Source organism: Cyanobacterium sp. (assembly GCF_054166785.1).
Genome location: NZ_JBSZCP010000061.1, coordinates 1 through 57671 on the forward strand (window position 1 = coordinate 1; position 57671 = coordinate 57671).

The 57671-nt window shown below is 38.0% G+C and carries 52 protein-coding genes and 1 pseudogene (1 of these 53 running past the window's edge); 33 read left to right on the forward strand and 20 right to left on the reverse strand.

Features of this window, described 5'->3' with window-relative positions:
* Positions 1-126, reverse strand: a pseudogene (locus ACXITR_RS12970) (RNA-guided endonuclease TnpB family protein); the annotation flags it as partial.
* A 288-nt stretch (positions 127-414) separates the two neighbouring features.
* Here ACXITR_RS12970 and rpsD point away from each other — a divergent pair.
* The 9 genes from rpsD (at position 415) to ACXITR_RS13015 (ending at position 6049) form a co-directional block, all read left to right on the forward strand.
* Entirely contained in the window at positions 415-1023 is a 609-nt protein-coding gene (rpsD, locus tag ACXITR_RS12975; protein ID WP_457997644.1) for a 30S ribosomal protein S4, read from the forward strand.
* Positions 1024-1149: 126 nt separating this feature from the next.
* A complete protein-coding gene (gene rpsU, locus ACXITR_RS12980) occupies positions 1150-1326 on the forward strand; it encodes a 30S ribosomal protein S21 (RefSeq protein ID WP_066347499.1) in 177 nt (58 codons plus the stop codon).
* A 362-nt stretch (positions 1327-1688) separates the two neighbouring features.
* Positions 1689-2357 carry a cytochrome b6 gene (gene petB, locus ACXITR_RS12985; protein ID WP_069789356.1) on the forward strand — a complete coding sequence of 223 codons (669 nt, stop codon included), beginning with the start codon at positions 1689-1691 and terminating at the stop codon, positions 2355-2357.
* Between the two features lie 156 nt (positions 2358-2513).
* A complete protein-coding gene (gene petD / locus ACXITR_RS12990; RefSeq protein WP_446682934.1) occupies positions 2514-3011 on the forward strand; it encodes a cytochrome b6-f complex subunit IV in 498 nt (165 codons plus the stop codon).
* Between the two features lie 169 nt (positions 3012-3180).
* Positions 3181-3600, forward strand: coding sequence for a YeeE/YedE family protein (locus tag ACXITR_RS12995; protein WP_457997645.1), 420 nt, complete (start codon positions 3181-3183; stop codon positions 3598-3600).
* Positions 3601-3681: 81 nt separating this feature from the next.
* A complete protein-coding gene (locus ACXITR_RS13000; RefSeq protein ID WP_457997646.1) occupies positions 3682-4101 on the forward strand; it encodes a DUF6691 family protein in 420 nt (139 codons plus the stop codon).
* Between the two features lie 81 nt (positions 4102-4182).
* Positions 4183-4608 (forward strand): BlaI/MecI/CopY family transcriptional regulator, encoded by a 426-nt coding sequence (locus ACXITR_RS13005; RefSeq protein ID WP_457997647.1) that lies wholly within the window; start codon positions 4183-4185, stop codon positions 4606-4608.
* The gene (locus ACXITR_RS13010; protein ID WP_457997648.1) at positions 4609-5484 is read left to right on the forward strand and encodes a M56 family metallopeptidase; all 876 of its coding nucleotides are present in this window, start codon (positions 4609-4611) and stop codon (positions 5482-5484) included.
* Between the two features lie 118 nt (positions 5485-5602).
* Positions 5603-6049, forward strand: coding sequence for a cupredoxin domain-containing protein (locus ACXITR_RS13015; protein ID WP_457997649.1), 447 nt, complete (start codon positions 5603-5605; stop codon positions 6047-6049).
* 30 nt (positions 6050-6079) lie between these two features.
* On the opposite strand, the gene ACXITR_RS13020 is transcribed toward ACXITR_RS13015, so the two are convergent.
* The gene (locus ACXITR_RS13020; protein WP_457997650.1) at positions 6080-7546 is read right to left on the reverse strand and encodes a BCD family MFS transporter; all 1467 of its coding nucleotides are present in this window, start codon (positions 7544-7546) and stop codon (positions 6080-6082) included.
* Between the two features lie 234 nt (positions 7547-7780).
* Between ACXITR_RS13020 and ACXITR_RS13025 the strand changes: the two genes are divergently transcribed.
* From ACXITR_RS13025 to ACXITR_RS13040, 4 genes are all read left to right on the forward strand, one after another.
* Positions 7781-8866 (forward strand): S-layer homology domain-containing protein, encoded by a 1086-nt coding sequence (locus tag ACXITR_RS13025; protein WP_457997651.1) that lies wholly within the window; start codon positions 7781-7783, stop codon positions 8864-8866.
* A gap of 41 nt (positions 8867-8907) precedes the next feature.
* On the forward strand, positions 8908-9402 hold the full coding sequence (locus ACXITR_RS13030) for a pentapeptide repeat-containing protein (RefSeq protein ID WP_457997652.1): 495 nt from the start codon (positions 8908-8910) through the stop codon (positions 9400-9402).
* A 238-nt stretch (positions 9403-9640) separates the two neighbouring features.
* Positions 9641-10330 (forward strand): DUF4033 domain-containing protein, encoded by a 690-nt coding sequence (locus ACXITR_RS13035; protein WP_457997653.1) that lies wholly within the window; start codon positions 9641-9643, stop codon positions 10328-10330.
* Between the two features lie 120 nt (positions 10331-10450).
* The gene (locus ACXITR_RS13040) at positions 10451-11569 is read left to right on the forward strand and encodes a glycosyltransferase family 4 protein (protein WP_457997654.1); all 1119 of its coding nucleotides are present in this window, start codon (positions 10451-10453) and stop codon (positions 11567-11569) included.
* A gap of 12 nt (positions 11570-11581) precedes the next feature.
* Here ACXITR_RS13040 and ACXITR_RS13045 read toward each other — a convergent pair whose 3' ends face one another.
* From ACXITR_RS13045 to petC, 3 genes are all read right to left on the reverse strand, one after another.
* Entirely contained in the window at positions 11582-12256 is a 675-nt protein-coding gene (locus ACXITR_RS13045; protein WP_457997655.1) for a hypothetical protein, read from the reverse strand.
* Positions 12257-12815: 559 nt separating this feature from the next.
* A complete protein-coding gene (gene petA / locus ACXITR_RS13050) occupies positions 12816-13796 on the reverse strand; it encodes a cytochrome f (RefSeq protein WP_457997656.1) in 981 nt (326 codons plus the stop codon).
* A gap of 65 nt (positions 13797-13861) precedes the next feature.
* The gene (gene petC / locus ACXITR_RS13055) at positions 13862-14401 is read right to left on the reverse strand and encodes a cytochrome b6-f complex iron-sulfur subunit (RefSeq protein ID WP_457997657.1); all 540 of its coding nucleotides are present in this window, start codon (positions 14399-14401) and stop codon (positions 13862-13864) included.
* Between the two features lie 294 nt (positions 14402-14695).
* Here petC and ACXITR_RS13060 point away from each other — a divergent pair, with 294 nt between their 5' ends.
* Complete coding sequence (locus tag ACXITR_RS13060) at positions 14696-15004, forward strand: DUF3067 family protein (RefSeq protein ID WP_457997658.1); 309 nt, start codon at positions 14696-14698, stop codon at positions 15002-15004.
* Between the two features lie 6 nt (positions 15005-15010).
* On the opposite strand, the gene ACXITR_RS13065 is transcribed toward ACXITR_RS13060, so the two are convergent.
* A complete protein-coding gene (locus ACXITR_RS13065) occupies positions 15011-15484 on the reverse strand; it encodes a CPBP family intramembrane glutamic endopeptidase (RefSeq protein ID WP_457997659.1) in 474 nt (157 codons plus the stop codon).
* Positions 15485-15915: 431 nt separating this feature from the next.
* A complete protein-coding gene (locus ACXITR_RS13070) occupies positions 15916-16314 on the reverse strand; it encodes an AbrB family transcriptional regulator (protein WP_457997660.1) in 399 nt (132 codons plus the stop codon).
* 314 nt (positions 16315-16628) lie between these two features.
* On the opposite strand from ACXITR_RS13070, the gene ACXITR_RS13075 reads away from it, so the two are divergent.
* From ACXITR_RS13075 to ACXITR_RS13085, 3 genes are all read left to right on the forward strand, one after another.
* Positions 16629-17645, forward strand: coding sequence for a succinate dehydrogenase/fumarate reductase iron-sulfur subunit (locus ACXITR_RS13075; protein ID WP_457997661.1), 1017 nt, complete (start codon positions 16629-16631; stop codon positions 17643-17645).
* Between the two features lie 9 nt (positions 17646-17654).
* On the forward strand, positions 17655-18716 hold the full coding sequence (gene queA / locus ACXITR_RS13080) for a tRNA preQ1(34) S-adenosylmethionine ribosyltransferase-isomerase QueA (protein ID WP_457997662.1): 1062 nt from the start codon (positions 17655-17657) through the stop codon (positions 18714-18716).
* Positions 18717-18939: 223 nt separating this feature from the next.
* A complete protein-coding gene (locus ACXITR_RS13085) occupies positions 18940-19449 on the forward strand; it encodes a transcriptional repressor (protein WP_069789726.1) in 510 nt (169 codons plus the stop codon).
* A gap of 211 nt (positions 19450-19660) precedes the next feature.
* Here the strand turns inward: ACXITR_RS13085 and ACXITR_RS13090 are convergent, their stop codons facing one another.
* Positions 19661-21562, reverse strand: coding sequence for a S9 family peptidase (locus ACXITR_RS13090; RefSeq protein WP_457997663.1), 1902 nt, complete (start codon positions 21560-21562; stop codon positions 19661-19663).
* Positions 21563-21773: 211 nt separating this feature from the next.
* Between ACXITR_RS13090 and ACXITR_RS13095 the strand changes: the two genes are divergently transcribed.
* From ACXITR_RS13095 to ACXITR_RS13110, 4 genes are all read left to right on the forward strand, one after another.
* Positions 21774-22685: an alpha/beta fold hydrolase gene (locus ACXITR_RS13095; RefSeq protein ID WP_457997664.1), complete on the forward strand. Its 912-nt coding sequence runs from the start codon at positions 21774-21776 to the stop codon at positions 22683-22685.
* Between the two features lie 244 nt (positions 22686-22929).
* Complete coding sequence (locus ACXITR_RS13100; protein ID WP_457997665.1) at positions 22930-23238, forward strand: hypothetical protein; 309 nt, start codon at positions 22930-22932, stop codon at positions 23236-23238.
* A gap of 44 nt (positions 23239-23282) precedes the next feature.
* On the forward strand, positions 23283-24224 hold the full coding sequence (locus ACXITR_RS13105; protein WP_457997666.1) for a glycosyltransferase: 942 nt from the start codon (positions 23283-23285) through the stop codon (positions 24222-24224).
* Positions 24225-24520: 296 nt separating this feature from the next.
* Positions 24521-25327, forward strand: a complete 807-nt coding sequence (locus ACXITR_RS13110; RefSeq protein WP_457997667.1) for a GAF domain-containing protein — start codon at positions 24521-24523, stop codon at positions 25325-25327.
* Here the strand turns inward: ACXITR_RS13110 and ACXITR_RS13115 are convergent.
* From ACXITR_RS13115 to dacB, 4 genes are all read right to left on the reverse strand, one after another.
* Positions 25324-26160, reverse strand: coding sequence for an alpha/beta fold hydrolase (locus ACXITR_RS13115; RefSeq protein ID WP_457997668.1), 837 nt, complete (start codon positions 26158-26160; stop codon positions 25324-25326). The genes ACXITR_RS13110 and ACXITR_RS13115 overlap by 4 nt on opposite strands.
* 56 nt (positions 26161-26216) lie before the next feature.
* Positions 26217-27122 carry an N-acetylmuramic acid 6-phosphate etherase gene (murQ, locus tag ACXITR_RS13120; protein WP_457997669.1) on the reverse strand — a complete coding sequence of 302 codons (906 nt, stop codon included), beginning with the start codon at positions 27120-27122 and terminating at the stop codon, positions 26217-26219.
* 92 nt (positions 27123-27214) lie between these two features.
* On the reverse strand, positions 27215-27604 hold the full coding sequence (locus tag ACXITR_RS13125; RefSeq protein WP_457997670.1) for a DUF3110 domain-containing protein: 390 nt from the start codon (positions 27602-27604) through the stop codon (positions 27215-27217).
* 118 nt (positions 27605-27722) lie between these two features.
* Positions 27723-28607, reverse strand: coding sequence for a D-alanyl-D-alanine carboxypeptidase/D-alanyl-D-alanine endopeptidase (dacB, locus tag ACXITR_RS13130; RefSeq protein ID WP_457997671.1), 885 nt, complete (start codon positions 28605-28607; stop codon positions 27723-27725).
* A 329-nt stretch (positions 28608-28936) separates the two neighbouring features.
* Here dacB and ACXITR_RS13135 point away from each other — a divergent pair, with 329 nt between their 5' ends.
* Positions 28937-29581, forward strand: a complete 645-nt coding sequence (locus ACXITR_RS13135) for a lysophospholipid acyltransferase family protein (protein ID WP_457997672.1) — start codon at positions 28937-28939, stop codon at positions 29579-29581.
* A gap of 320 nt (positions 29582-29901) precedes the next feature.
* A complete protein-coding gene (locus ACXITR_RS13140; RefSeq protein ID WP_457997673.1) occupies positions 29902-32052 on the forward strand; it encodes a ComEC/Rec2 family competence protein in 2151 nt (716 codons plus the stop codon).
* Here ACXITR_RS13140 and ACXITR_RS13145 read toward each other — a convergent pair.
* The 4 genes from ACXITR_RS13145 to ACXITR_RS13160 all read right to left on the reverse strand — a co-directional run bounded on the left by ACXITR_RS13145 (position 32049) and on the right by ACXITR_RS13160 (position 36609).
* The gene (locus ACXITR_RS13145; protein ID WP_457997674.1) at positions 32049-33536 is read right to left on the reverse strand and encodes a Ycf66 family protein; all 1488 of its coding nucleotides are present in this window, start codon (positions 33534-33536) and stop codon (positions 32049-32051) included. The genes ACXITR_RS13140 and ACXITR_RS13145 overlap by 4 nt on opposite strands.
* Positions 33537-33592: 56 nt before the next feature.
* Positions 33593-34630, reverse strand: a complete 1038-nt coding sequence (locus tag ACXITR_RS13150; protein WP_457997675.1) for a bifunctional heptose 7-phosphate kinase/heptose 1-phosphate adenyltransferase — start codon at positions 34628-34630, stop codon at positions 33593-33595.
* 18 nt (positions 34631-34648) lie between these two features.
* Complete coding sequence (locus tag ACXITR_RS13155) at positions 34649-35020, reverse strand: PilZ domain-containing protein (protein ID WP_457997676.1); 372 nt, start codon at positions 35018-35020, stop codon at positions 34649-34651.
* An 83-nt stretch (positions 35021-35103) separates the two neighbouring features.
* Complete coding sequence (locus ACXITR_RS13160) at positions 35104-36609, reverse strand: TonB family protein (RefSeq protein WP_457997677.1); 1506 nt, start codon at positions 36607-36609, stop codon at positions 35104-35106.
* A gap of 138 nt (positions 36610-36747) precedes the next feature.
* Between ACXITR_RS13160 and ACXITR_RS13165 the strand changes: the two genes are divergently transcribed.
* Positions 36748-37632, forward strand: a complete 885-nt coding sequence (locus ACXITR_RS13165; RefSeq protein ID WP_457997678.1) for an AEC family transporter — start codon at positions 36748-36750, stop codon at positions 37630-37632.
* Positions 37633-37693: 61 nt separating this feature from the next.
* A complete protein-coding gene (locus ACXITR_RS13170; protein WP_457997679.1) occupies positions 37694-37879 on the forward strand; it encodes a DUF3285 domain-containing protein in 186 nt (61 codons plus the stop codon).
* Positions 37880-37918: 39 nt separating this feature from the next.
* Here ACXITR_RS13170 and glyQ read toward each other — a convergent pair whose 3' ends face one another.
* Entirely contained in the window at positions 37919-38794 is an 876-nt protein-coding gene (gene glyQ, locus ACXITR_RS13175; protein ID WP_457997680.1) for a glycine--tRNA ligase subunit alpha, read from the reverse strand.
* 127 nt (positions 38795-38921) lie between these two features.
* On the opposite strand from glyQ, the gene ACXITR_RS13180 reads away from it, so the two are divergent.
* The 6 genes from ACXITR_RS13180 to prfB all read left to right on the forward strand — a co-directional run bounded on the left by ACXITR_RS13180 (position 38922) and on the right by prfB (position 44731).
* On the forward strand, positions 38922-40100 hold the full coding sequence (locus ACXITR_RS13180; RefSeq protein ID WP_457997681.1) for a response regulator: 1179 nt from the start codon (positions 38922-38924) through the stop codon (positions 40098-40100).
* Positions 40101-40187: 87 nt separating this feature from the next.
* On the forward strand, positions 40188-41357 hold the full coding sequence (locus tag ACXITR_RS13185; protein ID WP_457997682.1) for an FtsW/RodA/SpoVE family cell cycle protein: 1170 nt from the start codon (positions 40188-40190) through the stop codon (positions 41355-41357).
* 10 nt (positions 41358-41367) lie between these two features.
* Positions 41368-42201: a hypothetical protein gene (locus ACXITR_RS13190; RefSeq protein ID WP_457997683.1), complete on the forward strand. Its 834-nt coding sequence runs from the start codon at positions 41368-41370 to the stop codon at positions 42199-42201.
* Complete coding sequence (gene tsaB / locus ACXITR_RS13195) at positions 42198-42824, forward strand: tRNA (adenosine(37)-N6)-threonylcarbamoyltransferase complex dimerization subunit type 1 TsaB (protein WP_457997684.1); 627 nt, start codon at positions 42198-42200, stop codon at positions 42822-42824. Before ACXITR_RS13190 ends, tsaB begins: the two co-directional genes overlap by 4 nt.
* A 203-nt stretch (positions 42825-43027) precedes the next feature.
* A complete protein-coding gene (locus tag ACXITR_RS13200; RefSeq protein ID WP_457997685.1) occupies positions 43028-43531 on the forward strand; it encodes an NADPH-dependent FMN reductase in 504 nt (167 codons plus the stop codon).
* A gap of 95 nt (positions 43532-43626) precedes the next feature.
* A protein-coding gene (prfB, locus tag ACXITR_RS13205) for a peptide chain release factor 2 (protein ID WP_457997686.1) occupies positions 43627-44731 on the forward strand; the annotation gives its coding sequence in 2 pieces (ribosomal slippage) (positions 43627-43698 and positions 43700-44731; 1104 coding nt in all).
* Here the strand turns inward: prfB and ACXITR_RS13210 are convergent.
* Positions 44728-46866, reverse strand: coding sequence for an ATP-binding protein (locus tag ACXITR_RS13210; protein WP_457997687.1), 2139 nt, complete (start codon positions 46864-46866; stop codon positions 44728-44730). The two genes, prfB and ACXITR_RS13210, sit on opposite strands and share 4 nt — an antisense overlap.
* Positions 46867-47045: 179 nt before the next feature.
* Between ACXITR_RS13210 and ACXITR_RS13215 the strand changes: the two genes are divergently transcribed.
* Together ACXITR_RS13215 and ACXITR_RS13220 are read left to right on the forward strand one after the other, a co-directional pair.
* The gene (locus tag ACXITR_RS13215) at positions 47046-50072 is read left to right on the forward strand and encodes an AAA family ATPase (RefSeq protein WP_457997688.1); all 3027 of its coding nucleotides are present in this window, start codon (positions 47046-47048) and stop codon (positions 50070-50072) included.
* A gap of 54 nt (positions 50073-50126) precedes the next feature.
* Positions 50127-51071: an NAD-dependent epimerase/dehydratase family protein gene (locus ACXITR_RS13220; protein ID WP_457997689.1), complete on the forward strand. Its 945-nt coding sequence runs from the start codon at positions 50127-50129 to the stop codon at positions 51069-51071.
* A 34-nt stretch (positions 51072-51105) separates the two neighbouring features.
* Here the strand turns inward: ACXITR_RS13220 and ACXITR_RS13225 are convergent, their stop codons facing one another.
* Both ACXITR_RS13225 and ACXITR_RS13230 read right to left on the reverse strand, forming a co-directional pair.
* Positions 51106-53232, reverse strand: a complete 2127-nt coding sequence (locus tag ACXITR_RS13225) for a UvrD-helicase domain-containing protein (RefSeq protein WP_457997690.1) — start codon at positions 53230-53232, stop codon at positions 51106-51108.
* 117 nt (positions 53233-53349) lie between these two features.
* Positions 53350-57671: the 3' portion of a DEAD/DEAH box helicase gene (locus tag ACXITR_RS13230; RefSeq protein WP_457997691.1), read on the reverse strand. The gene runs 1165 nt beyond the window's last position; 4322 of the gene's 5487 nt are visible here — the last part of the coding sequence; its start codon lies off the right edge, out of view; the stop codon is at positions 53350-53352.

Here is a 57671-nt window from a genome sequence, read left to right on the forward strand (position 1 = left end):
AACTTTCTCACCATCCATCCACAACCGCAAGGCTTTGTTTCTAATGAACTGAGCCGTACGAATAGCATCATCAATGGCTTGATATTGGTATTGGTTGCCTTTTAGTTTATACTCCAGAATTATCATTTTGCTTTAGAGAATCTCTTATGCTATTAAGCATAGCACAAAACATATTGTTTGTGTTAAGTTATTGGAAAAGTCAAGGACTCGCTGTCCCTCGATTTATTTATTGGTTCGCTTACATCTCCCTTCTATTTCTGTGGGTATTTTTTTCGGGAGAAATTAAACGGGAGTCTTGCTCTCACATTTAAGATAAAAAATAAATAGCCCATAAAAAGTTAAAAACAATAAATTAGTGTAAAATAATATGTTTGGGTCAAAACTCGTAAAAATAAAGAAAAATTAACTAGAATTATGTCTCGATATACAGGACCTCGCTTGAGGGTTACACGTCGCCTAGGGGACTTACCCGGGTTAACACGCAAAAATGCCCGTCGTCAATATCCCCCCGGACAACACGGCCAAAATCGTCGTAAACGCTCCGAATACGCCATCCGTTTAGAAGAAAAACAAAAACTTCGTTATAACTACGGTGTAAGCGAAAAACAATTAGTACGTTATGTTAAAAAAGCTCGTCGTGTAGGTGGTTCCACAGGACAAGTATTATTACAATTATTAGAAATGCGCCTAGACAACACCGTATTTCGTCTTGGCATGGCACCCACCATTCCCGCAGCCCGTCAATTAGTAAACCACGGACACGTCAACGTCAACGGTAGAGTTGTAGATATTTCCAGCTACCAATGTCGCCCCGGAGATGTTATCGCCATCAGAGATCGTGAAAAATCCCGTAAAATTGTAGAAAGCAACCTTGCTAACCCCGGACTTGCTAACCTTCCTAGTCATCTCGAATTCGATAAAAACACCTACATCGGTAAAGTAAACGGTGTCATCGAACGTGAATGGGTAGCATTAAACATCAACGAACTACTCGTAATTGAGTACTACTCTCGTAAAGCATAGAACATACTTGGAGTGGTGTTGTATGGTTCACAAAACTTGTCGGCATACCGTCATCAACGACACCACTTGCTATGTTAAAATAAAAAACCGTTATGTAAACACTTAGTAAAAAAAGGAGGACATTGCATGACCCAAGTGGTTGTGGGACAAAACGAAAACATCGAATCTGCACTACGTCGTTTTAAAAGACAAGTGTCAAAAGCAGGAATCTTCGCCGACATCAAACGTCTGCGTCACTTTGAAACCCCCATCGAAAAACAAAAACGTAAGGCCGTTGCTCGTCGCAAAAAACGTTTCCGTTAAATAACAGAGCAAGACCATAAACGACAAACATAAAAATTGTATATTTAAAACTTAGGTAGGTTGAAAGGGGGTGAACATCTAACACTGACCTATCCTAAACATTTTCATCAACTTTTTTCTGCAGAATATATCTTCACAAGATCTACCCGATTAAAAGGCTACCGTGACCTTTCCAAAAAACTCAAAAATTAATGTCATGGTAGTTTATTCTCAGAAAACAAATCCAAAGATTAAGAGAAAGATATATTTTTCTCAGCTTAGTAGCAATAAGGCTTAAAGCTATGTTACATTTTATTAAAGAGTTGTTAACATACAATAGCTCTAATTATCCATAATATTATTACATTATTGACGGCTTATTAATGTTTACAAAACAAGTAACCGATTCTTCTGTTTATAAATGGTTTAACGATCGCCTCGAAGTAGAAGCGATTTCCGATGACATTAGTAGTAAGTACGTTCCTCCCCATGTAAATATCTTTTACTGCCTCGGTGGAATTACCCTTACCTGCTTCTTGATTCAGTTTGCCACAGGGTTTGCCATGACTTTCTACTACAAACCCACCGTTGCCGAAGCCTTTAGCTCTGTTCAATTTATCATGAACGAAGTAAATTTCGGTTGGCTAATCCGTTCTATCCATCGTTGGTCCGCCAGTATGATGGTATTGATGCTAATCCTTCACGTATTCCGTGTATATCTAACGGGTGGTTTTAAAAGACCCCGTGAGTTAACCTGGATCGTGGGTGTGACCATGGCTGTAATCACCGTATCCTTCGGTGTAACTGGCTACTCCTTACCTTGGGACCAAGTAGGTTACTGGGCCGTTAAAATCGTATCTGGTGTACCTGCGGCTATTCCCGTAGTAGGAGATCAAATGGTAGAACTTCTCAGAGGTGGAGCCAGTGTAGGTCAAGCAACCTTAACCCGTTTCTACACCATTCATACCTTTGTATTACCTTGGTTAATGGCAGTGTTTATGTTATTGCACTTCCTTCTAATCCGCAAACAAGGTATCTCTGGACCTTTGTAAACCATGAATAACCAAGAATGGCGATTAGCTCACAGTTAATCGTCTTTTTAATATTCATCAATTGTTACAAAACTCTCGGATATAATCGATATACAATGGGAATTATCCCGTATCATTTTCCATCATTGCCTACCATAGAGGAGACAAACATTAATCATGTCTAACCCCAATTCTCAACTAATCAAAAAACCCGATCTTAATGATCCCAAACTCAGAGCCAAATTAGCTCAAAACATGGGTCATAACTATTATGGTGAAGTGGCATGGCCTAACGACATTCTATATATGTTCCCTATCTGTATTTTAGGAGCATTAGGATTAATCGTTGGTTTATCCATCCTAGACCCTGCCATGATTGGTGAACCTGCAGATCCCTTTGCAACCCCTTTGGAAATCTTACCTGAGTGGTATTTATACCCCGTATTCCAAATCTTGCGTGTACTGCCTAACAAACTTTTAGGGATTGCTTGTCAAGCAGCCATTCCTTTAGGACTCATGTTAGTACCCTTCATCGAAAGCGTAAACAAATTCCAAAATCCTTTCCGTCGTCCCATTGCGATGACTGTATTCCTATTTGGTACTTTAGTTACCCTTTGGTTAGGTGCTGGATCTGTATTCCCCATTGATGAGTCTTTAACCCTAGGCTTATTCTAAAATCATGGCTTCTTGTCATCGTTTTGAAGTAATATTCAAAATTTAATAAAACACAAAGTATCTCCGATCGCCCTTAGACTGAAACTAAAATAGGTTTATGGATGGTCGGGGATATTTATTTAATGTCTAAAACACTATATAATCAAGTAGTAAAGTAATATTATTGAATATGGTCGAATTTAACTGGATTACGGGCTTAGGTGGAGGAATCCTCATCGGTATCAGTGCAACCATTTTACTCGCCTTCGATGGACGCATAGCAGGTATTAGCGGAATGTTAAACGGTGCCGTAGATTGGAGATTAAAAGAATATTGGCGCTGGTATTTTTTGGGGGGGATGTTATTGGGAGGATTAATCTATGAATACTTTTTACCCTTCCTTCCCTCTACCCCCATCCCCGATGCTAAACCCTTACTGATGATTGTGGGTGGTTTATTAGTCGGTTTTGGTACAAGGATGGGCAATGGATGCACCAGTGGTCATGGTGTGTGCGGTTTGGGAAGATTTTCCGCCCGTTCATTGGTGGCAGTGGTTACATTTTTGATAACAGCAATGGTGACAGTTTTTATTACTAATTTATTAAGCTAATTTACTTTAAAAAACCAGCGTAAAACAATCCATAAATTAAACTTAATTATCTAAAAAAATATTAATTAATAATATAAGAATATGAACAATAAATTTAACCTAATAGCTTTACTCAGTGGTTTATTATTTGGTTTAGGATTAGCTATTTCTCAAATGGTCGATCGCACTCGGGTAATCGGCTTTTTAGATGTTACAGGAAATTGGGATCCTACCCTAATATTTGTGTTGGGCGGTGCCGTAGGAGTTACAGCCATCACCTTTAGATTTATACTACCCATGAGAAAACCCATTTTTGCCGATAAATTTTATCTTCCTACCCGTAATGATATTGATTTATTCTTAGTCCTTGGTGCGGCAATTTTTGGAGTAGGTTGGGGTATTTCTGGTTATTGTCCAGGTCCTGCAGTCACTTCTTTAGTACAACAAAATGTTAACCCTTTTATCTTCTTAATTGCTTTTTTTGTGGGTTCTTTCAGTTTTAAATACTGGCAAAAGAAATAAATAAAAATTGTAAAATACCAGCACTATTAGTTAATCTTGATAGATAATAGTGTAAGTTAATTTTCCATAATCAAGTTTGTTATGTCCTTTTTACCAAAATATCGTCCCCAAAAACTCTCTTTAGGATTTTTAGAAGAAGAGATTTTAGAAATTTTGTGGGATTTAGGTACAGCTACAGTGAAGGAAATCCACGATCGCATTTTAGCAGATCCAGACCGTGAATTGGCCTATGCTTCAGTTACTACGGTGTTACATCGTCTTACTAAAAAGGGATGGTTAAAATACCAGAAACGAGGACGGGCATTTTGCTGGACTCCTTTAATTTCAAGAGCCCAAGCCCAAGCTATCCAATCCTATGAACAGCTACAAAGTTTTTTGGCCGTCAGCAACCCTGATTTGGTGGCTTCCTTTGCTGATAGTCTTGATACCGCCAGTGTTGAGCAAATAAGTGCGATCGCCTCTCGCCTCGAACAAATCCGTAAAAAAAGGACACAGGAGGAAAAATAAATGCACTTTTTAGTAATTTTATTCGCCATTATTTGTGCTTATATAATTCGCTATATGAGCCAGATTTCTTACTTTAAAAAACAAAAAAATTGGAACTATTCCCTATTCTTTTTTATTGCTCCAGTATTACTCGTTCTCATGAGTAGCATTGCCATTGTTGCCATGGGCTATGAAGGACAAATGTGGGGTTTTCAAGCCACAATCATTAGTTATATAGGGGCTTGGTTCTGTCTAGGCTTCGCTATCATCAACTTAGTTGTTTATGCCATAGAAATCAAACTTATCTCCCAGAAAATAGATAAATTTACCCAAGAAGAAATATTAGGGCAACAGGCAAAAATCTTAAAAACATCCTTTCCCTATGCTGGGCTAATGGGTTTTTCAAGACAAAAAAAAGGCTTATTTCCATTGGTAAATAAATCATATTTAGTATTAAGCCGAGGGCTAATTAACCTGTTATCGCAAGAACATTTGGAAGCAGTGATTGCCCATGAAAACGCCCATCAACTACATAATGATCCATTAATATTTTTCTGTTTATCTTATTGTAAAAGAATTACTTTTTGGCTACCCAATAACGATATTCTCTGGCAAGACTTAGTATTATTAAGGGAATTAAGGGCAGATAATACCGCCTCAAAATCCGTAGATTTTTTGTTATTAGCAGAATCTTTGTTAATAGTTACTCAGGCAGCTATGAAAGAAAAAAGTCCCCTCGATCATGATGTGGTCTGCCCATTTATTAACTTTCGACTCCATGAAAGAATAGAGGCATTAATTAATGATGATGATAGCCTAACCAGTTTTCGCTGGTATCAACTCAGCTGGATGCTACTGGTATTTATTCCCTTTTTAGTCATTCCTTTTCACCATTAAAAATTCTTAATAATTACTCTAAAAAATATCAATGTGTACTCCCAGAAAAACAACTTTTCAAAGGGTGCGTTAGAATGCAAACGAAACTTAATATTTTTTTTGGAGGATAATTAATCCTATGCTTAGAGCAAAAACCATAGTAAAACCTTTACTAGCAGTCGTAGCTCTTGCTGGTTTAGCCGCTTGTCAAACTGAGTTAGAAGTACCAAATGATGCCATCTCAGGAGATGGTACGGTGGATGAAAACGTAATGCCCGATACCCAGCCCACTATTACCCTTGCCATGAATGCAGAAGGAAGACAATTCTCTGTTAATGGAGATGAGGAAGTAAATCCCACTTTATTTGTTCCTCTAGGCTCAACCATGGAGATTACTTTGTGTAGCACTGGGGGAACCCATGACTGGGTTGTGGATGAATTAGGGGTTGCCACGGAGCAGGTGAGCGAAGGTGGTGAATGTAGTACGGTAGAATTTACAGCGGATCAAGTTGGGCAATTTGAGTATTATTGTAGTGTGGGCAACCATCGAGAAGAAGGAATGGTCGGAGTTTTGATCGTAGAGTAGCTTAATCTACAACCTAACCCCGATAGTCAATTAGTCTAAATCCCCTTCCATGACTAATTCCGTGGCTTTACGGGTAGATTCCTTAAACTCCTTGACGCTTACTTTGTTGAGGAGGATAATCGCCCCTAGTGCCACCAAGGCTTCACAGAAAAAGACGCTACTGTAGGCTAACCATAGATTTGAGCTAAAGATAAGTTTACCAATATCTAATACCCATCCCCCAAGGGCGATCGCAATTCCCCTTGCCATAGCCTGAGATAAACCCCAAGCCCCCACAAAAGTTCCAGCGGTTTCAGCTACGGTTAAATCTAACATAAGACTTAAAGAGCCGATGGTGGTAATTCCTGCGGCGATACCAAACAATACCATCGTACCCTTGAGGATAGTTTCATTTTGAGTTAATCCTGCAAAAATTATCAACACAAAACAAATCGCCACCAACACACAACCTATTCTAGTGGTATTTTTCTTCCCAATGCGAGGTATTACCACAAAGCCAGTGGCACTATAACCCAATAAAATTCCTACCCCCCAAAAAGAATTAAGTAAAGTGGTTTCGCCGATGCTCATACCAAATATATCCCCCCCGTAGGGTTCTAAAACAGACTCTTGCATGAATAGACTAATGGTGACCATCATCAAGAAAAAGAAAAAGATAGCCGTTTGACGAGAAGAAGTTAAAACCTTAAGGGCTTGACGTAATCCAATACTTTGTTCTCTGGTTTCATTACTGGTGCGTAGATGATAGCGAGAATATTTTTTTTCAATATTCCAAGTACCAACTAAGGCAAGGATAACCACCACCCCAGCCACCAACAAGAAAAGCATATTAATGGGGGTTTGTAAATCTGCCACCGAAATTAAGGGATTTTCCTCCATATCCCCCACAGCCAAATTTCCTAAAAATACATTCCCCGTAATACCACCAATGACAATACCTACCATTAACATTGACCAAATAGTGGCAACGATTTTCGAGCGACTTTCTTCTTCAGAAATATCCACTAACAAAGCAGTAAAAGGGGTAGAACTAGCACTCAGGGCAATACCATGGAGAATGAATATGATACCCAAGCCCACGGATGTACCTATGGTGACAGGATTCCATTGCCAACCATTATTAACCTCAATGTTAGTGCCTAATATCCAGACTAATTGCACAGCGATTAAAATTGTTATCCCTGCCATGACGATGCCTGTGCGTATATACCCCGTGCGGTGAAATCCAAACAGCTTTTTGCCATCGGATAGTTGTCCTAGCCATACCCTAATGGGGGCGACTAATTGAGATAGGGCGAGGGTACCTGCGGCAATACTAGCGGGGATGGCGAGTTCGGTAATCATGACCCTATTCAACACTGCAAGGGTTAAAACTGCCATTAATCCTACCCCTAGGTTAAATAGTCCTAGGCGGAGAATGGTAAATATACTTAATTCTGGTGGTGCGGATGACACGGCATCATCTATGTCGGTATGTTGGTAGTTATTGGTGGTCATTTTTGAAAGGTTTTTTATATATAAATATTATTTTTGTTAGACGGTGAAAGGTTTGAGTTAGTTTTTATAAAAGAATTTACAAAAAATAGTCACAATTAGTTCAAAATTGCGAGGGGTGTTATTGGGCATTGAAAAAATGGTGAATTTTTCTGGTGAATCTAATACCTAATATAATGTAACAGATCCTGATTTTTCATATACATGGCTATACTTCGTTATTTTTCATTTTTGGTTTTGGCTATATTTATTTATGGTTGCAGTGGAGATCAAACCCTTGAATCAATATTTGCTCCTGATGAAAGTTTGACTACGGGGGAGGTAATTAATACTCCACAGGGTACCGATGAGACTTCGGAGGTGTTGGAGTTGCCTGAGAATTTTCCTGATGATATTCCTATTTACCAAGGGGCGGAGTTAATCAGGATTGAAGGAAATCGGTTTGTTTGGACTTCTTCAGATCCTATTAATTTAATTGTAGATGCCTATGAACAGGGTTTAATGGGTTTTGGGTGGCAGGTGGAAAGGGGGGAAGAGAATGATTCTTTGGTGGCTACTGGTGCCGATGGAGAGGCTACTGTAACCATGAGTTTTGAGGTTGTGGGGGAGGAAACGGAGTTTAGTTTAACGGATAGTCGCATTAGTCCCCAAGAGGATGATCAAGAGCAGGAGGTTGGTGTTTCCCCCGGAGAAAGTTCTACCCCTAGGGTTACGGCTTCTGAGCCTTTACAACAGTTGGTACAGTTGGGGGTTGTGGATGAGGGTAAGGATTCTGTGGATGGTAAGGAAATTATTACTCGTCGTCAGTATGCCCGTTGGTTGGTAAAGACTAATAATATTGTGTTTGGTAATAATGAGGGGAAGCAGATTCGTTTGGCTGGGGGGAATAGTGAGGCGGTTTTTCGTGATGTATCCAATACTGATCCTGATTTTCCCTATATTCAAGGGTTGGCTAATGCTGGGTTGATTCCTTCTTCTCTTACTAATGATCCCAGTGCGATCGCCTTTAACCCTGATGAACCCTTAACCAGAGAACATTTAATCGCTTGGAAAGTACCCTTTGATTTTCGCCAAAGTTTCCCCACTACTACCCTTGATAATATTCGAGAAACTTGGGGTTTTCAAGATGCAAACCAGATGAGTCCTGAGTTATGGCAAAAACTTTATATCGATTGGCAAAATGGTGATAATGCTAACGTACGGCGTGTTTTTGGATTTACTACCCTTTTTCAACCCCAAAAAACTGTCACCATTGATGAGGTTGCCATTATCCTTAATAGATTTGGTTATCAGGGAGATATTCGTTCGTTAGATCAACTCTAATTGTTTATGATGTAAAAGGCAGTTTGCAATTTTTATTTTCTATGAATCGTTTATTAAAAGTAGTTATTATTTTATTTCTTGCCATCGGTTTTATCCTCGGTAGTGCTACCCCTGTTCACGCTCAGGAGATGGTAAATTTAACCTATGCAGATTTGGATGATCAAGATTTTTCTAATCGAGAGTTGGTGGGGGCTGTGTTTGCGGCTTCTAGCATGAGACGGGTATCCATGCGTAATTCTGATTTGACTAACGCTATGATGACGGAGAGTGTTTTATTGGATGCTGATTTGCATGGGGTGAACTTTTCTGGGGCTTTAATTGATCGGGTTACTTTTGATTTTTCTGATCTTACCGATGCTATCCTTGAAGGTGCGATCGCCACTAGAACCAGATTTTATGACACCAACATCACAGGGGCAGATTTTACCGATGCCGTCATTGATCGCTATCAAGTTTCTTTGATGTGTGAAAGAGCCGAAGGAGTAAACCCCGTCACTGGAGTATCCACGAGGGAAAGTCTTGGGTGTAAGGATTAATTTTATTTTGGCATTGTGTGGTATGAAATATGGTACGGCAACCGTAAAAACGGTGTTGCTTATTTTGGCGATGCAACATCATTGAACTACAGCAAATATATAATACTAGAACTATTATTACCATTGCCCATTGCCGAACTAAATTTCTCGTCACACCAAAATGGGAATTGTCAAATTATGTTAGATTCTAAGAGAAAGCATTAAAAGTTTTCAAAACATTTAGTGAGTAAAAATATTTATGAACTTAGGGGAAAAGAACACTACAACTAAAACCATTTACCAAGATAATTTCATTGATCGTTTATTTATTGCTTTCTTTTGTCGTAAAATGGCGATCGCACTGGGGACAGAAAGTAAATTAAAAGGTTATGATGCCTTTGTGGATTTATCTCAACAAATGGTAAAAGGGCGAAATCCTCAACAACAACAAGAATTAGTAGAAGTAGTTTTAAAGTCTCTTGTGCCATCCCCCGTACTATATCTCACCCGTACTTTTGTTCCTGCCAATAAATGGGTATGTGAAGCAAATGCGTGGTTTGCCAAAATGTTATTTCAATGGTTAGTGGGGGTTTGTGAGTTACGGGAAGTAGAAATTGAACAGGAAAATAATCAAAAAACCATACAAAATAGTGGCGTACACATCAAAAAATGTCGCTACCTCGAACAAAGTGGCTGTGTGGCTATGTGTATTAATATGTGCAAATTACCCACTCAAAAGTTTTTTACCGAATCCTTTGGCATTCCCGTTACCTTAACGCCTAATTTTGAAGATTTTAGTTGTGAAATGGTCTTCGGGCAAACCCCCCCTCCCCTCCATGAAGAAGATGCGTCTCGTCAACCTTGTTTACGGGAGGTTTGTGACACTGCAACCACTTCTTTATCAAGCAATCTTTCCCCTTGTCCCAAAATTGCTAAACAAACGGTATAAGGTGAAGAATGGAGACTTTGATCATATCCCCATCAAGAATTACTGTCTTAATTTGACCAATAAGGGGGATAATTGTTAGTTAACGTTTATGAAGTATAGTAAAAGTTAACTTTTAATTGAATGCACATTGCTTGGCTAGGAAAAAAAACACCTTTCTGTGGAAACGTGACATACAGCAGAGAAATTACCAATGCTTTGATGTCTAGGGGCTACAAGGTTAGTTTTCTCCATTTTGGTCAAGAAAATGAAGATTCCATGGTTGACCCTTACAATGCGGAGGTTAACCTACCTTTTATCTATAAATCTCAAATATATACTATTCCCACCCCCAAATCTAGCCAGATTTTATTACAATCGCTCCAAAAATTGCAACCAGATTTAGTTCATGCCTCCTTAACCCTTTCCCCCCTCGATTTTAAGTTACCCGAAATTTGTCAACAACTAAACATTCCCCTCGTTGCCACTTTTCATCCCCCCTTCGATAGCCATTGGCGCAACATCAAATCTAGTACCCAATATTTAACCTATCAACTATATGCCCCTAGTTTGGCTCGTTATGATAAAACCATTGTTTTTTCTAAATTACAACGGGATTTATTAATTAAGCTAGGGGTTGCCCCCCACAAGTTGGCTATTATCCCCAATGGAGTTGATACGGATAAATATAAGCCTGGTAGGTCTTATTTTAAGCAACAGTTTTCCCACCATCGTCTTTTTGTGTATCAGGGTAGGGTAGCGGTAGAAAAAAATGTGGAGTCTTTGCTTAAGGCTTGGAAATTTTCTGCCATGAAAAAGGATTCTCGTTTATTAATTGTCGGTGATGGACACCTTACCCCCAATCTTAAACCCCATTATAACCAAGAAGATGGTATTTTTTGGCTAGGGGCGATCGCCGATGAAACCAAACGTATCGATATTCTCAGGGCTGCTGATGTGTTTATTTTACCATCCCTTGTGGAAGGACTATCCCTCTCTCTCCTAGAAGCCATGGCCTGTGGTTTAGCCTGTGTTGCCACCGATGCAGGTGCCGATGGGGAAGTATTAGCCAATGCGGGTATCATTCTTAGTACCCAAGGAGTAACAACTCAGTTAAAAACCGTATTACCCATGTTTTCCCATCATCCAGAATTATCTTCCCTATTAGGACAAAAAGCTAGAAACAGAATTGTAGAAAAATATACCCTTCATGATAATGTCACTAAATTAGAAAAATTATATAGCAACTTAAAAAATCACTAAATTCTCAACATCTCAAGTATCAATAGAGATAGGACTATAGGCAACATCGCCATAATAAAAATACTTTGCCTCACTATTAGAGATAATGATTATTTCTTGGGGCGTAATTATCACATCTTCATCGGGAAGTTGTTGGGCTATCTGAGTTTCCGCAGAATGAAAATCTTCCGAAAGAGTTTTATCATTAATTATTCTCGTTACTTTTATATTGTTGATGTCTATAACCTCATGTTTTTTTGATGTCCAAGGGCTAGTATCTTCCTCTATATCTTCATCTACAGAATTGCTATTTATTAATAAAAACTCTAAAAAAAACTCTGCCGTTTTTTCTTTTAAATAACCCTTCAGAACAGCTGTTTCACAAAATTTGATGCCTAATTTCTTTTGTTCTTGTAAAATATTATTAATTTGTTCGTCAGATAATAAACCAGCTTTTTGTAAATAATATCCAATGGGGTATTCTTTTTTATAAATTTTTGCCGATTTTTTATTTTCTATTTCCACTAAAAAATCAGCAGTTTGAGATTTTAACCAACCTCTTAGGGCTAAAATTTCTCCTATTTTTAATTTAAAAAACTGATTTTGATCTGCCAATGCTACGTCTAGTTGCGAGGGAGTAATTAATCCAGCATCTAACAGCAGTTGTCCCATTAGTTTTTTTTCAGAACCATTGATATTTTTTTTCATTGTCATATCACCTCTCATTATTTGCCCCGTTGTAATAATGAATTTTTTGTCGGAAAAATAAACCTAAGTAATCAGCTGCCATAAAAGCTAAATAATAAAAAAATATATTTCGTCTGCCTTTTTGTATTTTCTTATACATTTTTAAAGAGACGACAATAAACTGATTTTATGTTATGAATTATTTGAAAGTAGTAAAAAGCCTTGCATCTATTGAGAAACAAAGGTTTCTATTCATTCTATTCATATTTATTATGGTTATTATTTTACTAACTTTTTAAAGGTACTGATGGAATTTTAGTTTGTTTTTATCTGCATAAATTATAACTTATAACGATAAGAAATCCATGGAAATAAAATTTATGTTAAGAGGGTTAAAACAATTAATACTGAATCCTTAGAGAAAAATATACTAATACAACGAATAATGGGCTTAAGCCGATGACTAAAGACCATAAATAAAAGTATAATTTACAGATCGGACTTGGTATAACTGTTGAATAAGAATAAAAAAAGGGGCTGATGCCCCTTAAAAGTAAGTTAGATGAAGATGGTATTTTGATTAGAAATACATACCTGCTTCTTGTACTTTTTCGATTTGTTTTTTCTTCAAGACGAGAAGAATTTGAGCTAACATAATTCCAGCAATAAATACTAAGAACCAAGCAATACGAGCAGGACTTTGTAATACTACTTCCGTGTCTTTTTGTCCAAAACCACCCACGTTAGGATCATTGGTTAATAATTCACCATTAGCAACCTCTTGACCATTGCTGACAATTAACTCAGGGCCTACGGGAATGTTAACGGTGTTGGTATCACCTTCGGCGGTGGTGATGGTCACTAGATAGCCCCCAGCTTCTTCTTCGGTAATGTCACTAACTACCCCAGCAACGGGAGCTTTGAAAGCGTTGTTATTGCTCAGTTGACCTGTGGGATATAGTTGTCCTCTTCCTCTGTTTGCCCCTAGGTGAACGGAATATTTACCGAAATGAATGTTGGGGTTGGTGGCGGGGTCGGGAGATAGTACGGGGAAGACGATTTCTTCATATTCATCCCCGGGCATGGGTCCTACTAATACCCAGTTTTCCTGACCTTCACGGTAGGATTGATAGTAAACTCCGCCAATTTTTTCCTTCATTTCTTCGGGAATGCGGTCGTCAGGGGCAATTTGGAAACCATCGGGTAACATTAACACTGCACCGACGTTTAAACCACCTTTGGAGCCATCCCCTAATACTTGTTGTTGGGAGTGATCGTAAGGAATTTTGACCACTGCTTCAAATACGGTGTTGGGGAGTACCGCTTGGGGAATCTCTACTTCCGCAGGTTTGGCGGCGAGGTGACAGTTGGCACAGACGATGCGGCCTGTGGCTTCTCTGGGGGTCATAGGGGCGGTTTCTTGGGCCCAGAAGGGGTAAGCATTAGCTGCTTGGGGTAGGAAGATGTCGTTGGCGAGGAAAAAACAGGTAGAGGCGATCGCCACTAACAACAACCTACTGAGATTTTTGACTATATTGTCTAAGGGAAAATGATTTCTCATCGATATTTTACAACTACTTAATTTTTGTTAAATTGTTTACCATTAAAGGTTTGTGGGGAAATTTACTAAGCCCACCAAGGTTTGGAGCCATCACGGAAATCGGTTTCTTCCCAGTCGGTTAAGATAACTTTGTCATCGGTAACATCGGCATGAACAAGGGCGAGGGAAAGGGGAGCAGGTCCACGAACCATTTTTCCTTCGTTGTTGTACTGTGAACCATGACAGGGACAGATAAATTTATTTTCCGAGGCGTTCCAAGGAACAACACACCCTAAGTGAGTACATACGGCGTTTAATCCGTAGGATGCTATTTGTTTGTCTTCATCAATAATAATATAAGTAGGATCTCCTTTTAGTCCTTGGGCTAAACTGCGATCGCCCGGTTGACGATTAGCGGTAAAGGTACTAGCAGAAAGATCATTACCTAATTTATCTTTTGCCGTGATACCACCACCAGCACCCCCAGCAGATTTAGGGATAAAATAGCTAACTACAGGGTACAAAGCACCCGCAGCAATACCAGTAATTGTTCCAAAGGTCAGTAAATTCATAAACTGACGGCGCCCCATATCGGGTACATCAGAGTTAGCAGGAATCTGTGTCATATTTAAATTTATCTAAATTATTATGTTTAACTTTGGTTTGACCAATAATAATGCAAATAGGCTTTTTTTGGGAGGTAAATCCAAGTTATTATTTAATTATTACAAAAAATGAACCTTTTTGAGTATTGTTATTCCCTGTTTTCTCAGGAAAACCTTCATTTGCGGTGTTCAGGATCAAACTCTTATATTAAACATTATAAACTATATATCATTTTTTCTGATTTTTGTGATAAGCAAAAGTTATAAATAAATCTGAAATATCTTATAAAATATCTAAACTACAAGGGCGTAGCTATGACAGGAAAAGAATTACAGGCATTGATTTTTAATAAGTGGGGGTGTTCCTACGATGTCCAAATTTTACGCATCAAAGATCGTATCTATTTTCAGGTAATGTGGAAATATTTAGAACAAAGTTCTTTCCCGTTATCCCCAGAGGAATATGATGCCCATTTAGAACAAATTGCCACCTATCTTAGGGGTTGGGGGGTGGTAAATCAAGTACAGGTGGGGATTTTGGAAGCGAAAAACCGTCCTCGTTTGGGTAAAGCTGTTAGTATTTTTTTAAATCTGGGCGATCGCGCTTCGGAGTGGATTGTTTAATCACCCTTAGTTAAGGAAATGCACTATCAGTAACGCCCATAGGAGAATAAAAATTCCCGCAGCACTTCCCAACGGTCTTTCCTGATTACCCCATATCCAAGGATTAGCATCGGAATTATATTCATATAAATTAAGGGTATCAAGGGTGGCAAGAGTCAACACCCATCCCCCATGGATACCAATGGCCATGGACAAATTACCATTTTGCAAATAAACAGAATAAAACAAAACCATTCCCATTAGAAATAGTCCGGGTAGCTGAGGAATAGTATTCTTTTGCTCCCAAATAAGGTGTAGCAGGGCAAATATAATACTAGAAATAATTGCCGTTAACCAGATATTGTAATCCTGAATTAAAAAATCCTTGAACACTCCCCGAAAAATTAGCTCCTCTACCGAAGAGATGAGAAGGCTAAACAATAGGGCGATGGGTAAAGTGGTAAGGGCAGATATGAGCAATTGAGGTGGCTTCTTCCACACAGCCCGCCCCAAAGAAAATGTTATCAGGTCTGTAAATATGATAGTAATAATTCCTATTACGTAACCCCATAGGATACAATTAAGGTTACTAATACTGAAAATCAGACCTATTTGATAAGAATCTCTTCCCATCACTCCCCATGCTAATAAGGGAGCAATGAGATAAAGAGATACGATAAGTGTTAGTTTTTGTGAGTTTGAAATTGGGGTGGCGGGGTGCCAGTTAATTAACCTTGTAAGGGGAAATGCAATTGGCAACCAAACAACCCCCCATATTATCAAGAACAAAATAACTTTGATAATACCATTGCCGTTGATTAGGGTTGAGGTTATGAAATTACTTTCCCAGTCAATCATTATTTACAAGGTTTAATAAAAGAAAATTATCTGATGTTTTTAACAATTAAATCTTGAATAGATTTCAAGATGATTTATACATCATCATCTAGATCAAAATCATCCCCTTCTCCAACTTGTTTGAGGTGAATGTGCTTGTAACCTAGTTTAATTTCAAATTCATCCCCTGATTGTAAACCCATTTTCTTTGTGTAACTAGAACCAATGACGATCTGACCGTTTTTGTGGACACTGACACGAAAAGTTGCTTCTCTACCTCTTCCATCCTTAGTTCTTTCGGGATCTAAAGGAACGCCTTTTGCCGATAAAACAGCATCATAAAAATCTGTCAAATTTACCCTAACTTTACCGTTTTTTGATTCGGTATAGTAGCCACAACGTCTTGCCCTTTCACGGCGAGGAACGTCAGATAATTCTTTTACTTTTTGTAACAGCTCTTTCCCTGACAAAGGTGTAGTTGCTACTTCTGTCATATATTTTTTCCTCATTTGTTATTTGTTCTTTACACTATTTATCATAACAAAAATATGTCATTAAATCACTATTATTTACTCTTTTTTTAGGGACTTATTAACATTTTCTCTATCTAAGTTCAGTTTTTCTTGAGGTAAGCTAAGGCTAAAATACTTGTTAATTCTTCTTTGTGGCTTTTTATTTATCTAAAGAAGTAAAATAGAAAAATATAGATAATTATTGAACTTTTAACAAAAATTAAGATCATTTCCCTTGTAGGTTATAAAATAAGATCGGAGAATATAAATAGTGATCCTAATATTTATAGGCAAAAATGAAAGTTACTTTTAAAATTCTTCGTCAAAACAATAATTTATCTCCCCATTTTCAGGATTATACCCTAGAGGTAAATTCTAAGAATACCATCCTTGAATGTCTCAATCGAATTAAGTGGGAAATCGACGGTAGCCTTAGCTTTCGCAAAAACTGTCGCAATACAATTTGTGGTAGTTGCGGTATGAAAATTAATGGTCGTTCGGCTCTGGCTTGTAAGGAAAATGTGGGGGAAGAATTAAGTAAAATTTCTTTTTGGGAAAAAGGAAAAAATCCGGAAATAATTATTTCTCCTTTGGGTAATATGCCTGTGGTTAAGGATTTAGTAGTGGATATGAGCAACTTTTGGAATGATTTAGAAAAAGTTGAACCCTACGTAAGTACGAACGCACGAAATATTCCAGAAAAAGAGTTTTTACAAAGTCCAGAAGAAAGAAAATTATTAGAACAAACGGGAAATTGTATTCTTTGTGGTGCTTGTTACTCTGAGTGTAATGCAAAGGAGGTTAATGATAGTTTTGTGGGGCCCCATGCTTTGGCAAAAGCTTATCGAATGGTGGATGATTCTCGGGATGAATTTAAGGAGGAAAGGTTGACTACATATAATAATATTGAGTCGGGGGCTTGGGGTTGCACCCGTTGTTATATGTGTAATGAGGTATGCCCGATGGATGTGGCACCGTTGGATCAAATTACAAAAATTAAGGGGCAGATTTTGGATAGGGAGTCTCGCAATAGTAGTACCCCTGTTCGTCATCGGAAGGTGTTGGTGGATTTGGTCAAAAGTGGAGGGTGGGTAGATGAGCGGAAGTTTGCGGTGATGGTGATTGGTAATTATTTTCGAGATTTACGGGGGTTATTAAGTCTTGCTCCTGTGGGATTGAAGGTTTTGGCGGCAGGGAAGTTACCTTTTTCCTTTGAGTCTTCTGAGGGGGTTTTGGAGGTGCGATCGCTCATAAATGCTGTTCAATCTGCTACAAAAGATAATGTTGTCTTACAAGAAGATATTAACAAATAGAAAAAATAAATGGATCTTAATTTAAAGTTATCTAGCTACGATTATTTTTTACCCCAAGAATTAATCGCCCAAAATCCCGTAACTCCAAGGGATTCTTCCCGTTTGCTGGTGGTAAAACCAGAGGATGGCATTGATCATAAAGTATTTTCTAGTTTCCCTGATTTACTTTTACCGGGGGATTTATTGGTGTTGAATAATACTCGGGTGATTCCTGCCCGTTTATATGGCAAAAAGTCCACGGGGGCGATGGTGGAAGTGTTGTTGGTGGAGGAAAAGTCTCCCCTTTGTTGGTTGGCTTTGGTAAAGCCGGGGAAGCGTTTTGGGGTAGGTTCTGAGATTGTTTTTGAGGATGAGGGTACGGGGGCTTATTTAAAAGCTACGGTGGTGGATAAGGATGGGGCAACGGGGGGCAGAATTTTGGAGTTTACGGTTTCTCAGGATCGCTCTTTTTGGGATGTGTTGGATATATTAGGTAATATTCCTTTTCCTCCCTATGTGACAGAGTCGGAGGCTTCCCCTCAACAGTATCAGACTATTTATGCAGAAAAGCAAGGGGCGATCGCAGCTCCTACGGCAGGATTACACTTTACGGAGGATGTGTTTCATAATTTAGCCCAGAAACAAGTGGAGATTGCCCATATAACCCTCCATGTCGGTATCGGCACATTTCGCCCCGTGGAAACGGAGGACATTCTTAACCATGATATGCACCAAGAATGGATTGATGTAAATGGCGAAACCATCGAAAAAATCAAAGAAACTAAAAGCCGTGGGGGTAGGGTAATTAGTGTTGGTACAACGGTAGTTAGAGCTTTAGAAGGTGCTTTTGCCCATCATAATGCCCTCATGCCTTACCGTGGCAAAACCAATCTTTTTATCTATCCGGGTTATGAGTTTAAGGTAATAGATGGATTGGTGACTAATTTTCATTTACCAAAGTCTAGTTTATTGATGTTGGTAGGGGCGCTCATGGGTAGGGAAAGATTACTTAATATATATCAAAGGGCGATCGAGGAAAAGTATCGTTTTTACTCCTTTGGTGATGCCATGTTTATCGAACCAAAAAAGTAATAGATAATTGAGGAACACAAAATGGGCAATGGGGTTAACGCCAAAAAAACTATTGCCTCTTGCCTACTTTCATTATTTTCCTCTTTGACCAATAATTATTAACTATTTTTATCAACTATGTCTGTGCAGATATTTGGGTTTTATTCTCAATTAGGAGTAAGTAGTTGCAAATAGCCATCAAAGGGAAGTATTATTAATAGAGAAAGAATTGTCAGGAATCTTTATGGCTTTAGACACCACCGCATCAATCAAGAAAAAGCTCAACTCGAGGGGATGGCGCATGACTCCCCAAAGGGAGAAAATTTTAGATGTTTTTTATAATTTGCCCCAAGGGAATCATTTGAGTGCTGAGGAGTTGCACAATCTTTTGGATGAGCAAGGGGAAAATATCAGTTTATCGACTATTTACCGTAGTGTTAAATTGATGACTAAAATGAGGGTGTTACGAGAGTTAGAATTGGCGGAAGGTCATAAGCACTATGAGTTAAATCACCCCTATCCTCACCACCATCATCACATTGTTTGTATCCAGTGCAATAAAACCATTGAGTTTCAAGATGATTCTATTCTCAAGCACAGTTTGAAGCAATGTCAGAAGGAAGATTTTCAGTTGATTGATTGTCAGTTGACTGTCATGACTATTTGTCAAGAAGCCTTAGAAATGGGCTGGCCTTCTACCTTACCTAGTGAATGGTGTTGCAGTCGTGCCATAGCTGAGGGACACCATAAGTAATTGATAATGGATAGTGGAGAATTGATAATTTTAATTCCCATGGAATTTTTGGTGTTGTCTAATGATGGAACAGCACTAATGATAGGATTTTGATCTTGAGAATATTATCACCATTGCCTCTTATATAAAAGGGGAGCCAGAGCGAAGGGGTTTCACTCTGGCTATTAGGTGTGGTTTAAGTGTTAGGTACCTTAATTATAACTAAAGGTTTTTAATTTTGGCAAGAAAATCCGAAAATTTTTGCATAGAAGTTAAACTCTCCATCGAGGGCTTTTTTGATGTTTTCTGCTTTGCGAAAGCCATGACCTTCGTCGGCAAAAGTGACATAGGTGGTGCTAATTCCTTTTTCCTTGAGGGCGTTAACCATCATTTGCGCTTGGTTGGGGGGTACTACTTTATCTTCTAATCCTTGGAAGAAGGCGACGGGGCAGGATAATTGTTCTATATGGTTTAGGGGCGATCGCACTTTATAAATTTCCTTTTCTTCTGGGTACTTGCCAATTAAGTTATCAAGATAACGAGACTCAAATTTGTGGGTATCGGTGGCAAGAATTTCTAAGTCCCCAATGCCGTAATAACTAGCCCCCGCCTGAAAGACATTATGGAAAGTGAGCGCTGCTAGGGTAGTATAACCCCCGGCACTTCCTCCCGAAATTGCTAATTTTTCCTGATTAACTTTTTGAGCTTTTACCAAATATTTAGCAACATTAATACAATCCTCCACATCAACGATACCCCAATTTTTGGCTAACCTTTGGCGATAATTTCTACCGTATCCCGTACTACCTCCATAGTTCACATCCACAAAGGCAAAACCTCGACTTGTCCAATACTGAATCCGTAGATTATAACTGGCGGTAGTCATGGCAGTGGGGCCACCGTGGCTTTTTACCAATAGGGGAGGTAATTCCCCCTCTGGGGCTTGATAGTCCTTATTTTGGGGGGGATAATACCAAGCATAGGCGGTTTTACCGTTGCTGGTGGGAAATTCAATTTGTTGGGGTTGGGTAAGATAACCATCATCTAAATCTAGGTTACTAGCCTGTTGTAAGACGTGGGTTTCTTGGGTGAAGGTATCCCCTAAAACTACGGCAGTGGGCTGGGTAGGAGAGCCTCCTGTAAACAAAATTTGGCTACCTTTTACCTGTAGATAGGCGATGGTGGTATAGCTAACATTAAGGTTAGTGAGGTTTTTATTTTTGGTGTCCAAACTGGCCAGATGCCATAGTCCATCTTGGGTGTAGGTACATACGATGGTATCTTCGTCAGCAAAACCATAAATTGATTCTCCAAATACCCAATGGGGAAAACCAAATTCGGCGTTGAGGGGATACACTGATTCGATTTGCCCATTTTGATTACGGCGATATAAATTCCACCAATCGGAGCTATCGCTACTAAAATATAAAAGACCGTTAGGACTAAATTCTGGTTGACAGATGGACTCGGTTTCACTTCCGGCCACCATTTCATCATGGGTAATTTTTCCTTCCTTGTCAAAAGTTCCTAAATGTAACAAGGTACTTTCCCATGGCATATAGGGGTGATGCCAACATAACCAAGCTAACTGAGAGTTATCGGGGCTTAGGCGGGGGGAGGTGTAAAAGTCTGCCCCTTGGATGAGATTTTCTACTTCTCCTGAGTTTAAATCGATGGTGACGAGTTTGTTTTCTGGTTCTTTTTCTGGGTTACTATGATCTTCAGCTACGCAAATTAAGCGGTTACGGCTTTTATCAAGGCAAAAGTCGGTGTATCTCACCTTTGATTCAGGGGTAAGGGGTTGAGGTTGTTCCCCTATTTTTTGCACATATACCCGTTGATCTCCATAGTTACTAAAATAAATGGTACCGTTTTCAATTAAAAAAGCTCCCCCTCCATATTCATGGACACGGCTACGGACGTTAAAAGGGGCTGGGGTAATATCTTCTTTTTGTCCTTGGCTGGTATAGCGAACTATTACGGCTCTCCCCCCTTCTGAGGGACGATTTTCAAGCCAATAAACGTCTTTTTGATCAAATTTGACGGAACTTATGCCAATACTTCCTGAGACGATTAAATCTGAGGTTATGGGCGATCGCCATTCACCGTAACTTGCTATTTTGGACTCAGTCATAGGATTAATTTTATAATTTCTTTATGATTATCTTGCCATACAAATTGATAGTGATGAATAGAAATCCTCAGCAAAAAAATGATCCTGCCTAAAACCATAGACAAGAAGTAATAACCGATAAATTATTGGTTCAGTAATAAATGGTCAAGGTAGCAATTAGATTAACATAATAATTAATATCAAAAATATAAAAATATTCATTGTTTTTCTTATGTTTAAGTCTTTAGGATTTATCGAAAATATAGCTAATACCAGTCTAGGAGCCATGGTTTACTACTCCTCCGACAGTGTTTTCTGGAAATCTATACAAAATTTAGGACAATCTTCCCCTTCAGAGCAAAAAAAGCCTAATTTAGTCTTCCTCCATGGTTTTGGTGGAGGTTCATCCGCTTACGAATGGTCACAGATTTATCCTGCTTTTGCTGGGGAATATCACATCATTGCTCCTGATTTAATCGGTTGGGGAAAATCCGCCCATCCTCAAAAGGATTACACCATTGATGATTACGTTACTACTATTACAGAATTTTTAGAACAGGTATGTGAAGAGCCTACCACCGTCATTGCTTCTTCCCTTACCGCCGCCTTTTTAGTCCAAGTGGCGATCGCCCATCCTCACCTTTTTAAACAACTAATTCTTTTCACCCCCGCAGGATTATCAGACTTTGAAGAAAACTACACCAAAAGCCTCTTTGCCCAAATAATCAGCACCCCAGTAGTCGATAAATTCTTCTATAACGTCGGTGTTGCCAGTGAATCAGGAATCAAAAGTTTCCTCGAAAAGAGACAATTTGCCAATCCCCAACGAATTTTTCCCGAATTAGTCGCTTCATACCTCAAAAGTGCCTCCCAACCCAACGGGGAATATGCCGCCCTATCCTTCGTCAGGGGAGACTTATGCTTTGATTTATCCAAATATATCGAGCAACTAACCATCCCCACCGCCATCATTTGGGGTAGAGAATCCCAATTTACTAGCCCCGACATCGGAAAACGTCTTGCCGAAATGAATCCCGATGCCATCAAATATTTTCAAGTTATCGAAGAAGTCGGGTTAACCCCCCATCTCGAACTTCCAGCGGTTGCCATTAGTCTGATTCGCAAATATATAGAGTTACTTTAAATTGGATTTTACTTTTTCGTAAATTAATCCTTATTGGTTGTTTATCAAAAAATAATTAATAAGGAATTAGCCATCACGATCTACGATAAAGCAAGAATAAACTCAATTATCTTAACCATCAATATATTTATCCATTGTAAAATTATTAAAACTTTACTAAAACAAAATAACATAAAAAATATAAAAAATAATACTTAATATATAATAGAAATAGGAACTAAATAAAAATTAAATAGAAAAAAAGATGAATAACAAAAAAATATTACAACTATTAGCCATTAGTAGTTTTCTCATAACTCCAGCCCAAAGAGTTTTTGCCATGCCAGATTGTTATGTAATGGATACCGCAGGGAAAGTTATCAACTTAGGATTTCTTTGTAACGTTCAACTAACTTCCAGTGAACCTTCCCCAGCCCCACCAAATCAAACTCCTCCAGCCAATCCTACACAACCACCCACAGAAAATATTAATCAAACCCCCCAACCAACCAATACTAATCAAAATCGCCCTAATACAACCCCCACCAATAGAACGACCGTACCAACCTTATAAAATTACTAAAAAATCTTTAATTCATCACAAAAATAACCATCATTATGAGCAACATAGAGCCTTTTGTCTCCGTAATTATTCCCATATATAATGGAGAAAAAGATATTTCAGAATTAATAGAATGTTTAAATAATCAAACTTATAACCATGAAAAAGTAGAATTTATCTTAGTAGATAATAATAGTTCTGATAATACATTACAATTAATCGAACAAAAAGCTCAAAAACTTGAAAATATTAAGATTAAATGTGTTCAAGAAAAAAAAATCCAAAGCTCTTACGCCGCCCGTAATCGAGGAATAAAAGATGCTCAGGGAGATATTATCGCATTTACAGATGTTGACTGCCGACCTCAAAAAGATTGGTTAGAAAAATTAATCCAACCATTCACCGATGCTAAAACCATGATTGTGGCAGGAGAAATTAAGGCAATTAAAGGAAATAGTATCTTAGAAAAATATGCAGAGAAAAGAGATATACTATCCCAAAAATATACCTTAGCAAATGACTTTTTTCCCTATGGACAAACCGCAAATCTTGCAGTGCGAAGGGAAGCCCTCAAAGTCGTGGGGTTATTTCGCCCCTATCTAACCACAGGAGGAGATGCTGATATTTGTTGGCGTATTCTCAAAGAAATTGAGTCAGAAATAAAATTTGTTCCTGATGCTTTAGTGTTGCATCGTCATCGTGACAATCTGAAAGACTTTAAAAGTCAATGGGAGCGTTATGGTAAATCCTCTAAATATCTCCATCAACTCCATGGCTCAAATTTGATGCCAGACTATTCCACTTCAAAATATAGTTATCGTTTGTTGGTTTGGTTGATTAAGGAGTTTCCTAAAAACATTTTAAAACTATTAATCGGTAGGGGAAATTTTGTTGATTTAATCCAAACTCCCTTAGATATGATGCTGGGAAAACTCAGGAGTAATGGGCAAAAAAATGCTGATTTACCAGATCAAGCTAAAGAAATTGATCATTTTTAAAATTAAAATATTTTTATATTAATAATTAATAATCGAGATTGTTACGATTCATTAACCAAGGTATAAAATATCTGGCTTATTTTGTTTAAGATACAAAGATAGACATTCATAAAAAATTAGCTCTCTAAACCCGTTGAAAATTTATTAATCTTTGGTCAAAATTTCTATAGAGTTTTAGCTTATTAACTTATAACAAATCCTAAAAAAAAACCCCACAGAAAAGAAGAAGGTAAATCATACTAGAGTTTTAATTTTTGTCAATGTCAATAATTACTTTATTACCATTACAGAAAAAAATGATAAAAACAAATTCAAATTGCTCTCAAAATATTATTGATGAACAACCCGCTCTTAAATCTGAAGGTTTTTTGTTCCAATTATTAGGTGTTACCAACTTTTTGGAGAAAAATAGTGATGTAGAAACGGGTTTAAAAGACTTGGCATATATGACGGCTCAAATTTTAGAGTCTAAAAAGTGTTCTATCATGCTCTTACAAACAAGGGTAATAGATAGTCAAGGAAATAAAAAACAAGAGCCTTATTTAAGGGTTTTTACCCACTATGGTGATTTACCGAAGGAAGCCTATGAACAAGTTACTCAATTAAATGACGGTATCGCAGGATATGTTGCTTCTACGGGGGAATGTTTGTTGGTGGAGAATATTAATGAATCTCCTTTTATGCAAGTGGCAAGAAAGAAGGAACATGATTATAAAAGTTTAATCTCTGCTCCTATTTTTATTGGGAATCAGGTGATTGGTGTTATTAATGTTAGTGAACAAAATAATCATCAACCTTTTAATGAAAAAGATTTAGAAATTTTAAAAATATTTGCTCTTTTTATCGGTAAATCTATTCAAATCATTGAGCTACAAAATATGTTGCAGTCAAGGTTTTTGGAAATTGCCGTATCTAAAGAGGTGGAAAAACAAGGAAATAAGATCTCAAATTTGACTCCGGACCCTGCTAAGATTTCCCATATTGTAGCTAAGGCGATTTTTAAGGAACTTGATAAGGGTGGTTTTGGTTCTAATCAAATTATTAATATTACGGGGGAAATTCTTGATTTTTTAAGGGAGAAAATCCACAAAGAAGAAAGCTAATATTGATCTAAAAATTCGGTAATTACTTGATTAAATGGTTCTGGTTGTACTAGAAAAGCCCAGTGATTTCCCGGGACTGTTTTAATGGTTAGGTTAGGGAGATATTTTTCAAAGGGTTTAATTTGCCATGGACTTTTGTTAAGTCCTTTTTCGGGTTTGATAAAAAGGGTGGGAATGGTTAATTTTTGGGTTAATCCAGCTTGTAACATGACATCGGTAAAGATTTCATCTTTGGCTTGGGGGGCAAATTTACTCGACCATTGTTGATTTTTAGTTTTGGTAATGCTGTATTTAAAGGCTTTTTGTTGCAATTCTGACCAACCTTGATATTGTTTGAGGGATTTGGCGGTGTTTTCGGCGGATTGGTAATCGGGAAAGTTACGGGTCATTTTGAGGAATGGCAAAACTTTATATAGTAAGGGAAATGTTATTTTGCTCCAACTGGGGATTTTGTTGATATAAAAGGGATCAACTAGGGTCATGGTTTGAAAAAGTTGGGGGTTTTGGGTTGCCCAGATGGGAACTAATTTGGCACTCCAAGAGTGGGCTATGACGTGAATTTTATCCCAGTGTAAGTAATTTAGTAGGGCTTGTAGGTCGTTGATAATGTCATCGTTGAAATAACCTTTTTCTGGTTTACTGCTGTCACCATGTCCTCTTAGGTCGGGGGCAATGATATGATATTTTTGTTGCAGGTGTTCCCCTAAACTTTCCCAAACTAGGCTGTGGTCTGCCATGCCATGTAATAGTAGTAGGGGGGTTTTGCCTTGATTCCATTCTAGGTAAGATATTTTGATGTGGTCATCTTTTTGGAATATTTTTCTGGTGGTCATAATGGGGGTTTACTGAAAAAGTCTTTTGTGTGGTAATGGTTCAGATGATACCAAGATTAGTTATGAAGGGCTTGATGTAGGTTCCCTTGATGTTGGTCTAGCAAGGTTTGGGCTTCTGTTTTTGTAATATTTTTCCAGTGCATTAGTAGTGCTAGTTTTACTTTAGAGCCACTGGCGGTTAAAAGTTCTTGGGCTTTTTCTCGTTCTAAGTCGGTTAAGTCGGTGATAATTCTTAAGGCTCTGTCTAATAGTTTACTGTTGGTAACGGATACATCGATCATTCTGTTGCCGTAAACTTTGCCTAGTTTGACCATTACCCCTGTGGAGATGATGTTTAAGGCCATTTTGGTTACGGTACCTGCTTTGAGACGGGTTGAACCTGCTAGGACTTCTGGCCCTGTGAGTAGTCGAATATCTACATCTACTTCTATTTTGAGTTGTTCTTGGGGAATGCAACTGATAAAGATGGTTTTTGCTTTTCTTTTTCTGGCTTCTTCTAATGCTCCATGGACGTAGGGTGTGGTGCCTCCTGCGGTGATGCCTACTATTACATCTAGTTCGGTAATGTCATTAAGGGCGATCGCCTTTGCCCCATCTTCTGGTAAGTCTTCGAGGGCTTCAGAACTTTTGAACATAGCCCCTTCTCCCCCTGCGAGGATGCCCTGTACGAGGGTGGGATCGGTACAAAAGGTGGGAGGACATTCCGCCGCATCCAATACCCCTAAACGTCCGCTAGTACCTGCTCCAATGTAGAATAACCTACCCCCCTTGGATAAGGATTGAGCGGTAATGTCAATGGCTTGGGCTAAGGATTCACGGGCAAGGGCGATCGCATCTACGGTTTTTTGATCTTCCTGATTAAAAACATCAACCATCTCTAAACAAGAAAGTTGGTCTAAATTAATACTAGCAGGGTTAATCTGTTCCGTTAAAAGATGTCCCCTGGTCATGTGATTATCCATTATTTAAAGAGCGTAATTATTATCATGGTGAAAATGACTACCCATGGCAGTTAACCATTATTATCCATTATCAACTCTGAATTATCAATTAATTATAATAGCCCTTCTAATTGACGACGAATGCGCTCAAGTTCAAAGGCCGACATTTGGGCTTGGGAAGAATTTTCCGTAATGGGTGCTTGAGGGGTGCCATCAATATCCCAGTCCATATGCTCAACATTATTCTCAGGGGGAACTTCTAACATACCATCAGAGATAAATTTATAGTCATATCCAGCACTGGCACAAAAATCCTCAATCTCATCTATTTCGATGGCTTCGGCGCTCGGCAAAGGGAAATCTTGAGCCTCTAAAAGTAAAGCATAACGCACCGCATCATCCTCCGACTCAAACATTAACACACAATCGCGATCGCCTATTTGTAATGTATGAATACCCTCATTACTCGTACCCGAATTATATAATAAAACATAAACAATCATAGACCATACTCCCAAACTGTAAATATAGGTTACCTCCCCCACCATTAAAAACCATCACGGATAGGGTTAATAAAATATATTTTCATGGTTTAAGGTATGTTGTCAATTTTATTACAAATTATTGACGACAAGGGCCAGCCATATTAATACGAATAAGCATTTGATCGATCGCCCCTACCAAATTAGTCCCCACATTATTAGGATGATTCGCCATAATACTAAATACTAAAGTACCATGATCCTTATGATCTAAATAACCAGATAAAGCCCTTACCCCCCTCAAAGTACCAGTTTTCGCCCTAACGATGCCCTGTACAGGGGTTTGCCTCATGCGGTTAGTAAGAGTACCACTGACCCCCGCCGTAGGTAAAGAAGCCAAAAATACATCCCGATGACGGTCATTATACATTATTCGGAGAGTTTCCACGATCGCCCTTGGGGTAGCCACATTATTTCGAGACAATCCAGAGCCATCGGCAAAATGAAAGGCGCTAGGATTTACCCCCATTTCCGCCAAGATTTGTTTAGCCGAAGCCGAACCCCCCACACGACGCAATAAAGTGTCCGCATAATAATTATTACTTCTCAAGTTCACCACATTAATCCATTCGCGCAAAGAAGTATTGCCACTAAAAGCAGAATTAGGATCCATTCTTTGTAAAGCTGCAGCGGTGGTTAATATCTTAGTATTAGAAGCGGGGATAAAACCTCGATCTGCATTGTAATGGTAAATAGTTTCCCCCGTATTTAAACTTTGTACCAAAATTCCCCAACCACCACCATAGGTATCAATAACCTGTTGAATGGAAGCATTTAATTCGGGAGTACATATATTAGGGGCAACACTTCTGGTTTCTGGGGGGATGATGGGAATGGGAATGGATTGAGTTTCGGGGGAAGGATTAAACTCAAGGATGGGGGAATCCACTTGGGCTGATACCGCGCCCCCATAGGCAAAGGAAAGAATTGAGAGTCCAGTGATAAAATGTTGCTTTTTAATCATATGATGATAAAGACCGTTGAATCTATTATTTTGATTGGTGTATTAGAAGTAATTAGTTTTAGGTTTAAAAATTGGTTATGGTGATTGAAAAATAATAATTTATGATTACAAGTTGCTCATATTACAGGGATGTTTTGAGACATAATCAAGGATTGGTGCTTAATGATATACCTTCGTGGTATGGATTTATCACCGTCATAGAAGTTCCCAAGAAACAAAATTATTTATGCCCTATTTTTGCTACATTGTAAAATTGTTACTTCTTTTAGGCAGTCTTTGCCTCTTTGATGGTTCATTGACTTAAAGTATCTTAACAGAAGAATTAAAAAATGACGAAGGATTCAAAATTATCCATTAAAAAGACTAATCCAGCGGTTTACTATTTAACCAGATTTTTCGTTGTATTTCCTTTTTTCCGTTTCTATTTTCGGGGAAAGGTAGAAAATGTGGAGAATGTACCCCCCAAAGGAAAGTTGATGATTGTTTGTAATCATGCCAGTGTTTTTGATCCTCCTATTCTCTCCGCTGCCATTCCTCGCCGAATTTCTTTTATGGCAAAACAAGAGTTATTTGATTCTCGTCTCTTTGGTAAACTAATTTCTTCCTTGGGTGCTTATCCTGTTAATCGGGGTGAGGGCGATCGCAACGCCATCCGTCAAGCCTTAGCCAGAATCGAACAGGAGTGGACTACTTGCTTGTTTATCGAAGGTACTCGCACCCCCGATGGAAAAGTACATAACCCCAAATTAGGGGCTGCCCTCATTGCCGCCAAATCCCAATCCCCCATCCTTCCCGTTTGTCTTTGTGGCACAGAAAAAATTGTTGTAGATGGCAAAAAATTGCCTCAATCTACCCCTGTAACCATCAGGATAGGGGACATTATCGCCCCCCCCGCTTCCACCAAGAAAAAGGATTTAGAGCTAGTTACTCAAATGTGTGCCGATGCCATTAACCAATTACACGATCGCTCTTAATTTTGCCTAATTTTGAAAAAAATCCGATTTTTGGGCTTTTTTAGTGGATGCTGTTTCGAATTTATGTTATCATTTAGATAATGGGAGGCTTGACAAAAATAGATAAAAACAGTCAGATTTCCATTATGTTATAGACATTCTTATTCTCGCCCCTAACAGAACCAAAGTCAAGAAAAAAGTCGATTTTTTTACATTTTGTAATATATGAGAGATGAGAGATAAAACTTCCCACTTTCCACCAATAGTTAAGAGTTTTAATTTTTTGTGGAAAATCAACTAAAATTATGGCAAGTTAACTGATAATCCCTTGGCTTAACCCAATGCAGAATAGAGATAGTTATAAAATATATTTACTAATCTTCTCCTATGTCGTCGGTTTACTGTTAACGGGTTTAACCATCCTTGAAAATCGTGAAATATTATTAATATTCGGGGTTATGGCTATCAGCTTACTTCTTGCTTTCACCATTCCCTTAAAGTGGTATTTTGCCCCAAAAAAATTATGGTGGTTAGGGGCAGGTTTGATTGTGATGGGCAGTTATTATTACTATCAATGGCGCTTACCCACCCCCACTAATATAGATATAAGTCATCAGTTAACCCAGATAGAAAATTCCTTTGATAATACCCTCCGAGTAAAAGGAAAAATTATCACTCCCCTACAAGTCAATCGTAACCAAAGGGCAAGATTCACCCTTGAAGCCCAAGAATTTGAAGAAAAAAAAGTCAGGGGTAAAGTATATGTAACGGCGCCTTTATTGGAAACCATCAATTTATTCCCTTCCATGGAAGTAACCCTAACGGGAAGAATATATCAACCACCCATGGCAAGTCAACCGGGGGGCTTTGATTTTGCTAGTTTTTTGTCACGGCAAGGAATTTGGGCAGGTTTTACCGCCGAGAAGGTAGAGTTAAACAAATTTGGTAATGTTTATCAGCAGTCGGTATTTTGGCTAAGAAAAAGGGTAATTCAATGTCATGTGCGTTATCTTAATATTCCTTATGGTACTTTAGTTAGTGCCATGGTAATCGGTAGTCGGGGGGTTGATTTATCTTACGAAATTCAAGATTCTTTTCGGGATGCTGGATTAGCCCATATTTTGGCTGCCTCGGGGTTTCATGTATCGTTATTATTGGGGTTTATTTTATGGTTAACCAAAAGGCTTTCTTCTGGGTGGCGCTTGAGTCTAGGGATAGTTAGTTTATTTTTTTATCTGACTCTTACGGGGTTTTATCCTTCGGTGTTAAGGGCTAGTTTTATGGGGGTGGGAGTATTAGTGGCGCTATGGGATGATAGTCGGCAAGTTAATGTTTCTGCTAGTTTATTTTTAACAGGTTTTATTTTGTTGTTGATTAATCCTTTGTGGATATGGGATTTGGGTTTTCAACTCAGCTTTTTAGCAACTTTTGGCTTGATTGTTACTCTTCCTGCGGTTATCTCCTGTTTAGATTTTTTACCCATTACGATTGCTGGTTTAATTGCGGTGCCTTTGTCGGCTACTATTTGGATTTTACCTTTACAGGGTTATATTTTTAATCGTCTTCCCCTTTATAGTATCTTTACCAATATTTTTGTTTCTCCTTTAGCTTTGGTTATTACACTGGGGGGCATCATAACTGGTTTTATTGGTTTATTTTTTCCTATTATAGCAAGTGCGATCGCCCTTATTTTATACCCTTTTACTTGGTTAATGATTGAGATAGTAAAAATCAGTAACCATCTACCCTTTTCATCCTTAGCCATGGGTAATATCTCCTTAATAGTTATATTAATTAGCTACTCCATCTACATAGGAATTTACTTTAATGAAAAACTACAAAAAAGATGGAAAGAATCAACTATCTTCATGGTTTGTTTAATAATCATTCCCATCGCCTATCAAAAAATCAACTTAACCCAAATCACCATCATTAGAAGCAACCAACAACCAATAGTAGTGATAGAAAATCGTCTCCATAACTATCTAATTAACCTACCAGACAAAAATAATCTTAACTATAACCTCACTAACTTTCTTAACCATCAAGGAATAAATAACATTGACTTAATTCTACTCAAACCCAATAATCAAAATCAACAATCCCTCAACTACCTAAACAAAAAAACGAACATTAGAAACATCTATCAAAACCAAAACAATCCCATCAACTTACATCCCATAACCAACAACTTAGAAATTATTACATGGCAAATCGAAGGAAAAAGATGGATGCTAGTAGATAGTGACAAAATCATTAACCCCGATACCTCTAGTATAGGTAAAATCGATAACCTAATATGGTCTGGCAATAATCTTTCCATGGCAGATATTCAAAAACTAAATCCATCCATTGCCATTAACTACAATTACTTTAACAATAGGGAGGTATTAGAAACCCAAAATATAAAAACCTACTCCCTCACTCAACAAAACACTATTCAATGGCAACCGAGTAAGGGCTTTTTGCCCTACCAAGAAACCATTTATTAATCCTTTTTATCTAAATCATCCAAAATATTACCCACCGTTTCATCATTTAACTCATCCTCTTTTTTTTCCCCTTCATCATCTAAAAAATCCCAATTATCAGACTCCTTGACACTCTCTATATTTAACTTATCGGTAATGTCATCAAAAGAGTTAATGGTATCTTCCACAGGAATTTCTAACTCAACCTCTTCCTCTAGGGAAATATTTTCCTTTTCCTCTGTTATATCATCAGGAATTATAGAATCCTTTTCCTCTTCACTGATAGATGTATCATTCTCCTTCTCCTCATTCTCCCCGTAAAAACTATCATCCTCCAACAAAGTCTCATCATCAGGGGATGCTTCTAACAATACTGTTTCTTCCTCATCGGCAGATACTTCATCTAAAACCGTGTCATCATCCATAGAAGATTCCTCCTCCACATTTTCCCCAGAGGTTTCTAAAGCATCATCGGTGTTATCATCTTCTTCTAAAACTGTTTCATCATCCGCAGAGGCTTCTATATCAGTAATATCATCATGATTTGAGATAATTTGTTCGTCAGGGGAAAATTCTGCTAAAGTTTTTTCGTCAATGGGTAAATCAAGGGTTTCTTCTTCTATGACAGTGGAAATTTCTTCAGAGGAGTTTGATTTGCTTTCTTCTTCCTCAAAAAATTCTTCGTTGCTATCTTCTTCAGGGTTATCGATAAAGTTATCACCTATTTCCTCATCTTCTTTGGAAATGCTTGTTTCTTGTTTCTCTTTTTTCTTTTTCCCACCAAAAATACCACCAAAAATTTTGCCAAAGAAACTTTTTTTCTGGGGTGACTCTATCTCATTCACTACCAAAGAATCTTTTTCTTCATCCATAGGGGGAGAATCTTCTTGTTTTTCTTCCTCATTTACCACCACAAAATCCTCTTGTTTTTCAGGGGATAAATTTTCTTCTAATTCCTCTTGCCCATCATCGGTTACTATCTCTTGCACAGTCTCCGAATTTTCTTGCTTAATTTCGGTTTCAGGGGTAGTAATTTCTGAAAACTGAGAGATTTCCTCTTCTTCTACCTTTTCTAGGGCTTCTTTAATTTCTGGGGCAATTTCTGGGAAGTTTTCCTGTTTCGATGGTGCCGTTTTTTCCTCTTTTACCTGTTGAGAGATAACTTCTTTTTTCTTTTTAGGTTTAGAAAATTTAGCTAAGGTATTTAAAACAAAACTTAGTATTGAAAAGCCCTCTAAAGTATTCTTTTCCTCAGCTATCCATGCCTTGCGCAAACTTACATTTTCCCACATAAAGGCGATCGCAACGGTTACAATAGCTAATTGAGACAGTAAAATAGCCCCAGTTATCCTCCCCGCACAAACCCATAAAGTCAAACCATAAAATAAGCCCAAACCACTCCAGAGAAAATCATCCCGACGGTGAATTTTGGGGCGAATAAAAGCGCTTAAATACAAATTTAAACTGGCAATGACAATAGTAATAGAGAGAAAGTAACTTAACATCACGAATTTTCCTGATGGCTGTGCTGTACTATCTTATTATAATGGACAAAGGAATGCTAGTTTTCTTCCAAATATATATTAAGAGCATCCTTTATTTCCTCCACCGAAGTAGTAGCTGTGCCGAATACCCTCACCACAATACTAGCCGCCAAATTCCCCAAAACCGCAGCCTCCCAAGGAGTCGCACCACTACACAAAGCCAAGGAAAGTGCCGCCACCACCGTATCCCCTGCCCCCGTCACATCAAAAACATCCGTACGATTAAAAGCAGGAATATGCTCAACTTCCAACTGACTCCCTTGATAAGAGAATAAACTCATTCCCTCCTCACCCCGAGTAATCAACATATACTTAGCCTGAGTTTTAGCTAATAAATCTTTCCCTGCCGATAATAAACTAGCCTCATCATTGATAGCGTAACCCACCGCCAACTCCGCCTCAGGCAAATTAGGGGTAAATAAAGTCGCCCCAAAAAATCTAGGTAAATCCTTCTGACTATCCACCACCACCAAATGATGATTTAGAGAAGACTTAATAATCGGTTGAGTAAATACCCCATCACCATAATCAGAACAAACTACCCCATCCACATGATACAATTGATTATCAATATACTGGGATAATTGTGATTGTAACTCCTCAGAAGGTAAACTATCAGATTTACGATCAACCCTCACAATTTGCTGAGTAACAGACTGCCTAGCATGACCGGCAATGCGAGTTTTTGTAACCGTAGGTCGAGTATTATCTTTTATAATACCCCCCGTATCAATATTTGCCGACTCAAAAATTTTTAAAAGGGCTTCTCCCTGAATGTCATCCCCCACATATCCAGCCACCCGAATATTAGCCCCCAATTTAGCCAAATTATAAACAGCATTAGCCCCTCCCCCCGGAATTTGATTTGTGTCTTCATGACGAAGAATTAAAACAGGGGCTTCCCTCGATAGTCTTTCAACTTCCCCCGTTAAAAACTCATCAAGGGTTAAATCTCCAATTACTAATAAATTAAGATTTTTAAAACTGTTTAAAACTTCATTTAATCGATGCTTCTTTTGTTTTAATTTAAGGATAAAATCTTGTTCATCAATCATGCTAAATTAAGGGGAAAATTAAATTAATTCGAGGGAAAATTCGTACTTTTCTTTGGCTCTTTTATCACAAAAAGCCACTAACTGTGCTAATACTTCGGGTTGCTTCGTATCAATAATTTTACCACCAATTTGATCATATTCTTCATTAGTAGATTTACGCCACATTTTTTGCACCGTAATAGCCACATTAGATAACTCCATATCAGAATCAAAGTGATAATTAAGGATTAAATCAAAAGTAGATGGCGGATTAAAGGATTTTTCTACAATTAAATGAATACCATCCTTTGTAATGTCGAGGGTAAAACCCACAAACTCCCCTTGACTATCCAACGCCTTGCACACAGCTAAAACACGGCGGCTACCTCTTTGCTCATTTATTTCCACCATAAAAAACACCCTTTTTTATTTGTTTTATGTTTAATTCTAGTGTATCTTTTTTATAGATAAACAAGTTTAATTTTTAATGAAAATTAATCTACAAACTCTAATTGTAAATCTTGATTTTCTGGAGTAATTGCCTCACTTCCAAGGGAATTAGCACCATTTTCTATCTCATCATCTCCATTATCCGAATTTTCTAAGGAGCTATTTTCTGAAGGACTGTTATTATTTTGAGATTGGGCATTAGAAAGAATGTCTCGCACTGACTCAGGAGTTTGGGGGGCATTAGGGGGAGGATTAATATTCAACTGGGATGGTGTTACCCCGGAAGTGTTCACCTCTGGTGGATTATTCGTTACTGTAGAAGAATTATTCTGGGCAGGAGGTTGATTATCATTCGGGTTAGCCGCAGGAGGGGTTGTGGGGGGTTGATTATTCACTGGGCTTGGTGAGTTATTCGTAGTAGAAGCACATACCTCATTGTTGGGCTTAAATTCTACATAAACATGAAAAGGTTTATTCGCCCCAGTGGTATTTTCAAAACTTTTTGCTTTAATTTGCTCAAGGGCTTGATTATTAAGCATAGGATACCCCGCACTTTTAATCAGTTGAGTATCAATCACACTTCCCTGACTATTAACACTCACTCCGTAGGTTGCGATACCTTGAATATTACTATTACAAGCCTCTGGAGGATAAATACCCATGATGGTAATTTCTTGGGGAGTAGGATTTTCCACATCTTGAAGCCACGCAATATAGTTTTTCCTTGCCTCTTCATCACTCACATTTTCATCCCTTGGGGCAATCCTCGGAGTGGAATTTTCCGTAGAGGTGTTATTGGAATTGTTAGAGACGATATTAACTAAAGACTCATCATTTTGGCTTGTTTCATTTCTCGCAATGGTGGAGTTAGACGAATTACGATTATTGAAAACATCTCGTGGATTAGGAATATTTGGCTCATCCCTATTTTCAAAGATAGCACGGCGAATTTCGGCTTCTTCTTCTGGAGATTTTGGCACTATATCGATAACTCTTCCTTCTAAGTTATCAAAGTTATTAGTGGTAATGGGGGTATCGTTGAAGCTGGGAGGACTAGGAATATTTGCCCTAAAACTAAGGGGAGGGGGCGCTGGTAAGTCTAGGGGCGCTGGAATAGGAATATTGACAATACTACCGCCATAGTTAGAGTTAAATCCCCCTGAAATGGGTGGTAAGGGTGGGGGGGCAGGTAAGGAGGAAAAGGAATTGTCGTAGGAGGGAAAGGGTAAGGCATCAAAATTTGGCATGGGAATGCTATCGATGCCATTTTCTGTGGCGTTGGGGAGGTTTAAATTATTGAAGTTGGCAAATCTTTGGGGAGCAGAAAAATTAGGTAGTCTTGTTTGTTCAAGGGCATTTAATTCGATTACCTGAGTTTCTCCCGACACTTCCGCATTATCTGAGGAAGAATTTAAGTTTAGTTCTGGTAAAATAGCACTAAAGAATGCCCCATGGAGTGCAATGGAGGTAATTAGTGGCCAGTTAATTTTTTGTAATGGTTTCTTAAATTTACCGAGGGAAGATGCCTTGCGATTTGCGGTGACTACCATGTTATCTGAGCCTAAAAATTTAACTGTGATATTCCTTCAGTATTTTAACAAGTTTATTCGTAACTGGTGGAAGTTGTTCAGGAAGAGGATGGGGAGATTACAATGGGCAAAATAAATTAAAAAAATAAGTTTAATTTTATGGATGTCATTTTGTCGGCGGTTTTACCTGTAGGCTTGATTATTTTTATTGGTTATATCGCAGGACAAAAGTTAAATTTAGATCAATCCAGCCTTTGTAAATTAAGTATTTATGTATTAGCTCCAGCCCTTGTGGCGGATAGTTTATATCGCAATACTGTTTCTGGGCGCAGTGTTTTACTCATCATCTTAAGCTATGGGTTGATTTCGCTGATTATTTATGGGTTAATTTGGTTATTTACATTCATACTCAAGATTGAGAAGGAAGATAGACAGAGTATTTTTGCGGTGATTCTTTGCCCGAATAATGGCAATATGGGCTTACCTTTAGCTACTTTTGCTTTGGGTAATGAAGGGTTAGACAGGGCAATTATTTATATGATTGGTTCGAGTATTTTTTTATTTGGAATGCTTCCTGCTATTTTAAGTAATCGGGGCATAAAAAAGGGAGCAACTTTAACTTTAAAACTTCCTTTAATCTGGGCGATGATTTTTGGGGGGATACTTAATATAAGCGGGATTGAGCTACCTTTTAATTTGGATAGAAGTATGGAATTGCTGGGAGTTTCGGAAATTCCCCTTGCCCTAATTATTTTGGGGATGCAGTTGGGGCAAACTAAGTTTGTGGTAACTGGGAAAGAGTTTTTGTTGCCGTTGATTAAGTTAACAATTCCCCCCCTGATAGCTGTGGGAGTGGGAAAAGTTATGGGATTGGAAGAAATAGATTTACAGGTATTGGTATTGCAAACAGCGATGCCCACGGCGGTGAATACCCTTGTTATGGTGAAACAATTTGGGGGCAATGCAACCATTGTGGCTCAAACCATTATCATTTCTACGGTGATGAGTTTTATTACTTTACCTGTGGTGATTTGGTTAATATAATGGGTCTTGAATTTGTTAAGCTGAAACAGAAATATTAAATTAATTTTTTAGCTATATCTTTATGACTAATTCTAGTCCTGAGTCTGTGGAAACAAAGCCTAACAGTGGTGTTGAGGAAAAACCTAGCTATGTAAAATTAGCCATGCGTAATATGGTTAATAAGGGGGGGCTTTCTCTCAAACATTTCTTTTTAACTACGGTTGGTTTGTTAGCTTTTTTGGTAGGGATTTCTTATCTAACTAGGTAGTTATTTTTTTTGATGGTGGGCATTGCCCACCCTACTTTTTTATTTTGCCATGAGGGGAAATTCTAGGCTTTCTCTTTGGGCTAGGTATTGGTGGGCTACTTCACGGGCTAGGTTTCTAATTCTACCGATATAACGGGTTCTTTCTGCCACGGCAATTACCCCCCTAGCGTCTAGTAAGTTGAAACAATGGGAGCATTTGAGGACATAATCGAGGGAGGGTAAAACTAAATTTTTGTCAATGAGTTGTTTGGCTTCTTCTTCGTAAAGGCTGAATAGTTTAAAGAGTAAGTCTGGGTTGGATGCTTCAAAGTTGTAGGTACATTGTTCGATTTCTCCTTGGAGGAATATATCGCCATATTTGAGGTTATCATTCCATTGGATGTCATAAATACTATCTACGTCTTGGAGATACATGGCTAGGCGCTCTAAACCGTAGGTAATTTCGATCGCCACGGGCTTACAGTCGATACCGCCACACTGTTGAAAATAGGTAAACTGAGTAATTTCCATACCATCTAACCATACCTCCCAACCTACCCCCCAAGCCCCAAGGGTGGGAGATTCCCAGTTGTCTTCTACAAAGCGAATATCATGATCTTCGGGATGGATGCCAAGGGCTTTGAGGGATTCTATATAAATTTCTTGAATGTTATCGGGGGAGGGCTTGATGATTACTTGATATTGATAGTAGTGCTGAACTCGGTTAGGATTTTCCCCATAACGTCCATCGGTAGGACGACGGCAAGGCTCTACATAAGCCACTGACCATGGTTCAGGCCCGATCGCCCTCAGGAAGGTATGATGATTCATGGTACCCGCCCCTTTTTCTGTGTCGTAGGATTGGGCTATCATACAACCCCTTTGGCTCCAAAAATCATTTAATTTAGCGATAATATTTTGAAAGTTAATAGTCATGAATTACAATAAAAGTTATTGAAATAAAATTTAAAATTTCTTACTAATTTACTAAACTGATCAACGAGTATAAGACTATACTTAAAATCAGTTAAGTTTTGCTCAGCATACATATAATTTATCACTAATGGATACGCCCCCAACTGAAAACTATAGTGTCCCCATCAAGGAGTTTGTAGCTTCAAAACAGACTTATCTATTCAACACCCTGAAAAAACACCAATTTACAGGGGAGCTAACCCTCAGTTATCCGGGTAATACGGAATGGAAGTTTTATCTCAATTTGGGCAGAATTGTCTATGGCACTGGGGGGGAACATTCTGTAAGACGATGGCGCCGAAATTTAATGGCTTATCTACCTGAAATCGCCACGGATCAACGGTTTTTAGAAAGGGAGTTACAGTGGATTGCGGAGCAACAGGATATTAAAATTTGTTGGGATTATGATTTATTAAAGCGTTGGTTATCTTTAGAAAAGATTTCTCGTAATCAGGTATTAGAGATGATTAACGCTATGTTGATGGAAATATTTTTTGATCTTAATCAAGTGCCTGAAATTACCTTTCGTTTGGATACGGAGTTTGATATTCCTTTATCTGAGCAAATTTTCTTGATTGATAGTAATAAAATTATTACCCCTGCTTGGAAGGCTTGGCAACAGTGGCTAGGGGCAAAAATGGCTGATCGCTCTCCCAATAAGGCTTTAACCATAAAATATTCTGAGGAATTAAAATTAAAATGTCCTCCCAAGGTATATCAGGTATTTACTAAATTAATTAATGGACGCAATACGATTCGAGATTTGGCGTGGCAACTGAAACGAGAGTTGCACCAAGTGGGTAAGTTACTATTGCCTTATATTGAAGAGGGTTACATTAGTCTTAATGCCATTGCTGATTTACCTCCCCCCGTGTCGGCAACAACCATTGTTCAACCAGAAAACAGTATTTTAGTTGCTTGTATTGATGATAGTCCAGCCATTTGTCAAACCCTTAGTACTATCCTTAAACCCGCTGGGTATCGTTTTGTAGCGATTACTGACCCCATAAAGGCGATCGCCACTATCCTAGCATCAAAACCAGACATAATATTTCTGGATTTAGTCATGCCCAATGCCAACGGTTACGAAATTTGTGCCAGTATTCGTAAATTATCTTTTTTCCGTAATACCCCCATCATCATCCTAACTTCCAATGATGGTATGGTGGAAAGGATGCGTACTAAAATGGTAGGTGCCACAGACTTCATTTCAAAACCCGTACAGCCCGATGAAGTTTTAAATATGATTAGCAAACATAGACCATAAAATACCACATACCTAAAGGCAGGGGCTTTTCGCTGATTTTTCGGTAAGATATACTAGGACTACTATTTTTTTGTAAATTGTGGGTATATGTTTCACCATCTAATTCCCTTTTATGATAACGAAGTTGAAAAATGGGGCTTTGAGGCAAGACTAATTAGGTGGCTGACTTTTATTTGGCTATCATTGGGTTTAGTAATTTTGTTCTCAGCTTCTTATCCTGTTTCCCTCACCAATACGGGAAATGGATGGTATATTTTTTCCCGACAGGCAGTGTGGATTTATATTGGTTTAATTGCCAGTAAGTTTGTTTACAGAATACCCATTAAAGAAATTTTAAAATATACTCCCTACATTTATGGATTAGTTTTAATGCTTGTATTGTCAACTATCCTTGGGCTAGGGGTAGAAGTCAATGGTGCGGAAAGATGGCTAAGTTTGGGCCCCATTCAAATTCAACCCTCGGAATTTTTAAAACCCTTATTTGTATTACAAGGTGCTTATATTTTTAGCACATGGGAGCGAAAAACATGGTGGTTTAAAGGAACTTGGATGGTTATTTTTGCCATCAGTTTGGGAACTATTTTAATTCAACCAAACCTAAGTACCACTGCACTATGTGGGATGACTCTGTGGTTAATGGCTTTGGCGGGGGGAGTACCTTTACTTCAATTATTTGGGGTGGCGATATTAGGTTTGACAACGGCTTTTATTAGTGTTAATGTTAACTCTTATCAAATGACTAGGATCGTATCTTTTCGTGATCCTTGGTCCGATGCTCAAGGCTCTGGTTATCAATTAGTCCAAAGTCTCATTGCTATTGGTTCGGGAAAATTATCAGGTCTTGGTTTTGGGATGTCTCAACAAAAGTTATTTTTTCTTCCTTTCCAAGATACCGACTTTATTTTTGCTATTTTTTCAGAAGAATTTGGCTTCATCGGTGCGATCGCCTTTATCCTCTTTTTAGCCGTTTATGCTATTATGGGCTTGATTATAGTCCTCAAATCTAGCCATCCCATGAATAAATTAGTTGCCGTGGGAGTGATAGTAATGCTGATTAGTCAATCCTTGATTCATATGGCGGTAACCCTAGGCTCTTTTCCCACCACAGGAGTACCCTTTCCTATGTTAAGTTATGGGGGAAGCTCTGTACTAAGTAGTATTTTACTCACATCACTTTTAATTCGAGTAGCCATAGAACTAGAACCAAAAGATAAGATAATTTCTAGCTATCATCAAGAATTAAGCCCAGAAAAATAGCTTAACCACCATGGAAGATATAAAAACTGCCTCGGATAACACCATCGAAGACTACATTCAGCGAGTTACCGAATTATGTCAATCGGGCCGCAAAATTCCCTCCTCCGATGAGTTGCGAAAAATAGTATCCGAGGTTGGCATTAGCCCCGAAGAAATCTCCCTCGCCCAAACCCAATCCCAAGCCAACTTTGCGAGGGCAAAAGGATATTTTGGTTTACGTCACTGGGATGATGCTATCAATGAGTTAGAAGAAGGACTAGCCTTTGATCCTTATAACATAGAAATGATTCATTGTTTAATTTCATCATACCTCGGACGGTGGCGACAAGATCATAATCCCGAAGATGAGCAAAACATTAGAAAAAGAATCCGACAATGTTTAGAGATTAAACCCGATGACGAGGAGAGTTTACAATCATTAAGTAAATTAACTCAAAGTATCAAGAATAGACAACTAATACATTTTGGTATCGGATTATTTGGTATTTTATCCCTCGGCACCATAATGGGATTATTTACCCTCAATAGTATTTCTCTTAATTTATTTAATAATGATTCTGAAGAAAGAATAGAAAATTTAGACCAAAATTTACGCAATGAAATCAGATATTTAGAAAGAACTAATATTCGTCGCATGGGAGAGTTAGAACAACAGACGAGAAATCAAGAGCGTATAATTAATAGTTTTTCTAATAAAATCAGAGAATTAGAGCAAAAAAATCAAAAATTAGAAGATAATAATCAAATTTTACTACAGGATAATGTTAACTTAAATAAAAGATTAGAAGTTATTGAACGACAACTACAAGAACAAAATTTAAGTCCCCAAGAATCATTAGAATGAAAGCAATTATCGCTCTACATACCACCAGCCCAGAATTAGGTATTACCCTTGTAGATAATCAAGGTAAAAAAAAATCTCAAACCTGGAATTTAGGTAGGGATTTGGGTAAACAACTACATCAAATCTTAATGGATTTTATAACTCCTTTAACATGGCAAGATTTTAAGTTTATTGCCGTAGCAAAAGGCCCTGGTAGTTTCACCAGTACCAGAATAGGGGTTGTCACGGCCAAAACCATCGCTCAACAATTAAATATTCCTGTTTATGGAATTTCTACCCTCAAATCTTTGGCTTGGCAGGAAGTACAGGGACAGAAAAAAGAAATAGTGTTAGTACAAATGAGGGCTAATAATGATGAAGTTTTTGGCAGTATATATAAGGTAAAAAATGAGCTCATTTTATGCAGTGTAGTAGATGACAAATTGTATAAAAATAGTGAGTGGGAAAATATTGTGGGGGAGTATAAGAAACAATATAGCGAAAGTTGTTTGTTAGTGGTAAGTCCTCAAAATTTGGGTAAAAATAGTGAGTATATTTTAGATTTAGCTAATTTAGAGTATCAAAGGGAGTGTTTAAATAATGGATTTTCTTCGTGGGAAGATTTAATTCCTTTTTATCAGTAATTGTATGTTTATAAATATAAATTATGCCGTCGAGATGTTGACGATATTTGAGTAATAAATATGTTGTTATTTTTAATTATCTGGTAATATAATAATAATGGGAATAAATGCTAAATTTGTAAAAAAAAAATATACCCACCATGAGCTTAAGTCCATTGTCAATAAATAATACATAAAAGTACAGTTTATAAGAACTTATAAATATGAAAATTTCAATTGTTATAGCTAGTAATAATAAAAATTTAGCCTTAGCAAAACAAATTAAAAAAATTGCTATGGATATGGGTAACGAAACCCAAATTATTGATTTAGTCGCCGAAGATTTGCCCCTTTACACCCCTGCCAATCAAGAAAAAATGGGTATCCCCAACTCCGTAAAACAGCTTAATCAAACTATTACCGAAACAGAAGGAATGATATTTGTTGCTCCTGAGTATAATGGAGGTATTCCTCCTAGTTTAACAAGTGCGATCGCATGGTTGAGTGTTAGTTCAGAAGATTGGCGAGGATGTTTCAACGGTAAACCAGCAGCCATTGCCACCCATAGCGGAGGAGGAGGACAAAATGTGCTGTTTGCCATGAGAAATCAATTATCATACATTGGAATGAACGTGGTGGGAAGGACAATTTTAACCAATGGTGGTAAACCGTTTAACCCCGAATCAGCCCAAGAAGTCATCAAGCAGTTAGTCAAATGGGGAAATTAACTTTTTGCCCCTCGACTCAGAGAAAAATCTGAGTTATACTAACTTTTTAGCTGAAACTTGTTAAAAATCAATAAAAAAGTATTCATAAAAAAAGAATGGAATTAGCGGATCTAAAAAGAGAAATAAGTGTGATAACAGAGCGCCTGGGTACAACTCAGGACTATCTTTGACATACCCAATCTTAAAGCTAATATTCATGACCTAGAACAAGTAGCAAGTCAACCAGACTTTTGGGATGATGCTGATAAAGCCCAAAAAACCCTCCAAGATTTGAATGAGGTAAAATCTTCCCTCGCCCAGATAACTCAATGGCAAAAATCCCTCGAAGACGCTAAAGCCATCCTAGAGTTATTAGAATTAGAAGAGGATTTAGAACTATTTACAGAAGCTGATAACACCTTAACCCGACTAGCCCAAGAATTAGACCGCTGGGAGTTGCGTAAATTACTCAGTGGTGTCTATGATCAAAAAGGTGCAGTATTGACTATCAATGCAGGGGCTGGGGGTACAGATGCCCAAGATTGGGCGCAAATGCTGTTGAGGATGTACACCCGTTGGGCAGAAAATCAAGATTATAAAGTGACTTTAACGGATATGTCTGAGGGAGATGAGGCCGGAATAAAGTCTGTCACCCTGGAGGTGGAGGGGCGTTATGCTTTTGGTTATCTTCGGGGGGAAAAGGGTACCCATCGTTTAGTGCGTATTTCCCCTTTTAATGCTAACGGTAAAAGACAAACCAGTTTTGCAGGGGTAGATGTGATGCCTTTGTTGGAAAATGAAGCTATTGATGTGGAAATTCCCGATAAAGATTTAGAAATTACTACTTCTCGGGCTGGGGGTAAAGGTGGACAAAATGTTAATAAAGTGGAAACTGCGGTAAGGGTGGTGCATTTGCCTACGGGTATTGCGGTAAGATGTACCCAGGAGCGATCGCAATTACAAAATAAAGAGAAAGCCCTTGCTATACTAAAAGCAAAATTATTAGTTATTGCCCAAGAGCAAAAAATCAAAGAAATCGCCGAAATTCGAGGGGACATTGTCGAAGCCGCTTGGGGGATGCAAATTCGTAACTATGTATTCCATCCCTATCAAATGGTGAAAGATTTACGTACCAACGTAGAAACCACCGCCGTTGATAGCGTCATGGACGGTAACTTAGATGACTTTATCGAAGCATACCTCAAAACTCCCGATAACTAACTAATTTCACTTACCACCATTTCCAAAAAATTTAACTTCTCCGTTAACACCTGAAAATCAAAAGGCTTACTAATATAGTCATCCATTCCCACATCAAAACACCGTTTTTCATCAGCTTTAGTTGCATTGGCAGTCATGGCGATAATATAGGGTTGTTTAGAATGACTCACATTTTCCCTAATCCATTGGGTGGCACTTAAACCATCCATTTCGGGCATTTGCATATCCATTAACACAATGTCATAACAGTTATTTTCAAAAGCCTCCAGCACTTTTAAACCATTAACCGCTAAATCAGGGGCATAACCTAATTTTTTGAGTAATAAAAGAGCTACTTTTTGGTTAACCAAGTTATCCTCTGCCACTAAAATACGTAAATTTTTGTCTTGTTTACTGACGGATTTAAACCCACTATTACTCTTCTCTACCGTTGCTTTTTTTGAATACACCTCATCGGCGACTTTTTCTTTGTTGTTAGAATTCATTAATAATTTTTGCTCATCCAGAGGGGCATTAGAAACTGACACAGGCATAGGAGTTGATTCTTGTACCATAGCTTTTAACACCTTAATAGTAAAGTAAAAACTAGAACCTATTCCCCACTCACTGCTAAACCAAATATCGCCCCCCATCAACCTAGCCAGACGACGACTAATAACCAAACCCAAACCAGTGCCACCATAACGACGATTTATCGCCCCATCCGCCTGTACAAATGGATTAAACAATTTTTCCTGATTTTCCTTCGCAATGCCAATGCCCGTATCCTTTACCAAAAATTGAATGAGATAATTACCCTCCTCATCACCATCATCATTAGTAACCTCTACCGTTACCCCTCCCTCTTTAGTAAACTTTAAACCATTACCAATCAAATTAATTAAAACCTGTCTCACACGCCCCACATCTCCCCGCACATAGATAGGAGTATCAGATGCCCACAATAACTTCAAATCTAAACCTTGACTTTTAGCTTCAAAACTAAGCAAATCAATCACACTTTTAAGACATTGCTGTAAATTAAAATCCTCAAAAACTAAATCTAAATGTCCCGATTCAACCTTTGAAAAATCCAATATATCATTAATAATTAAAAGTAAACTTTTGCCACTATCTTCAATAGTTTCAATAAAATCATACTGCTCATTACTCAACGGAGTATCCTTTAATAAATTGAGAATGCCAAATATTCCATTAAGAGGAGTACGAATTTCATGACTCATCATCGCCAAAAACTGACTTTTAGCAGCATTGGCACTTTCTGCCTCTGCCCTTGCTTTCTCTAATAAAATATTACGATTATTCGCCTTCCACAAAGAATTTAAACCCCAAACCAACAACCAAGAAATTATAATCCCCGCTATCAAAACCACCACGGGTAAAGGAGATTTATTTTGTTGAATTAAAGTATTGTTAGGAATTAAAACAATTTCCCACTCAATGCCCCGATAACTCAATTTACTGCTATCTCGCCATGATAAATTATCTTTTTCCTCACCATAGGTTGTGCTATAAATCAGGGAATTATCATCATAAATAAATACTTGATAACCCTTAAGACTTTCTTCCCTTAATAAATGATAAAATAAAGAATTAATATTAAATACGCCAATAATAAAACCATCAAATTCATCATCAACAAAAATAGGATTATAGATAATAAAACCTTTAACCCCTTGTACTAAATCCACTGTTGGGGTAATAAAACTATCCCTGATTTCCTTAGCTGTGTTGAGAGAATTTCGTCTTTTTTCCTCAAAACTAAGATCTAAATTTAAAGCACTTTCATTCCCTTTTTCATGAACTACCCAACGTACAAAATAATCGGTATCTACCCATTGTATTGCTTGATAACCCGTTGTATTGTTCAAATAATTAGAAACATCATTTTCCCACTCTAAACGGTTATAACCGCCACGAAATTCCCAACCTTTGACAAGTCTTTGTAGGGCATTTATTTCAGATCTTAACTTATTTTGTATTTTTGTTTCTGTGGTAATTAATTGAGCAGAAATTAGTTGTTCTATTTGTATTCTTTCTCGCACATTTAACAAATGAAAAAGAAAAAAAGAAATCCCTGTCATGGCTATACCGAGGGACAAAATTAACAAATTTTTATATTTAATAAGTCTCATGGATATTCATCAAACCCTGATACTCTAATCATAAATTAAATAGTGGAAATATAGCCTAAAGGAAAAGACACAGATTTTTTATGGTATAAATCGGATAACGGTTAAGCTAGACAATGTATGTCAAATAAGATTTGCTCAGAAAAGTCATAGTATATCTTTTATTCCTTCTCCTAATTGTTATGATTCCCAAAAAATTAACATTACAAAACTTTCTTAGTTATCGTCAGGCTACTTTAGATTTTGATGGTTTACATACTGCCTGTATATGTGGGGCTAATGGCGCGGGAAAGTCCTCTTTGCTGGAGGCTATTACTTGGGCTATTTGGGGAAAAACAAGGGCAAAAGCTAGTGAGGATGTAATTCATTTGGGGGAAAAAAATACTAGGGTTGATTTTGAGTTTAGTTATGGTGGGCAAATTTATCGCATTATTCGTACGAAACAAAGAAAAGGAGGCTCTACTTTAGATTTTCAAATCCTTAATAAGAATAATTTTAATTCTATTTCGGCTAAAGGTGTCACGGAAACCCAAGATAGGGTTAATGATTGCTTGAAGATGGATTATGATACTTTTGTTAATTCTGCTTATCTACAACAGGGGCAGGCGGATAAGTTTATGACTTATGGGGCATCCCAGAGAAAGGAAATTTTAGTTAAGTTACTAAAGTTGGATGAGTATGACAAAGTTGCACAGAAGGCAAAGGATTCGGCAAAAAGGTATAACGAGGATAAAAATCGCTTAGAGGGGCAATGGGAGTTGTTGGGGGGTAAGTTGCAGGAGAAGGATAATTATCTTCTTGCCCTTACCAATATTAATAAGGATTTGGCGTACCATGAAAATGAATTTCATCAACTGAATGAGAGTTTAAGACAAGTACAACTTTTAAATACGGAAAGAGATACCCTTGAAAAAGAGTTAGGTTGGCAAAATAATCAGTTGCTGGAGGTAAGGGATAAACTAAGGCAATTGAGGGATGAGAATCAGGCATTAGTTAGGGATGTTGAGGAGTTAAATATTATTTTGGGTAAGGAGGAAGAAATTGTTAGTAGTTATGAACTTTTACAGGGATGTTGTGATGAGGAGAAGGTTTTAGCGGAAAAATATAGGGAGAATAAGTTATTGGTAGATGAATTTAATACTTTAGATAAACGGTTACACAAAGAAGTTAATAATTTAGAGCAAAGTATCCGAGAGATTAATTTTAGGTTAGAAGAGTTGGGGAAAAGTAAGGCTGACTTGGAGAGGGTTATTGCTGATAAGGACGAAATTATTGATAATGTTGAGAAGTTTAGATATTATCGTGATAAGTTAGCTCAATTAGATTTGGTTAGGAGTGATTTTAATCTTTTACAGGAGGAGGAATCTAATTTAGTTAGGGAGTTGGAAAAGGAAGAGGTAAAGTTAGTTTCTAATATAGAGCAATTAGAGAAGCAAAAGTTATCTTTACGGGAAAAAGTGCAACAAGCTTCTGAGATTAGAATACAATATCTTGATGTTGAACAAGAGTTAAAAAATATTGAAAAAGAAAAAAACTACTTAACAAGGGTTAATGAAAAAAAGGCAAGTCAATTATTAGCTAAACAACGTTTGTTGGATTATAAAAATAATGTTGCAATTCAAATTGAGGAGGTTAATCAAAAGTTAAATACTCTACGGGGTGATAATAATACTATTTGCCCTGTGTGTGAGTCTCCTTTGGATGAGATTCATCTTAATCATGTTATTAATAATAGCTTGAAGGAGTTAAAGAATTTAGAAAATTCTTCTTGGCAGTATGATTCTGATATTATACAGTGCGATCGCACTTTAAGGGAATTAGAGGAGGAGTGTCAAGGTTTAAGGGGTAGGTTAAAACGAGAAGAAACACTACAACAAAATAAAGCTCGTTATGAAAATTTTCTTAATAGTATGGATGAAATTTATGAACAATTGGATAACATTACGGAGGAAACGGAGGAATTAATTGCTTTAGTAAATTCTCAGAATTATCTACCTGATATTAGGACGGAATTAAATCAAGTTAGGGCAAAAATAAAAGAGTTGGGATATAGTCCTGAAACTTATAGTTTAGTTAGAGAAAATGAGAGTAAATATCGATGGGCAGAAACTAATTATCAAAAATTTCAAGAGGCAGAACAAAAACTAAGTAAATTAGAATTAAAACAGATTGATTTAGATAAAGAATTAATTACTTTAAATGAGCAGTTAAAAGACTTGCAAAATAATTCCGATTTACAACAAAATATAAATGATATACAGCAAAAAATAATTACCATTGGCTATGATGAGGAACACCTTGACGAGGTAAGAAATAATATTCGAAAGTTACAAAAATATCAATTGGAGTATGAGAAATTAGCAAATGCTAAGGAAAAAAATCCTTTATTAACACAAAAAATAAGTCAAAATGAGCAAAAAATTATCAATTATCACACAGAAATAAACGAAAAAGAAATCAAAATTAATCAATTAAAACAACAGTTATCAACTTTATGTGACCACAGAGAAGAGTTAAACAAATTACAACAGCAGATAAATTTTAAAAGAGAAAAAATCAATCAATTATCAACACAAAAAGGAGGCATTGAAAAGTCTTTAGATGATATTAATAAAGATGAAAAACAACTAGAATCTATTGCCAAAGAGATGCAACAGATAGAGAAAAACTATCGCATTTATACGGAATTGCATAAAGCATTTGGAAAAAATGGCATTCAAGCCTTAATGATAGAAAACCTATTACCTCAACTAGAAGCCGAAGCAAATCAAACTTTAAGTCGTCTGAGTAATAACCAATTACATATCCAATTTGTTACCCAAAAAGAAAAGATTAGTAAATCGAAAAAGTCAGACTCAAATTTTAAAGATACCCTTGATATTATCATCTCCGATGCCCAAGGGAGCAGATCCTATGAAACCTATTCGGGGGGGGAAAGTTTTCGGATTAATTTTTCCATTCGTCTAGCCCTTTCCCGTATTTTGACCCAAAGGTCTGGTACTGCGTTACAGTTACTTATAATCGATGAGGGTTTTGGTACTCAGGATGATGCAGGGTGCGATCGCCTCATAGGAGCTTTAAATGCTATTGCTGATGATTTTGCCTGTATCCTCACTGTCACCCACATGCCGCAATTTAAGGAGGCTTTCCAATCTCGCATTGAAGTGTATAAAACCAGTGATGGTTCCAAAATTCGTCTCTCGGTTTAATGGATGAAACCCGAGGGGGTAGAATGGGCATTGTAGAGTTTAAAGAGATATTTTATGCGTATTTTAATCATGGGGGGAACTAGATTTATTGGTGTATCCCTTACCAAAATGTTAGTCCATCAAGGTCATGAAGTAGTTTTATTTAACCGTGGAAATCATCCTGCCCCCGTAGATGGTATTCAACAAATTAGGGGCGATCGCACTTCAGCGGTAGAATTAGAAGAGAAGCTAAAAGGAGAAAAATTTGATGCTATCTTTGACAACAACGGGCGTACCCTCTCGGACACAAAACCCCTCGTAGATCTATTTAACGGCAAAGTATCCCATTTTGTCTATGTAAGCTCCGCAGGGGTGTATTTACCATCTCACCAGATGCCCCACCTAGAAAATGACCCCCTAAATCCCGAAAGTCGTCATCGGGGCAAATTTGAAACCGAAGCCTACCTCAAGGAATCCGGCATTCCCTTCACCTCCATTCGCCCAGTATATATCTATGGCTCAGGCAATTATAATGATCTGGAAAATTGGTTTTTTGACCGTTTAGTGCGAGGTTTACCAATTCCCATTCCCCACCATGGTTTATATATTACTCAATTTGGTCATGTGGAAGATTTAGCATCAGCTATGACTGCCGTATTAGGTAATTCCCAAGCCATAGGACAAATATACAACATCTCGGGCGATCGTTTTACCACCTTTACAGGGTTAGCCCTTGCCTGCGCTTCCGCCATGGGTAAAAATCCCCACGACATCGATATTAGATATTATGACCCCCATCAAATTGATGTAGGAAAAAGAAAAGCATTTCCCATCAGAATGCAACACTTTTTTACTGATATTTCCAAAGCTAAAAAAGAACTATCATGGCAACCAAAATATGATCTAATTTCAGGCTTAAAAGAGTCTTTTGAAAATGATTATTTAGCTAATCAAAGAGATAAAAAAGAGATTGAGTTTAGTGTAGATGAACAAATTATTGCTCATCTTGAAAGTAAGTAATATTATTACAATAGGTTGTGAATTAATAAAAAAATTAGTAAATTAAAGAACTAGATTGACCATAGGAAGTGATCAACGCCCCTTGTTTTGCCCTTGTGACGGCTACATGGAGTAAAGAGCGCTCTTGTTGGATAAAATTATCTTTAGCAGTCTCATCAGTTAATCTATCAAATACCCACTGTAAGGGCATTATGTCATGATTAACAGAAGGAATTAACATATAATCAAACTGTAATCCTTTTACTCGGTGCATGGTGGCAACTCTTAAACCATCGATGGCTTGATTATCAGCTTCATCTTTTTGTATCATCTGGGTTTTAACGTCATGTTGATCTAACATGGAAATATATTTTTTTACCAGTTGATTTGTTCTTAGGGTTAAGCACATACTTTTTAGGGGTATGCCATGATTATTTAACTCTTTAATCTTGGTGATGAGAAAATCTATTTCTTCTGTTTCACTGGTAAAGTGTTTTATGATGGGTTTTTCTCCCCTCAAAAGTGATCGATATTCTTTCAGAGTATCTACATTACCATTAAGATCATCAAAATTTAATCCTTCTAATATGGATGTTGCCCATTGGCGAATTTCTTCGGTGGTACGGTAATTAATACGTAGTTTTTTCGATCGCCCCCTAATTTCGATACCACACTGACTTAAAATAACTTTATTACCATAAATACGTTGATGGGGATCTCCGACAATAAATAGATCATTTGTTCTTTCTTGGGGAATAAGGGTACGCAATAAACGAAATACTCCTTCGCTCATATCTTGGGCTTCATCCACAATGATGGACTGGAAGGGGTGGATCATATCTGGATTATTGTCTAAAAGGCTACGAGCATCCCTGAGAGCATCTTCGATTTCCTTCCAACCTCTAATTTGAAGTAAATTGCGGTATTCCTCAAATACTGACCAAATAGCTCCTCTTTCCGAACGTTTTAGACTCGTACCCCTACCCTTGCGAGAGACCCGAACATATTCTTTTTCGGTTTTGATGTCATTAGTTTGGATTACCTCTTTCCATTCATCCTGATAAAATGATAGAGGTAAATCAGGGCTAGAAGGTGCGATGCCATAGGCTTTTTGCCATAATTCTTGTACATCTCGATCATAAACAATGCGGACATTAAGCCCCTCACTTTTAAGAAACTTTACCACCCAAGCATCAATATTAATCACCTTAATTCTTCTCATCATGGCAGAAGAACAGATTTTGCGTAGGTTTGTTTCAATGTCAATGGCTAAATTTTTTGTATAAGTAGTAAATAAGATGCGATCGCCCTCAGCCTTAAAACGGTGTTGCAATAGCCACTTAGCACGGTGCATCGCCACTACTGTTTTTCCCGTACCAGCGCCCCCTAAAACCCTCACAGGACCATTCCAATCCCTTTCTACGAGGCGCCGTTGGGTAGGATGCAAAAATACCCGCCATGTGTCCAATGGGGCATTTAAAATTGCTTCTAAAGCAGCATCATCTTCGATGACATAAAAGCGTCTTTTACTATCGTCCCTCCCTAGGGCGCTATCTAAATCATCGGTGTTAATCACCTCCGAGGGGGATTTTTGTATTTCCTGATAAACTTCATTAACCGAATAACCAGCCCCCAACATCATCACGGCATCAGCGGCTTCTTCGGGCAACTCAGGTAATATTTGATCAATGTCGGCATCTGTCACCACCCCATAAACTGCAGTTAAATATTCTTCAGGTACACCAAACCTTAATAAATCCTTCTTGGCAATATCTTTAAATCGAGCTATTTCCAATCCTGTTTTATTTCGGCTAATATCTTCCTCTACTCTTTTTACCTGCTCAATGTCAATAATTTGTATTGCCCCTGATTCGGGGTTAATTTTACATACTCGGTTTTGCGCCCATTGATAGGCTTGATCATGTTTATCTACCCATAGTAGTAAATAAGTATTACCTTTTTCGGGTTTACGAACGATCGCCCTATAATTGTTATCAACCCGAACAGACTTTAGCTGAGTATCCCGTGCATTGGTAATATTTTCGTAGTTTAACCCTGAAGCGGTGGGGTTGGTGGTAAATTTATCGATAAATCGACGGGTTTTACTTTGTCCTTGGGATGAAAGATTACTAAATGCTTGTAAAAAATCTGAGCCAAAAGCGATTTTAATAGAGGGAATCATAATAATTGATAATGGAGAATTGAGAATTGATAATAGTAGTATTTATGGTTTTTAATTTATGTAGTAAGCCCTAGATATTTTTCCTAATTATAAAATTTGAGCCCCTTATTTTGGTAATCAACATTTTTCACATAAATATTGTTGATAATAACATTCAGTTTTATTGATCGCCATCCGTTGACTAAAATCTGTACAAGTGCGATCGCAATGATATTGCCAACCATCCGTAAAAATAACAATGGGCTTACTCTGTTCCTTTTTCGTAGGATAAAAAACAAAATCAGCGCGACTAGGGGGATTTATGCCTTGATTACTACCTAAATCCACCTGTGGCTCAATATTCCATGACTTATCTCCTATTTGCACAAAATAACCAGCCTTGCCATTAACTATTTCCTTACTAACTATGGTAGGCTGATTTTGGTAGCGATAACGTCTCAAGGCTTCAATAAATCTTTGCTCCAAAACACTATCAAATAAAGCATTGAGGGGAACTAAGGAAAGATTTGAGGGGTGAGGTTTAAGGAGAGATTGACGAGAAAGAATACTATTAAGTAAGTTTCGGGCTACCGTGCGACTGGTGTAATCTCGGTCAAAACTATTGCGATAACCATAAACACAGTTATAACAACCATCCTCACATTCACAGGTTTTTAATACCATTAACGCCTGTTGGAATAGTTTAAAAAAGTTATCAGGATTCCTCAATAATTGCCTTAGATAACCACTACCTCCAGGGATAGTGTCATAGAGGAATAAAAAGGGTTTGCGTAGTAAACTGGGACTATTACTAGAAGGTTCTTGATTAATTAAAGTTTTGAGATGATCTACACTACCCTTAAAATAAAGTTTCAAACCCAACTGTAAAGCGGCGATAAAAGAGTGTAATTGTTGATCTGAGTTGAGGGTATCTATGGGCATTAAAAAGCGAATCGCCTCCGATTGAAATTCCCGAAATAGATAGACAACATCGATAAAATCTTCTGGTCGTTTTTTGGTGTGACTGGTACAACTCAAAGTATGATTTGGTTTATCATCCCTACCATTTTGCACCTTGCCACAATGACGACAAATTTTAAATCCTGCCCGAGGGAAAGACTCCCCCGCCACTTCAAAATTATCGGCTAAATGGGAAGGTTCACCAAAATTAATCTCCCGAAAGGTAACTTTACTAATAAATTCAAAGCCAAAGGGGAAAGTTTCATCATCGATTAAATAACTATTTTCACAGTGATTCGGTTCAAAATCCACCAACATTTGACGAGTAAAAAAGGCACTGTTTCTCTCATCTCGATCATCCCCAATACTACTACTATGGGCGCTAGTGGTCGCCATTACCTGCCTTAACCGTAGTAATTTGCGTTTTCTACCCTCATCTGACCACATAATATCACCGCAACGGGGGCAAGTTGCTTGGTGGGCAATATCTCGAATGGCTTCGGTGGCAAAGGAACAATTACGGCACAATCTCCATTCTTCTACCTTGGAAAGATTGAGATCTATTTGATCGATTTTAACTTGTTTTCCTTGAGCGTAAAACACTCCGCTGGGTACTAATTCCTTAATGGCGATCGCACTGGGGCGCTCATATTCAAAAGAGGAGGTTTCATATTTATTACCTTGGGCATCTCCTTGGGTGGTTTTTTTCCTCCAGATAATAGATTGGAGGGTTACCCCCGGTTCAGGAAAAGCATAATTAGGCAATAAACCTTCATCGGTGAGAAAATTAAGGATATTTTTGTCGTTAATCTTCTTCCTTAAATCCATTAAACCACTACGCTCCCTTTGTAGTTCCCCAACTTCCTGCTCATGATTTTGTGATTTTGCCCCTTTTTCTTTGTTTTCGAGACGACTTTTTAAGGCACTAATTTGCTTTTTTAACCTTGTTCTCTCCTCCACCACTTCCTGTAAACGATTGAGGATTTGCCAAGTTAATCCCCCTTCATTATCTTCCCCCTTCTCGATGAATAGTCTTAATTGTTCAATGGTGACATCGGAGAGTATGGGTTGATTTGTATTAGGATTTATTTCTTGGGTAAATAAATTAATAAAACCCTGTAATAATTTCTGTTGATGTTGATCGATATAACTTAACCAAGGATAGGGAAAACGGGATAAATTTTTGTTTTCAATGGCGGTTAAAACCTTGCCAAAATCTTCTAATACCTTCATAGATTGGGCTTCCTCTACCACCCAACGATCCAAACAATAGGCGGTTAATTGCCGTTGTAGAATAGCCGCAGCATCAAGATATGAGCCGGGGGGCATTACCCCACCATTAAGCATTTTCAAAGGATTTGACCAAAAATAGAGGTCATGGGGAGTACCATTGGCGATCGCCGTTATCAGGGCATTACCATCTCTTCTTCCTGCCCGTCCAATTCTTTGCTGATAATTAGCTTGATTAGGGGGAATCGAACATAACAACACCGAAGATAAATCCCCAATATCAATACCCATTTCGAGAGTGGAGGTGGCAGAGAGTAGATTAGGGTCAGTTTTTCTATCCCCTTTGATAAACCGTTGTTCTAAATCTTCCCTCCCATCCCTAGTTAATAACCCTGTATGCTCTCGAGCAAAAATACGGCGTAATTTGCCTTGACGGTAAAGATTACGATAAAAGTTGGAGGTGAGGTTAACACTTTCCTGATAATGTCCATGGCATTGGGGATGTAAACAAGGCATATTCTCCCAAAGATAGGCTTCTGGGGGAGTGGCTACCACTTCATGGGTGCAGTGATTACACTTAAACCGATGGCTATGGGGATGGATTTCTAGGGCTTTTTGTTCGATACCCCATACCCTGATACTTTTCTTGGCAAAATTTAGCCCAAAGATACCGTTTTCCACCAGATGGGTAAGAATGATGTCATAAATTGATTCTAGTTGACTGATAATTAGGGGGCAATAGTTACCTAGCAATTTATACACCCAAATTTCGTACCATGAAGAATGCCCCCTCGATGAAAATAATGATTCAAAACGGGGTAAATTTCCCTCGGTTAAATAGGTAGGGGTGAGGGAAGCAGGGCCAAAAGGAGGCATAAAGGGAGGTTGTTGGAGGCGGTAGGTGTTGCCACCATCTTCGATATAATTTTTGGTGGCGGAGTGTAAAATTCCTCCCCGTTGCCGTAGGTGATATACCATCCCCACGATTAATTGTTTTAATGGGTTGGAGTTGAGCTTTTCTAAACCGCCAATTTCGTTGCGGAGGGTTTCTTGGAGGGGGATGAGAGTTTGAGTCAGTAATGGTTGATCTAAGCCAACACTACAGCTATGGCTTTTTTCCAATGAGCCTCCTTTTTTGCTATGTAAGCCCAATTCGGCGATAATTTCCCAGTCGAGCCTTTGATGGATTAATTTTGTTAAATAGGGGTCTAATTTTTCCCCCTGTTGCAATGTTTCCCATTCTTTCAACCATTCCATATCCGCAGGGATAAAGGTGGCTACATAGTCCCCATCGTTGGTAAAGGGCGATGGCCCCTTACTGGTGAATTGTTCCCTGAAATGGTGGAGGTTTTGAGGAGTTTGTAAAGATTGACAAATAGCCGATCGCACCGTAATTTTATAGGTACGAGCTTCAAAAAAACCCGCACGGTGGGCGGCATCTTGTACCGAATCAGAAAAGGTAATTAATTTGGGGTCATCATTGTAAACAGAAGTGAAAAAAGTACCAATAGCCCCACTAGCTAAACTGGCGGATCTTGACCCTAAAATGAGTAAACCATCCTTACTACCACACACGGGGCAATCATGGCTAATTTTGCGGGTAATCTGTTCATTTTTGGTGCTGGTATGTACCAAATTACTCGGTTCCATGACAGCAATTAAATGGTCACTACCGCAACGATTACAGGCGATCGCACTTTGTTTATTGAGAGTCAGACATTCTGTGCATAGCTGATGGTGTAGAACCTCACCTCCTAGGGATTTGACCTCACCCCCAGCCCCTCTCCTAAGAGGAGAGGGGGGTAAGAGGGGGGATATTGTTCCCTCTCCCAGAGGGAGAGGGTTAGGGAGAGGGGTATTTCCCTGTGGGGCATCTTCAGGGAAAACAAAAGTGATTAAAGGGTTTTGGGAGAAATAACCCACATAAAAATCTTTCACATCACAACTGATCTTATTGTCGGCGGTTTGTCTTCTTAACCCCCCCCACCCTGTACTACCACAATGGCGACAATGAATTACGGGTAAACTTCTTTTTTGTTGTTCTGGGGTTAAATCATCGTGGTGGACTAATCTTGGTTTTTCGCTCACCGTTGCCACCATTCTTCTCAATTCCCTAAGCCAAAACTGTAGGCGGATGTTTACCCATGCTCCTCCGTCACCATTACGGGCGATCGCACTTAGGGTTAATAAACTATTTAAAATGATTTCCCCTTCTTGATCACTATATCTCTGCCCCAAACTGTTGTTACGGCTCAACTCTTGCCACAATA

Excerpts from the sequence above, each read along its gene's own strand:
- ACXITR_RS13125 (WP_457997670.1), bottom strand. The coding sequence starts at position 27,604 with ATGATTGTTTATGTTTTATTATATAATTCGGGTACGAGTAATGAGGGT.
- rpsD (WP_457997644.1), top strand. The coding sequence starts at position 415 with ATGTCTCGATATACAGGACCTCGCTTGAGGGTTACACGTCGCCTAGGG.
- ACXITR_RS13075 (WP_457997661.1), top strand. The coding sequence starts at position 16,629 with ATGAAAGTTACTTTTAAAATTCTTCGTCAAAACAATAATTTATCTCCC.
- ACXITR_RS13160 (WP_457997677.1), bottom strand. The coding sequence starts at position 36,609 with ATGGTAGTCACCGCAAATCGCAAGGCATCTTCCCTCGGTAAATTTAAG.
- ACXITR_RS13110 (WP_457997667.1), top strand. The coding sequence starts at position 24,521 with ATGATAAAAACAAATTCAAATTGCTCTCAAAATATTATTGATGAACAA.
- ACXITR_RS13030 (WP_457997652.1), top strand. The coding sequence starts at position 8,908 with ATGAATCGTTTATTAAAAGTAGTTATTATTTTATTTCTTGCCATCGGT.
- queA (WP_457997662.1), top strand. The coding sequence starts at position 17,655 with ATGGATCTTAATTTAAAGTTATCTAGCTACGATTATTTTTTACCCCAA.
- dacB (WP_457997671.1), bottom strand. The coding sequence starts at position 28,607 with ATGATTAAAAAGCAACATTTTATCACTGGACTCTCAATTCTTTCCTTT.
- ACXITR_RS12995 (WP_457997645.1), top strand. The coding sequence starts at position 3,181 with ATGGTCGAATTTAACTGGATTACGGGCTTAGGTGGAGGAATCCTCATC.
- ACXITR_RS13200 (WP_457997685.1), top strand. The coding sequence starts at position 43,028 with ATGAAAATTTCAATTGTTATAGCTAGTAATAATAAAAATTTAGCCTTA.
- ACXITR_RS13180 (WP_457997681.1), top strand. The coding sequence starts at position 38,922 with ATGGATACGCCCCCAACTGAAAACTATAGTGTCCCCATCAAGGAGTTT.
- ACXITR_RS13020 (WP_457997650.1), bottom strand. The coding sequence starts at position 7,546 with ATGACCACCAATAACTACCAACATACCGACATAGATGATGCCGTGTCA.
- ACXITR_RS13100 (WP_457997665.1), top strand. The coding sequence starts at position 22,930 with ATGAATAACAAAAAAATATTACAACTATTAGCCATTAGTAGTTTTCTC.
- ACXITR_RS13135 (WP_457997672.1), top strand. The coding sequence starts at position 28,937 with ATGACGAAGGATTCAAAATTATCCATTAAAAAGACTAATCCAGCGGTT.
- tsaB (WP_457997684.1), top strand. The coding sequence starts at position 42,198 with ATGAAAGCAATTATCGCTCTACATACCACCAGCCCAGAATTAGGTATT.
- ACXITR_RS13140 (WP_457997673.1), top strand. The coding sequence starts at position 29,902 with ATGCAGAATAGAGATAGTTATAAAATATATTTACTAATCTTCTCCTAT.
- ACXITR_RS13210 (WP_457997687.1), bottom strand. The coding sequence starts at position 46,866 with ATGAGACTTATTAAATATAAAAATTTGTTAATTTTGTCCCTCGGTATA.
- murQ (WP_457997669.1), bottom strand. The coding sequence starts at position 27,122 with ATGGATAATCACATGACCAGGGGACATCTTTTAACGGAACAGATTAAC.
- ACXITR_RS13190 (WP_457997683.1), top strand. The coding sequence starts at position 41,368 with ATGGAAGATATAAAAACTGCCTCGGATAACACCATCGAAGACTACATT.
- petD (WP_446682934.1), top strand. The coding sequence starts at position 2,514 with ATGTCTAACCCCAATTCTCAACTAATCAAAAAACCCGATCTTAATGAT.
- ACXITR_RS13145 (WP_457997674.1), bottom strand. The coding sequence starts at position 33,536 with ATGTTAAGTTACTTTCTCTCTATTACTATTGTCATTGCCAGTTTAAAT.
- ACXITR_RS13035 (WP_457997653.1), top strand. The coding sequence starts at position 9,641 with ATGAACTTAGGGGAAAAGAACACTACAACTAAAACCATTTACCAAGAT.
- ACXITR_RS13115 (WP_457997668.1), bottom strand. The coding sequence starts at position 26,160 with ATGACCACCAGAAAAATATTCCAAAAAGATGACCACATCAAAATATCT.
- ACXITR_RS13105 (WP_457997666.1), top strand. The coding sequence starts at position 23,283 with ATGAGCAACATAGAGCCTTTTGTCTCCGTAATTATTCCCATATATAAT.
- rpsU (WP_066347499.1), top strand. The coding sequence starts at position 1,150 with ATGACCCAAGTGGTTGTGGGACAAAACGAAAACATCGAATCTGCACTA.
- ACXITR_RS13155 (WP_457997676.1), bottom strand. The coding sequence starts at position 35,020 with ATGGTGGAAATAAATGAGCAAAGAGGTAGCCGCCGTGTTTTAGCTGTG.
- ACXITR_RS13220 (WP_457997689.1), top strand. The coding sequence starts at position 50,127 with ATGCGTATTTTAATCATGGGGGGAACTAGATTTATTGGTGTATCCCTT.
- ACXITR_RS13070 (WP_457997660.1), bottom strand. The coding sequence starts at position 16,314 with ATGACAGAAGTAGCAACTACACCTTTGTCAGGGAAAGAGCTGTTACAA.
- ACXITR_RS13010 (WP_457997648.1), top strand. The coding sequence starts at position 4,609 with ATGCACTTTTTAGTAATTTTATTCGCCATTATTTGTGCTTATATAATT.
- ACXITR_RS13060 (WP_457997658.1), top strand. The coding sequence starts at position 14,696 with ATGACAGGAAAAGAATTACAGGCATTGATTTTTAATAAGTGGGGGTGT.
- ACXITR_RS13040 (WP_457997654.1), top strand. The coding sequence starts at position 10,451 with ATGCACATTGCTTGGCTAGGAAAAAAAACACCTTTCTGTGGAAACGTG.
- ACXITR_RS13150 (WP_457997675.1), bottom strand. The coding sequence starts at position 34,630 with ATGATTGATGAACAAGATTTTATCCTTAAATTAAAACAAAAGAAGCAT.
- petC (WP_457997657.1), bottom strand. The coding sequence starts at position 14,401 with ATGACACAGATTCCTGCTAACTCTGATGTACCCGATATGGGGCGCCGT.
- petB (WP_069789356.1), top strand. The coding sequence starts at position 1,689 with ATGTTTACAAAACAAGTAACCGATTCTTCTGTTTATAAATGGTTTAAC.
- ACXITR_RS13095 (WP_457997664.1), top strand. The coding sequence starts at position 21,774 with ATGTTTAAGTCTTTAGGATTTATCGAAAATATAGCTAATACCAGTCTA.
- ACXITR_RS13225 (WP_457997690.1), bottom strand. The coding sequence starts at position 53,232 with ATGATTCCCTCTATTAAAATCGCTTTTGGCTCAGATTTTTTACAAGCA.
- ACXITR_RS13000 (WP_457997646.1), top strand. The coding sequence starts at position 3,682 with ATGAACAATAAATTTAACCTAATAGCTTTACTCAGTGGTTTATTATTT.
- petA (WP_457997656.1), bottom strand. The coding sequence starts at position 13,796 with ATGAGAAATCATTTTCCCTTAGACAATATAGTCAAAAATCTCAGTAGG.
- ACXITR_RS13045 (WP_457997655.1), bottom strand. The coding sequence starts at position 12,256 with ATGAAAAAAAATATCAATGGTTCTGAAAAAAAACTAATGGGACAACTG.
- ACXITR_RS13215 (WP_457997688.1), top strand. The coding sequence starts at position 47,046 with ATGATTCCCAAAAAATTAACATTACAAAACTTTCTTAGTTATCGTCAG.
- ACXITR_RS13015 (WP_457997649.1), top strand. The coding sequence starts at position 5,603 with ATGCTTAGAGCAAAAACCATAGTAAAACCTTTACTAGCAGTCGTAGCT.
- ACXITR_RS13165 (WP_457997678.1), top strand. The coding sequence starts at position 36,748 with ATGGATGTCATTTTGTCGGCGGTTTTACCTGTAGGCTTGATTATTTTT.
- glyQ (WP_457997680.1), bottom strand. The coding sequence starts at position 38,794 with ATGACTATTAACTTTCAAAATATTATCGCTAAATTAAATGATTTTTGG.
- ACXITR_RS13185 (WP_457997682.1), top strand. The coding sequence starts at position 40,188 with ATGTTTCACCATCTAATTCCCTTTTATGATAACGAAGTTGAAAAATGG.
- ACXITR_RS13090 (WP_457997663.1), bottom strand. The coding sequence starts at position 21,562 with ATGACTGAGTCCAAAATAGCAAGTTACGGTGAATGGCGATCGCCCATA.
- ACXITR_RS13170 (WP_457997679.1), top strand. The coding sequence starts at position 37,694 with ATGACTAATTCTAGTCCTGAGTCTGTGGAAACAAAGCCTAACAGTGGT.
- ACXITR_RS13005 (WP_457997647.1), top strand. The coding sequence starts at position 4,183 with ATGTCCTTTTTACCAAAATATCGTCCCCAAAAACTCTCTTTAGGATTT.
- ACXITR_RS13085 (WP_069789726.1), top strand. The coding sequence starts at position 18,940 with ATGGCTTTAGACACCACCGCATCAATCAAGAAAAAGCTCAACTCGAGG.